Source organism: Streptomyces sp. NPDC094147, assembly GCF_044764265.1.
Lineage (GTDB): Bacteria > Actinomycetota > Actinomycetes > Streptomycetales > Streptomycetaceae > Streptomyces.
The window spans coordinates 112064-165686 of the sequence record NZ_JBIWHT010000015.1 but is presented as its reverse complement, the minus strand read 5'-3'; the positions used below and the strand labels follow the sequence as shown (position 1 = coordinate 165686).

The 53623-nt window shown below is 71.8% G+C and carries 47 protein-coding genes (1 of these 47 only partly in view); 16 read left to right on the top strand and 31 right to left on the bottom strand.

The genetic code is table 11. The features are described 5' to 3' along the window. The 20 genes from ACIQ8J_RS22620 to ACIQ8J_RS22525 all read right to left on the bottom strand — a co-directional run. On the bottom strand, positions 1–8324 hold an 8324-nt coding region (locus tag ACIQ8J_RS22620), incomplete at its 3' end, for an amino acid adenylation domain-containing protein (RefSeq protein WP_403274059.1). Next, complete coding sequence (sbnA, locus tag ACIQ8J_RS22615) at positions 8321–9346, bottom strand: 2,3-diaminopropionate biosynthesis protein SbnA (protein ID WP_403274057.1); 1026 nt, start codon at positions 9344–9346, stop codon at positions 8321–8323. The genes ACIQ8J_RS22620 and sbnA, both read right to left, overlap by 4 nt. Before the next feature lie 18 nt (positions 9347–9364). Next, a complete protein-coding gene (gene sbnB, locus ACIQ8J_RS22610; RefSeq protein WP_403274056.1) occupies positions 9365–10414 on the bottom strand; it encodes a 2,3-diaminopropionate biosynthesis protein SbnB in 1050 nt (349 codons plus the stop codon). 120 nt (positions 10415–10534) lie between these two features. Next, positions 10535–11716 carry an acyl-CoA dehydrogenase gene (locus ACIQ8J_RS22605; protein WP_403274055.1) on the bottom strand — a complete coding sequence of 394 codons (1182 nt, stop codon included), beginning with the start codon at positions 11714–11716 and terminating at the stop codon, positions 10535–10537. Next, entirely contained in the window at positions 11713–12411 is a 699-nt protein-coding gene (locus tag ACIQ8J_RS22600) for a hypothetical protein (RefSeq protein ID WP_403274054.1), read from the bottom strand. Before ACIQ8J_RS22600 ends, ACIQ8J_RS22605 begins: the two co-directional genes overlap by 4 nt. Further along, positions 12408–13280 carry a hypothetical protein gene (locus tag ACIQ8J_RS22595; protein ID WP_403274053.1) on the bottom strand — a complete coding sequence of 291 codons (873 nt, stop codon included), beginning with the start codon at positions 13278–13280 and terminating at the stop codon, positions 12408–12410. Before ACIQ8J_RS22595 ends, ACIQ8J_RS22600 begins: the two co-directional genes overlap by 4 nt. Positions 13281–13282: 2 nt before the next feature. Continuing rightward, a complete protein-coding gene (locus tag ACIQ8J_RS22590; protein WP_403274052.1) occupies positions 13283–13552 on the bottom strand; it encodes an acyl carrier protein in 270 nt (89 codons plus the stop codon). Between the two features lie 28 nt (positions 13553–13580). After that, positions 13581–14912: a type III PLP-dependent enzyme gene (locus ACIQ8J_RS22585; protein WP_403274051.1), complete on the bottom strand. Its 1332-nt coding sequence runs from the start codon at positions 14910–14912 to the stop codon at positions 13581–13583. Continuing rightward, complete coding sequence (locus tag ACIQ8J_RS22580) at positions 14909–16309, bottom strand: ATP-grasp domain-containing protein (RefSeq protein ID WP_403274050.1); 1401 nt, start codon at positions 16307–16309, stop codon at positions 14909–14911. The genes ACIQ8J_RS22585 and ACIQ8J_RS22580 overlap by 4 nt, the downstream gene beginning before the upstream one ends. Before the next feature lie 66 nt (positions 16310–16375). Beyond that, on the bottom strand, positions 16376–17305 hold the full coding sequence (locus ACIQ8J_RS22575; protein ID WP_403274049.1) for a 3-oxoacyl-[acyl-carrier-protein] synthase III C-terminal domain-containing protein: 930 nt from the start codon (positions 17303–17305) through the stop codon (positions 16376–16378). A 97-nt stretch (positions 17306–17402) separates the two neighbouring features. Beyond that, positions 17403–18140, bottom strand: a complete 738-nt coding sequence (locus ACIQ8J_RS22570) for a DUF4097 family beta strand repeat-containing protein (RefSeq protein ID WP_403274047.1) — start codon at positions 18138–18140, stop codon at positions 17403–17405. A 210-nt stretch (positions 18141–18350) separates the two neighbouring features. Next, complete coding sequence (locus tag ACIQ8J_RS22565) at positions 18351–19064, bottom strand: 2-hydroxychromene-2-carboxylate isomerase (RefSeq protein ID WP_403274046.1); 714 nt, start codon at positions 19062–19064, stop codon at positions 18351–18353. A gap of 1 nt (position 19065) precedes the next feature. After that, on the bottom strand, positions 19066–19812 hold the full coding sequence (fabG, locus tag ACIQ8J_RS22560; RefSeq protein WP_403274067.1) for a 3-oxoacyl-[acyl-carrier-protein] reductase: 747 nt from the start codon (positions 19810–19812) through the stop codon (positions 19066–19068). Between the two features lie 22 nt (positions 19813–19834). Beyond that, positions 19835–20332, bottom strand: a complete 498-nt coding sequence (locus tag ACIQ8J_RS22555) for a 3-hydroxyacyl-ACP dehydratase FabZ family protein (RefSeq protein ID WP_403274045.1) — start codon at positions 20330–20332, stop codon at positions 19835–19837. Then, positions 20329–20733 carry a hypothetical protein gene (locus ACIQ8J_RS22550; protein WP_403274043.1) on the bottom strand — a complete coding sequence of 135 codons (405 nt, stop codon included), beginning with the start codon at positions 20731–20733 and terminating at the stop codon, positions 20329–20331. Before ACIQ8J_RS22550 ends, ACIQ8J_RS22555 begins: the two co-directional genes overlap by 4 nt. 12 nt (positions 20734–20745) lie before the next feature. Next, positions 20746–21867, bottom strand: coding sequence for a beta-ketoacyl synthase N-terminal-like domain-containing protein (locus tag ACIQ8J_RS22545; RefSeq protein WP_403274041.1), 1122 nt, complete (start codon positions 21865–21867; stop codon positions 20746–20748). Beyond that, positions 21864–22829 carry a hypothetical protein gene (locus ACIQ8J_RS22540; RefSeq protein ID WP_403274040.1) on the bottom strand — a complete coding sequence of 322 codons (966 nt, stop codon included), beginning with the start codon at positions 22827–22829 and terminating at the stop codon, positions 21864–21866. Before ACIQ8J_RS22540 ends, ACIQ8J_RS22545 begins: the two co-directional genes overlap by 4 nt. Next, entirely contained in the window at positions 22826–23629 is an 804-nt protein-coding gene (locus tag ACIQ8J_RS22535) for an alpha/beta fold hydrolase (protein WP_403274038.1), read from the bottom strand. Before ACIQ8J_RS22535 ends, ACIQ8J_RS22540 begins: the two co-directional genes overlap by 4 nt. Beyond that, the gene (locus ACIQ8J_RS22530; RefSeq protein WP_403274036.1) at positions 23626–24891 is read right to left on the bottom strand and encodes a beta-ketoacyl-[acyl-carrier-protein] synthase family protein; all 1266 of its coding nucleotides are present in this window, start codon (positions 24889–24891) and stop codon (positions 23626–23628) included. The genes ACIQ8J_RS22535 and ACIQ8J_RS22530 overlap by 4 nt, the downstream gene beginning before the upstream one ends. A 10-nt stretch (positions 24892–24901) precedes the next feature. Further along, positions 24902–25162, bottom strand: a complete 261-nt coding sequence (locus ACIQ8J_RS22525; protein ID WP_403274035.1) for an acyl carrier protein — start codon at positions 25160–25162, stop codon at positions 24902–24904. 242 nt (positions 25163–25404) lie between these two features. On the opposite strand from ACIQ8J_RS22525, the gene ACIQ8J_RS22520 reads away from it, so the two are divergent. The 3 genes from ACIQ8J_RS22520 to ACIQ8J_RS22510 all read left to right on the top strand — a co-directional run bounded on the left by ACIQ8J_RS22520 (position 25405) and on the right by ACIQ8J_RS22510 (position 29040). After that, positions 25405–26076 carry a 4'-phosphopantetheinyl transferase family protein gene (locus ACIQ8J_RS22520; RefSeq protein WP_403274034.1) on the top strand — a complete coding sequence of 224 codons (672 nt, stop codon included), beginning with the start codon at positions 25405–25407 and terminating at the stop codon, positions 26074–26076. 226 nt (positions 26077–26302) lie between these two features. Beyond that, a complete protein-coding gene (locus ACIQ8J_RS22515; protein ID WP_403274032.1) occupies positions 26303–27094 on the top strand; it encodes an ABC transporter ATP-binding protein in 792 nt (263 codons plus the stop codon). Continuing rightward, positions 27094–29040, top strand: coding sequence for an ABC transporter permease (locus ACIQ8J_RS22510; protein ID WP_403274030.1), 1947 nt, complete (start codon positions 27094–27096; stop codon positions 29038–29040). The genes ACIQ8J_RS22515 and ACIQ8J_RS22510 overlap by 1 nt, the downstream gene beginning before the upstream one ends. A gap of 17 nt (positions 29041–29057) precedes the next feature. Here ACIQ8J_RS22510 and ACIQ8J_RS22505 read toward each other — a convergent pair whose 3' ends face one another. Together ACIQ8J_RS22505 and ACIQ8J_RS22500 are read right to left on the bottom strand one after the other, a co-directional pair. Further along, positions 29058–30026 carry a LysR family transcriptional regulator gene (locus ACIQ8J_RS22505; protein ID WP_403274029.1) on the bottom strand — a complete coding sequence of 323 codons (969 nt, stop codon included), beginning with the start codon at positions 30024–30026 and terminating at the stop codon, positions 29058–29060. Positions 30027–30183: 157 nt separating this feature from the next. Further along, the gene (locus tag ACIQ8J_RS22500; protein WP_403274028.1) at positions 30184–30978 is read right to left on the bottom strand and encodes a BTAD domain-containing putative transcriptional regulator; all 795 of its coding nucleotides are present in this window, start codon (positions 30976–30978) and stop codon (positions 30184–30186) included. Positions 30979–31334: 356 nt separating this feature from the next. On the opposite strand from ACIQ8J_RS22500, the gene ACIQ8J_RS22495 reads away from it, so the two are divergent. From ACIQ8J_RS22495 to ACIQ8J_RS22485, 3 genes are read left to right on the top strand one after another with little or no spacing between them, the layout of a single operon-like run. After that, positions 31335–32885, top strand: coding sequence for a tryptophan halogenase family protein (locus tag ACIQ8J_RS22495; RefSeq protein WP_403274027.1), 1551 nt, complete (start codon positions 31335–31337; stop codon positions 32883–32885). A 31-nt stretch (positions 32886–32916) separates the two neighbouring features. After that, a complete protein-coding gene (locus ACIQ8J_RS22490) occupies positions 32917–34200 on the top strand; it encodes a cation:proton antiporter (RefSeq protein WP_403274026.1) in 1284 nt (427 codons plus the stop codon). Then, positions 34197–34718: a flavin reductase family protein gene (locus ACIQ8J_RS22485; RefSeq protein WP_403274025.1), complete on the top strand. Its 522-nt coding sequence runs from the start codon at positions 34197–34199 to the stop codon at positions 34716–34718. The genes ACIQ8J_RS22490 and ACIQ8J_RS22485 overlap by 4 nt, the downstream gene beginning before the upstream one ends. Here ACIQ8J_RS22485 and ACIQ8J_RS22480 read toward each other — a convergent pair. Then, positions 34621–35661 (bottom strand): ArsR/SmtB family transcription factor, encoded by a 1041-nt coding sequence (locus ACIQ8J_RS22480; RefSeq protein ID WP_403274024.1) that lies wholly within the window; start codon positions 35659–35661, stop codon positions 34621–34623. The genes ACIQ8J_RS22485 and ACIQ8J_RS22480 overlap by 98 nt on opposite strands. Positions 35662–35729: 68 nt before the next feature. Then, on the bottom strand, positions 35730–36080 hold the full coding sequence (locus tag ACIQ8J_RS22475) for an ArsR/SmtB family transcription factor (protein WP_403274022.1): 351 nt from the start codon (positions 36078–36080) through the stop codon (positions 35730–35732). A 446-nt stretch (positions 36081–36526) separates the two neighbouring features. On the opposite strand from ACIQ8J_RS22475, the gene ACIQ8J_RS22470 reads away from it, so the two are divergent. The 4 genes from ACIQ8J_RS22470 (at position 36527) to ACIQ8J_RS22455 (ending at position 41158) form a co-directional block, all read left to right on the top strand. Then, positions 36527–36718 carry a hypothetical protein gene (locus ACIQ8J_RS22470; RefSeq protein ID WP_403274021.1) on the top strand — a complete coding sequence of 64 codons (192 nt, stop codon included), beginning with the start codon at positions 36527–36529 and terminating at the stop codon, positions 36716–36718. Positions 36719–36738: 20 nt separating this feature from the next. Further along, on the top strand, positions 36739–39048 hold the full coding sequence (locus ACIQ8J_RS22465; RefSeq protein ID WP_403274066.1) for a TOMM precursor leader peptide-binding protein: 2310 nt from the start codon (positions 36739–36741) through the stop codon (positions 39046–39048). Between the two features lie 111 nt (positions 39049–39159). Continuing rightward, on the top strand, positions 39160–40419 hold the full coding sequence (locus tag ACIQ8J_RS22460; protein ID WP_403274018.1) for a sensor histidine kinase: 1260 nt from the start codon (positions 39160–39162) through the stop codon (positions 40417–40419). 127 nt (positions 40420–40546) lie between these two features. After that, positions 40547–41158 (top strand): DNA-binding response regulator, encoded by a 612-nt coding sequence (locus ACIQ8J_RS22455; protein ID WP_403274017.1) that lies wholly within the window; start codon positions 40547–40549, stop codon positions 41156–41158. A gap of 14 nt (positions 41159–41172) precedes the next feature. Here ACIQ8J_RS22455 and ACIQ8J_RS22450 read toward each other — a convergent pair whose 3' ends face one another. After that, positions 41173–41709, bottom strand: coding sequence for an NADH oxidase (locus tag ACIQ8J_RS22450; RefSeq protein ID WP_403274016.1), 537 nt, complete (start codon positions 41707–41709; stop codon positions 41173–41175). A gap of 361 nt (positions 41710–42070) precedes the next feature. Then, positions 42071–43072, bottom strand: a complete 1002-nt coding sequence (locus tag ACIQ8J_RS22445; RefSeq protein WP_403274014.1) for a helix-turn-helix domain-containing protein — start codon at positions 43070–43072, stop codon at positions 42071–42073. A gap of 235 nt (positions 43073–43307) precedes the next feature. On the opposite strand from ACIQ8J_RS22445, the gene ACIQ8J_RS22440 reads away from it, so the two are divergent. Then, the gene (locus ACIQ8J_RS22440; protein WP_403274013.1) at positions 43308–44072 is read left to right on the top strand and encodes a G1 family glutamic endopeptidase; all 765 of its coding nucleotides are present in this window, start codon (positions 43308–43310) and stop codon (positions 44070–44072) included. A 63-nt stretch (positions 44073–44135) separates the two neighbouring features. On the opposite strand, the gene ACIQ8J_RS22435 is transcribed toward ACIQ8J_RS22440, so the two are convergent. The 4 genes from ACIQ8J_RS22435 to ACIQ8J_RS22420 form a co-directional block, all read right to left on the bottom strand. Further along, complete coding sequence (locus tag ACIQ8J_RS22435) at positions 44136–45059, bottom strand: hypothetical protein (protein WP_403274011.1); 924 nt, start codon at positions 45057–45059, stop codon at positions 44136–44138. Between the two features lie 106 nt (positions 45060–45165). Then, positions 45166–45612 (bottom strand): hypothetical protein, encoded by a 447-nt coding sequence (locus tag ACIQ8J_RS22430; RefSeq protein WP_403274009.1) that lies wholly within the window; start codon positions 45610–45612, stop codon positions 45166–45168. A 153-nt stretch (positions 45613–45765) separates the two neighbouring features. Then, positions 45766–46839: a HoxN/HupN/NixA family nickel/cobalt transporter gene (locus ACIQ8J_RS22425; protein WP_403274007.1), complete on the bottom strand. Its 1074-nt coding sequence runs from the start codon at positions 46837–46839 to the stop codon at positions 45766–45768. 239 nt (positions 46840–47078) lie between these two features. Beyond that, positions 47079–47726 (bottom strand): phosphatase PAP2 family protein, encoded by a 648-nt coding sequence (locus tag ACIQ8J_RS22420; RefSeq protein WP_403274005.1) that lies wholly within the window; start codon positions 47724–47726, stop codon positions 47079–47081. A 221-nt stretch (positions 47727–47947) separates the two neighbouring features. Here ACIQ8J_RS22420 and ACIQ8J_RS22415 point away from each other — a divergent pair, with 221 nt between their 5' ends. After that, positions 47948–48334, top strand: coding sequence for a BlaI/MecI/CopY family transcriptional regulator (locus ACIQ8J_RS22415; protein WP_403274004.1), 387 nt, complete (start codon positions 47948–47950; stop codon positions 48332–48334). A gap of 15 nt (positions 48335–48349) precedes the next feature. Next, a complete protein-coding gene (locus tag ACIQ8J_RS22410; RefSeq protein WP_403274002.1) occupies positions 48350–49297 on the top strand; it encodes a M56 family metallopeptidase in 948 nt (315 codons plus the stop codon). A gap of 27 nt (positions 49298–49324) precedes the next feature. On the opposite strand, the gene ACIQ8J_RS22405 is transcribed toward ACIQ8J_RS22410, so the two are convergent. Then, positions 49325–50857 (bottom strand): purple acid phosphatase family protein, encoded by a 1533-nt coding sequence (locus ACIQ8J_RS22405; RefSeq protein ID WP_403274001.1) that lies wholly within the window; start codon positions 50855–50857, stop codon positions 49325–49327. A gap of 607 nt (positions 50858–51464) precedes the next feature. Here ACIQ8J_RS22405 and ACIQ8J_RS22400 point away from each other — a divergent pair. The 3 genes from ACIQ8J_RS22400 to ACIQ8J_RS22390 all read left to right on the top strand — a co-directional run. After that, positions 51465–52244 carry an alpha/beta fold hydrolase gene (locus ACIQ8J_RS22400; RefSeq protein ID WP_403274000.1) on the top strand — a complete coding sequence of 260 codons (780 nt, stop codon included), beginning with the start codon at positions 51465–51467 and terminating at the stop codon, positions 52242–52244. A 216-nt stretch (positions 52245–52460) separates the two neighbouring features. Further along, positions 52461–53387 carry an adenosine kinase gene (locus ACIQ8J_RS22395; protein ID WP_403273999.1) on the top strand — a complete coding sequence of 309 codons (927 nt, stop codon included), beginning with the start codon at positions 52461–52463 and terminating at the stop codon, positions 53385–53387. Between the two features lie 110 nt (positions 53388–53497). Next, positions 53498–53623, top strand: partial view of an ROK family protein gene (locus ACIQ8J_RS22390; protein WP_403273997.1) — the 5' end (the start) only. It continues 1116 nt past the right edge of the window; the window shows 126 of its 1242 coding nt (coding positions 1–126); its start codon is at positions 53498–53500; its stop codon lies beyond the right edge, outside the window.

Here is a 53623-nt window from a genome sequence, read left to right as displayed (position 1 = left end):
AACTCCAACTGACGCGCCACCACACTCGACGCATCACCCTCATCCCCCAACAACTCCCGCTGCCACACAGCAAAATCCCCATACTGAACCGGCAACCCACCCCAACCAACCACCCCACCACCACACCGCACCCCATACGCCCACGACACATCACGCAGGAGGGGTGCGACCGACCAACCGTCCCAGGCGATGTGGTGGACGACGAGCTGGAGTACGTGTTCGTCGGGGCCGGTGCGGTACAGGAAGGCACGCATCGGGGTCTGCGAGGTCAGATCGAACCCGCGACCCGCCTCAGCGCGCGACAGCTCCGCGAAGCGCTCTTCGGACACCTCCCGCGCCCGCAGCCCGTTCCACACCTCACCGGCATCGAGCACCACCTGCCGCGGCTCCCCGTCCACCTCCGGGAACACCGTCCGCAGACTCTCGTGCCGAGACACCACATCCCCCAACGCCCCCTCCAACGCACCCACATCCAGCACACCCGACAAGCGGGCGACGAAGGAGACGTTCTCGGCGGCGGAGTCCGGGTCGAGCCGGTTGAGGAACCACAGGCGGGTCTGGGTGAACGACACCGGGAGGTGCTCCCCGTCGCCGCCGCGCGCGGCCCGCCGCAGGGCGGGGCGGACGGCTTCGTCGCTGCCGAGCTGCCCGGCGATGCCGGCCACGGTGCGCTGCTCGAACATGGTGCGGATCGGCAGCTCCACGGAGAGCGCGGTACGGATCCGGCTGACGACCCGGGTGCCGAGCAGCGAGTCGCCGCCGATGGTGAAGAAGTCGTCGTCAATGCCGACGCCGTCCTTGCCGAGGACGTCGGCGAAGATGCCGCACAGGATTTCCTCGACGGGCGTGCGCGGGCCCCGACCGCGCGGTGCCCGTGCCTCCTCCTCGGCGTCCGGCAGCGCGCGACGGTCCAGCTTTCCCTGCGGGGTGAGCGGGAGTTCGTCTAGGAACACGATCGCCGTGGGCACCATGTACTCGGGCAGCGACCGGGCGAGCCGCTCGCGCAGCAGATCCGGGTCCGCGGCACCCGGCGTCACGGGGACGACATAGGCCACGAGGCGGTCCCCGCGGTCGCCCTCGCCGCGCACCACGGCGGCGGCCTGGCGTACTTCGGGCTGGGCGGCGAGTTCGGCCTCGACCTCGCCGAGTTCGATGCGGAATCCGCGCAGCTGCACCTGGTCGTCGGCGCGTCCGGTGTAGTGGAGCTGTCCGTCCGGGAGCCACGACGCCAGGTCGCCGGTGCGGTACATGCGGGCGCCCTCGGGGCCGTAGGGGTCGGCGACGAAGCGCTGGGCGGTGAGAGCGGGCCGGTGCAGATAGCCGCGGGCGAGGTTGCCGCCGACGTAGAGCTCGCCCATCACCCCGGCCGGGACCGGGCGCAGCGCCTCGTCCAGGACGTAGACGTGGTGCGCCTCGGTGGGACGGCCGATGGGGGGATGCCCGGCGCCGTGCAGTTGGTCGCTGACCGTGGAGGCGAGCACGGCCTCGGTCGGGCCGTAGCCGTTGAACATCCGGACCTCGCGGGACCAGCGCTCCATGACGTGGGGCGGGCAGGCCTCGCCCGCCACGACCAGGGTGAGGTCCTCGGGCAGCCGGCTGCCGTCCGGCAGGGCGCCGACGACGACCGGCGGCAGCCCCGCGAGGTTCACCCGGTGGCGGTGCAGCAGGTCGAGCAGCGGCCGGCCCGGCACCCGGCACTCCTCGTCGGCGACGACGAGTGTGCCGCCGGTGAGCAGGGCGAGGCTCAGCTCCCACACCGACGCGTCGAAGCTGAACGAGGCGAACTTCAGTACGCGCGTGCCGGAGTCGGCACCGAACTTGCTGATCAGGCTGGCCACCATGGCGGCGAAGCCCGCGTGGTCCACGATGACGCCCTTGGGGCGGCCGGTGGAGCCGGAGGTGTAGATGACGTACGCGGGGTGCCGGGGCTCCAGTGCGGCGCGCCGGTCGGCGTCCCCGGGCGCGTGGCCGGGCAGGGCGGCGAGCTCGGCGGCGGTCGCGGGCCGGTCGACGAGCACGGCCTCGCAGCCCGGCTCGGGCAGCCGGGTGGCCAGCTCCTCGGTGGTGACCAGGAGCGAGGGCGCGCTGTCGGCGAGCATGAAGGCGATGCGGTCCGCCGGGTACTTCGGGTCCACCGGCAGGTACGCGGCGCCGGACTTGAGGACGGCGAACACGGCCACCGTCATCTCGACGGGGTCCGGCAGGGCCAGAGCGACGATCCGCTCAGGACCGGCACCCCGGGCAAGGAGCAGGCGGGCCAACTGGTTGGCGCGGCAGTCGAGTTCGCCGTAGGTGATCTCGGTGTCCCCGTCCACGACGGCCACGGCCCCCGGGGCGTGCGCCACTTGGGCCTCGAACAGGGCGGGGATCACGGTGTCCGGGGCGTCGGAGGCGTGGCCGCCCCACTGCCGTACGACGCGCTCGAACTCGGCACTCTGGTGCAGCCCGAGCGCTCCGAGGGGAGTTCCGGGGCTGCTCAGCAGGGTGCGCACGGCCTGCACCAGCTGGTCGAGCGCCGCCTCGACGGCCTGCCGCTCGTACGCGGCGGGACGGTACTGGACGCTCAGCGCGAGCCGGCGGCCCGGGTACACGAGGACCCCGAGGCCGCGTTCGGCGGCGAGCCGGGTGGTGCCGTTGGTCAGGCGCAGGCCGGGAACCAGGGCGTTGAGCTCGGTGAGGTCGGCCCTCGGCTGGTTCTGGAAGCTGAGCACCGTGTCGATCAGGTCGCTGACGCCGACGGCGCGCTGCACCTCGGACAGACCGAGGTGATGGTGCTCAAGGAGCTCGGTCTGCTGCGCGTGCACCTGCCGGACGAGCTCGGCGAAGGGCTGTGCCGGGTCGAGCTCGACCCGCACGGGCAGCATGTTCATGAAGAGGCCCACCATGCCGTCCACACCGGGGAGTTCGGGCGGGCGGGCCGAGCTCACGGCGCCGAACACCACGTCGGAGCGTCCGGTCCGGCGGCCGAGCACGACCGCCCAGCACGCCTGGAGCACCGTGTTCAGGGTGACGCCGTGCTCGCGGGCGAAGGAGGTGAGCCGGGCGGTGAGCGGCTCGGTCAGCTCGTACGACACCGCCTCGGGCAGCTGGGGGGCGTCGTCCCGGTCCTCGGCGGCGAGGCGGGTGGGCTCGGTGATCCCGTCGAGCGCGGTGCGCCAGACCGCTCGCGCCGCCTCGGCGTCCTGGTCGGCGAGCCACTCGAAGTAGTCGCGGTAGGGCGGCGCGGGCGGCAGTGCGGACGGGTCGGCCCCGGCCGCGTACAAGGTGAACAGCTCTCGGGCGAGGACGCCCATCGACCATCCGTCGACCAACAGGTGGTGCAGGGTCCACAGCAGCCGTACCCGCTCGCCGGGGAGCCGGAGCGCGGTGAAGCGCAGCAGCGGGGCGGCCGTCAGGTCGAAGCCGCGCTCCCAGTCGGCGTCGGTCAGCCGGTCCGTCTCGGCCGTGCGCTCCGCCTCGTCGGTCAGGGCGGTGAGGTCGACGTCGGTCCACGGCGTCCGGGCACGGGCCGCCACGGTCTGGGCGTGCTCCTCCTGCTCAGGTGTCGCGGGGAAGCACACGCGCAGTCCCGCGTGCCGGACCAGCAGCGCGTCGGCGGCGGCGCGGAAGGTTTCGGCGTCGAAGGGGCCCTCGATGTCGAGGACGACCTGCATCAGGTACGAGTCGGTGTGCTGACTGTCCAGTTCGGCCTGGAAGAGCAGGCCCTTCTGCAACGGGGACAGGGGCAGCACCTCGGGAGGTGCGGCCTGCCGCTGCCGAGCGGCGGTGTCCGCATGGCGTACGAGGGTGTCGAGCGCCCGGAACCAGGTGCGCGCGATGTCGTGCGCGTCGGTGTCCGCGAACAGTTCGGGCGCCCAGATCCACTCGGCGACGAGGTGGGGGCCGTCCCCTCGGTCCTCGGTCACGGGGGTGACCGCGAGGGCGTGGCGCAGCGGCATGCGGGGGTGCGTGCCGGTGCCGACGACGCCGTCCTCGGTGACCAGGGACCAGTCTCCGACCGGTGTGTCGGTGCGGAACCGGCCGAGGTAGTTGAAGCCGATCCCGGGCGTGCCGTGCCGGGCAAGCGCGGGGAGCGTCTGCGGGTTGAGGTGGCGCAGCAGTCCGAAGCCGAGGCCGTGGTCGGGCAGCCGCCGCAGCCGCCCGCGCACCTCGCGCACGGCGGCGGCCAGGCCGGCCCCGACCGCCCACAGGTCGTCCCAGTCCACGGCGTCGCCGAGCCCGAGTAGCACCGGGTAGACGCTGGTGAACCAGCCGACCGTACGGGACAGATCGACGTCGTCGGTGAACTGTTCGCGGCCGTGGCCCTCCAGTTCGACCAGGGTCGCGGCCGGGGACACGTCACCGTGCCGGCGCCGCCAGTCGGCGAGGGCGATGGCCAGGGCGGTCAGCAGCAGGTCGTTGACCTCACCGTCGTAGGCGTCGAGCGCGCCGGACAGCAGGGCGGCGGTGGTGTCGGCGGGCAGTTCCAGACGGAGCCGGTGCGCGGCGCCGTGGACATCGCGCCGCGGGTCCAGCGGGCCTGCGCCGACGGATGCCGCGGCGCCGGTCAACTGCTCGGCCCACAGCGGGAATTCGGCCACCCGGTCGGCGGTCCTCGCCTGCTCGCCGAGCAGCCTCGTCCACTGCCGGTAGGAGGTGGGGACCGGGTCCGGGGTGCCGCCCGCGACGGCGGCGGCGAGGTCGGGCACGAGGATGCGCCAGGAGACGCCGTCCACGCACAGGTGGTGGGTCAGCCACACCAGGCGGCCGGGGCGGCCGGGACCGGCGTCGAGCAGCACCAGTTGGGTCACCAGGCCGGTGTCCGGGACGAGGCGGCCGCGCGCGAGTTCGGTCTGCTCGCGGACGGCGGCGGCCAGCGCGGCCGGGTCGGCGGCGATGCCGGACACGTCGACGCGGCGCACCACGTCGTCCACCGGTACGGCGCCCGGCGGCAGCGCGGTCAGCGACCACAGCCCGTCGGTGGGCACCGACAGCTTCATCCGCAGGGCGGCGTGCCGGTCGAGGAGGGCGGCGGCCGCGGTGCGGAGCGCGTCGAGGCCCAGCCCTTGCGGGGTGGCGAGCACCACGTACTGGCTGTACTCGCGTGACCGCTGGTCGAGGGCGGCCAGGTCCTCCCTCAACTGGTGGGCGATGGGGGCGAGTTCGATCTCGCCCGTGCCGTCGTCGGCCGCGACGAGGTGGCCGGGCGCGGCGGACGTCGCAAGGGCCGCGACGGCCCGGGGGGTGCCGTGCTTGCGGATCAGTAGCGGGGTGACCGAGAGGCCCGCCTTGCGGGCGCGGCTGACCGCCAGGATGGTGCTGATGCTGTCGCCCCCCAGGGCGAAGAAGTTGTCGTCGGCGCCGACGGCGGGCAGTCCGAGGATCTCGGCGAAGACGGCGCAGAAGATCTCCTCCTCCCGCGAGCGCGGCCCGTCGGCGGCGGGCGCCACGCTGTCGGGGCCGGTGTCCGGCTGCGGCAGCGGCAGCGCCTTGCGGTCGACCTTGCCGTGCGCGGTCAGCGGCAGGGTGTCGAGCACCAGGAGGTGCTGCGGCACCATGTACGACGGCAGGGTCTCCTTCAAGTGGGCGCGGACCGCGCCGGTGTCGAGGGCGGCCCCGCCGCGGGGGACGCAGTAGCCCACGAGCTGCCGGCCGCCGGAGGCGTCGTCGGTCACCCGGGCCACGGCGGCGGCCACGGCGGGGTGGCTGAGCAGCGCCGCCTCGATCTCGCCGAGCTCGATGCGGTGGCCGCGCACCTTCACCTGGTCGTCGCGGCGTTCGAGGAACGTCAACTGGCCGTCCTCGTCCCAGCGGACGCGGTCGCCGGTGCGGTACATCCGGGAGCCGGGCGCGCCGAACGGGTCACCGACGAAGGTGCCGGCCGTGCGGGCTGCGGCGGCCAGATAGCCCCGGCCGACGCCGGTCCCGGCGACGTACAGCTCGCCGGGTGTGCCGTGCGGCACCGGACGGAGGTCGTCGCCCAGCACGTAGAGCCGGGTGTTGCGCACCGGTGTGCCGATCGGGACGGACCGGCCGTCCGCCGGGGCCTGTTGGATGTACGCGTGGGTCACGTCGTCGGAGCACTCGGTGGGACCGTAGGCGTTGACCAGCGGCACGTGCGGGTACCGGGCGAGCCAGCGGTGGCACAGGTCGGCGGGCAGGGCTTCGCCGGTGACCATGAGGTGGCGCAGTCCGGGCAGGTCCACGTGGGTGCCGTCGAAGTCCCAGACGTCGAGCGCCGCGCGCAGCAGGGACGGGACGACCTCAAGGACGGTCACACCGTCGGCGGCGGCCAGCGGGAAGAGGAGGTCGGGGTCGGCGGCCGTGTACCGGTCGACGGCGCGCACCCGGCCGCCGACGGCCAGCGGGGCGAGCATCTGCCAGACGGAGATGTCGAAGGTCACCGGGGCGTTCTGCACGAGCGTGTCGTGCTCGCCGAGTCCCAGGTCCTCGATCTTGGCGAGCAGGTGGTTCACCATGCCGGCCCGGTGCACCATGGCACCCTTGGGCTGCCCGGTGGAGCCGGAGGTGAAGATCACGTACGCCAGGTCCTGCGGGTCGCCCGCGAGGGGGGCGAGGCCGTCCGCGGGGTCTTCGGAGCCGTCGGGGGTGATGATGTGCACGGGCCGCCCGACGGCCGCCGCGGCCTGCTCGGCGAGGGCGCGGTGCGCCTCGTCGGCGATCAGCCGGTCGATGCCGTTGTCGGCGAGCAGGGCGGTGGTGCGGGCGACGGGGGCGTGCGGATCGAGGGGCACGTATGCGGCTCCGGCTCCCATGACGGCGAGCACCGCGGTCACGAACCCCGCTCCGGGCGCGGCGAGGACGCCGACGAGGCCGGTTGCGGGCAGGGTCCTCGACAGCGCGCTGGCGCGGCCCACGAGGGCGGCATAGGTGGTCCGCGCGCCGTCCTCCTCGACGGCCACCGCGTCGGGGCGCCGTGCGGCCTGTTCGCGGACGCGGTCCACCAAGCAGTTGAAGTCGGCGGTGCGCACCGGGCCGATGCCGGTCCGCAGCCGGCTCTCCTGGGCGTCCGCCAGGGCGTCCACTCCGCCGATCCGCTCGTCGGCGCCGGCCGCCGCGAACTCCTCGACGAACCGGGTGAGTTGGACCAGGTGTGTCTGCGCCTCCGTCTGCGTGTAGCGGTCCGGATTGGCGTTGAGGTGGAGCTCGATGCCTCCGTCGGCGGTCTCCACGACGGTGATCATCAGGTCGTCCACGAGTCCGGTGGAGAGGTTGTGCACCTGGGCGGTGCACGGGCCGAGGGTCAGTGAGGTCTGCTGCGGCAGCAGGTTGACGAACGGGCCGAACGGCCTGCGGTCGTCGCCGGGCAGCCCCATGTCCCGGCGGATCGCGCTCACCCGGTGGCGCTGGTGCTTGAGGACCTGGGCGAGCTCGCGGGAGGCGCGGCGCAGCAGTTCGCCCTTGGTCAGGGTGGGGCGGACGGGCACCCGCAGCGGCAGGTAGTTGGCCATCATGCCCGGCACAGCCCGCTGCCGTGCGCTCATCCGGGCGGTGGCCGCCAGGGTCAGCAGGACCTCCTCGGTGCCCGCCGTCCGCTGTGTGTGGACGGCGACCGCGGCCACGGCCACGGTGGGCAGGGTGACGTCGGCCCGGCGCGCGCTGTCGCGCAGCCCGCCCGCGGCCTCGGAGGACAGCGTGGCGGACGTGCGCAGGAAACCGCTCGGCAGTCCGGTCGCGTCCGCCCGGTGGGACAGGGTGACCAGCTCCGGCGGCTCGGGGAAGCGGCTCCGCCAGAACTCCGCGTCGCGCCGGGCGCCCACCGACTCCCGGTAGGCGCTCTCGGCGTCGGTCAGCTCGCTCAGCGGCGGCAGCGCCCCGCCCGGCACAGCGCCGTCCGGGCCCGCCTCGTACAGCTCGGCGAGGCGCCGCCACAGCACGGTCTGGCTGTAGCCGTCGCAGAGCAGGTGGTGTACGCACAGGTAGAAGTACGAGCGCTCGGCGCCGACCGTGAGGAGCGCGGCGCGCATCAGCGGGAAGTCGTCCAGGCCGAAGGGTACGTCGAGGTCCGCGTTCATCCAGGCGAGCGTCGCGGCCACGGGGTCGTCGGCGTCCCTCAAGTCGTGCTCGGCAAGCGGCAGTTCGGCGAGCGGCTCGATGTGCTGCCGGGGCTCGCCCTCGACGTCGGTGAACCGGGCCCGCAGGCACTGCGCCTCCTCCAGGAGACGGCGCAGGGCGCCGCGGAAGCGCCGGTGGTCGAGGGGGCCGCGCAGGTCCAGGTAGCCGGCCGAGTTGTAGGCGTTGCCACGCCCGGCGCCCCGCGCGTCGAGCCAGATCTCCACCTGGCCCGCGGTCAGCGGCAGCACGGTGCCTTGAGTCGTAGTCATGACAGGCTCCCAGGGAATGTCGGGCCGGCGGCGGTCGGATCGGGGAAGGGGTGCGGGGCCGGGCCGGGGCCGAGCGCGTCGGGGCCGTACAGGCGGCGCACCCACGCGTCGTCGTAGACGGTGTCCAGGTAGCGCTCGCCGAGGTCGGGGGCGATGGCGACGGCCGTCAGGGGCTCGTCGGTCCGGTTCTCGGCGAGCCAGCGGGCGGCGCCGCTGAGCACCGTGCCCGTCGAGCCGCCGAGCAGGAATCCCTCACGGAGCAGGGCGCGGCAGGCGCGGATGGTGTCGGTCTCGGGCACGATCACGGTGTCGTCCACGAACGAGTCGTCCAGGAGCGCGGGGCGCACGCTGGCGCCGAGGCCCGGGATCATGCGGGGGGCCTGCTCCCCGCCGAAGTTGACCGATCCGACGGCATCGATGCCGACGATGGTCACCGAGGGGTGCGTCTCGCGGAAGAACCGGGCGCACCCCATGAGCGTGCCGGTGGTGCCCGCGCCGACGAAGAGCACGTCCAGGTCGGGGAAGGCCTTGGCGATCTGGGGCCCGGTCGTCTGGTAGTGCGCGATCCAATTGCCCACGTTGGCGTACTGGTTCAGCCAGTGGAAGTCCTCGTGTTCGGCGCAGAGCCGGGCGACGAGATCGAGACGCGCGCCCAGCAGGCCCCGCTCCGGGTGGGGCTCCGAGACGACCCGGAGGTCGGCGCCCAGGCTCCGCATCAGCCGTCGCGAGGCGGTGGTGCAGCGGGAGTCGGTGACGCACACGAACCGGTAGCCGCGGCCGACGGCGACCAGGCTGAGTGCCACGCCCAGGTTTCCCGACGAGCTCTCGACAATGGTCATTCCGGGGCGCAGAAGTCCGGCCCGCTCCGCGGACTCCACCATCTCATTGGCGGCCCTCAGTTTGACCGACCCTGCGAAGTTGAATCCCTCGCACTTCAAGTAGAGCGGAAACCCGGTGATCCGCCGGAGGTCGACGAACAGGTCGTCCACGTCGAATTCCTGCGGCCTCGTGATGACTGGCATGCGTCTTCTCCCGCGTGTTCAGCCGGCTGTGGTGTGCCGCTCGCCGTAGCGTTCCAATTCGTAGAAGAAGCCCTCGACGACGCCGAGTTCACCGGCGTCGCGGATCAGGTCGTGGACGTACTTTCCGACGGCCAGGTCGAGTACGCCGAGCCCGAAGGGCGAGAACACCAGGGGCACCGATTCGTCGGGTGAGACGGCCCCTGTCATGACGTCGAAGAGGGTGCCGGTGATGAACTTCCGGCTGTGCGACTGCTGTTCCGCGAGATGGACCGAGGTGTTGGCCTTCAGGCAGTGCTCGATGTCGTCCACGATGTTGGCCGACCGCAGGATGATGTCGCTGGAGAGGTCGCGCAGCGAGATGTGCAGGACCAGCGGACGGTGGGCGAGGAGTTCGGGGTCGGTGACGTGCGGTGTCGCGGCCACGGTGGCGAAGACCACGAGGTCCGAGGAGCGCAGCAGGTCCTGCGCGCTCTCGTGCACCGAGACCGGCGCCTTCTCACCGGACTGTTCCAGGTACGTCCGGAACTCCCGCGCGTGCTCGACTCTCAGGTCGTGGACGCCCACTTGGTCGAACTGCCAGCCCGTGGCGGCGAGGAAGGTGTGGATGTAGCGGGCGATCAGGCCCGCGCCCACGATGCCGAGCCGGGCCGGACGGGGCCGGGTGCGGGTCAGCCGGTCCGCGGCGAGCGCGGCGGAGGCCGCGGTGCGCACGGCGCTGATGATGGAGGCTTCCATGCAGGCGAACGGATAGCCCGTGGCGGGGTCGTTGAGGAGCAGCGCGGCGGAGGCGCGCGGCAGTCCCGTGCGGATGTTGGCCGGGAAGCTGGATATCCATTTGACGCCGTCCACGCCGATGTCCCCTCCGCAGGAGGCGGGCAGCGCGATGATGCGGGCGTCGGGCCGGTCGGGAAAGCGCAGGAAAAAGGAAGGCGGGTTGACGGTCCGGCCCGCGCCGTGGAGCCGGTAGACCCCCTCGACCACGTCCACGATGTTTTTCTCGCGGCCGGCGAGAGCGGCGTGCACCTGTGCTCCGGAAATCACTGCGAAAGCCGGGGACGGCTTCACCATGAATGTCCACCTCTTCAGGGAAACGGCGTGCTCGGCTTGGCCGAGAACGATGGGTTCATACTTTCTGTACGCCCTGACGGCGGGCTGACTCACCGCTGACGCGGGGCGTCCCAGGGCAGTTCAGGCCTCGGTCGCGTGCGGCCGCCGGTCGCGCTCGATCTTTCCGCCGAGCAACCCCTGGAAAAGATTGAGCCGTTGCATGTTCCCGGTGCCTTCGAGGAATTCCATCGCCCTGGCGTCGCGGGCGAGTTTGTCCAGGAGCGGATGGGACAGGCGCGCGCCGGCGCCGAAGAACGCGCAGGCCGCCAGGGTGACATCCTCGGCGAGACGGGCGGCGCGCAGCTTGGCGGCCGAGGCGAGGTGGCCGTCCGTGCCGCGCGCGTCCACGGCGGCCGCGGCATGGTGCACCAGGTGGCGGGTCGCGTCCACGCGCCGGGTGAGGTCGTCGTAGCGCTCGCGTTCGGCCGCGCCGAGGGCGCGGCGGTGGGCGGCGACGTACTCCAGCGCGGCGCGGGCGATTCCGACCGAGATGGCCGCGACGCCGGGCCGCAGCACGTTGAAGGTCTGGACGAAGGCCCACACCCCGCGCCGGGTCGCGGTCAGATGGCGGCCGAGGAACCGGTCCGCCGGGACCGGCACCCGGTCCATGACGATCGAGCTGATCCGGGCGCCGCGCAGGCCGATCATGTCGAGCGGTTCGGCGTGGAAGCCGGGCGCGGTGGTGTCCACGAGCACGGCCGTGATGCCGAGCGGCCCCGGCCTGGCGCGCGCGAACACCACGCCCAGCTGGGCGCGCGAGGCGTTGCCGACGTACCGCTTCTCCCCGCTGAGCAGGGCTCCCCCGTCCGGGGTCACGGTGAGCGAGCTGCGCAGCGCCGCCGCGTCCGAGCCGCCTTCCGGCTCGGTCAGGGCGAAGCAGGTCCACAGCGGTTCGCTGAGCATGCGCCCGTAGAACCACCGCTTCTGGTGTTCGTCGGCGCACAGGCCGACGGCGACACCGGCGAGGAGCGGTCCGGGCGAGGCGACCAGGGCGCCGACGTCGGCGCAGGCCAACTCCTCCATGACGACGGCTCGTTCGAGGGCGGAGACCCCGTAGAAGCGGTGTCCGTCGATCTTCTCGGGCTCATGACCGTACTCGGCGGGGATGCCCATGGTGGCGAGGTGGCGGACGGCGGGCAGACCGAAGTGGCGGCGGATGGCTTCCGGGTCGCGGTCGATCTCCAGGGCGAGCGGGCGCAGGTCCGCGCCCCATTCGCGGACCTGCCCGCGCAGGGCTGTCAGGCGGTCGTCCAGGTGGGTCACGGTGTCTCCTGGGCCACGGCGTAGGTCTCGGCCACCAGTTCCGAGACGTAGGCGGTCATTCCGGGGCTGTCGGTGAGATAGCCCGCCGCGCCGAGGAGCCGGACCTGCTCGCGGTCGGCGGCGGTGATCCGCCGGTGCAGGTGGTGGAGCATGCCGCAGGACAGGACGCCCGGACGCGTGTCGGTCAATACGGCCTGGATTTCCAGGTGTTCGGCCAGTACGTCCGCGACCGTTCCCTTCACCAGCTGCTGCTGGAGCAGGGTGGAGTCCCCGACGCGCCGATGGGCGAGGCGGGTGAAGCAGGCGGCGCGCAGCGCCTGGGCCAGCCCCAGACGCAGCCACACCAACCCCAGGCCGTGCAGGGCCCGTTGCTCGACGGCGACGCGCCCGCCACGGTCGGCCGGGGCGCGCCGCCCGGTCGCGGCCAGCACTACGGGGCCGCCCGGCAGGTCGAGTTCGGCCAGTTTCGCCTCCCGACCGGTCCCGAGCGGGCGTCTCGCACCGTCCAGCCAGAGCGCGCCGGCTTCGGTGTACGTCCGCGCGGCGACGACGGCGTGCCCGCTGGGGCCGCACGGGAGCAGGCCGGGCAGGGCGGCGTCGGCGAGCGCGGCCAGCGCCGGGGCGAGGCCCTCGTGCCGGGCCGCGTCGTGGCAGCGGGCCATCAGGTCGGTGGCGTCGCGGGTGGCCGATGTCATGACGCCCCTCGGTCGAGGAGGCAGACGCTCAGCTCCGCCGTGTCCGGGTCGTGGTCCACCAGCACGCGGGGGCCATCGCCGTGCGTCGTGCGGCGGAGCTCGGCGGCCAGCGCGCCCAGCGCGCCCGACGCCGGGAACCCGGCCGGGGCCGGCACGGTGCGCCCGGTGTGTCCCGGCAGGTCACGTGCCGCTCGCACGGCGGGGCCGAGCACGACGGGAACGGCCGGGTCGCAGCCCAGGTCGTCCAGCGCGGCGCGCGCGGCGGCCGGGACGTCCCCGGGTGTCGCGCCGGACACCCGGAGCACCGAGAGAGAGCCGGCCTCGCCGGTGGGGGTGAACAGCAGCGCCGCCCCCGCGTCACCGGCGAGGTGGCGCCCGGTCTCGTACGGGAGGGTCGCCTGGTCCAGGACGAACACGGCGGCGCTGCGGTGTCCGTGGCGCCTGATGTACGCGCCCGCAACCTCCAGCGCGACGAACGGCGCGGCCGAGCCGCAGTCCGCGACCGCGAACACCTGGGGCCGCCCGGGGATGACTTCGGACAGGCAGGTGACCGCCGCGCGCCGGCAGTCCAGGTCGGGGGTTGCGTGGGCGACGACGGCGAGGCCGAGGTCCGCGGGCTCGGGCGCGAGGTCGGCGAGGAGGGCCGCGGCCATGGTGGCGAAGGTGTTCCCCGCCGCCCGTTCCGCCGTGTGCGGGCCGGGCTCGACGCCGTACAGGGCGGTCAGGTCGGCGAAGTGCCGCCGGGAGAACGGGTCGTCGATCCGCGTCGTTCCGGCCGGGAACCTCCGGTGCACGATCTTGGCCAGCCGCAGCGGGAACCCGGCCGGGGCCCGCCGCGCGAGCGGTGCCTGGGCGGCCTGCGGGGCCATCGTCAGGCACCCGGTTCCGTGGCGATGAAGTCGGCGAGCGAGCGCACGCTCGTGAAGTGCGCCATCTCCAGCGAGTCCGTGTCGAACTCGATGTCCAGTGCCTCCTCAAGACGCATCAGCATCTCGAACACGCCCGTCGAGTCGAGGCCGAGTTCATCGAAGAGCCGGGATTCCTCGGTCAGTTCGGGCAGGTCGTAGTCGAGTACCTCTCCGAGCGCCGCGGAGATCGCGGCGACGATCCGGGCGCGGTCGGTGGCGGTCAGTCCGGCCATGGTGGGCGGTCCTTTCGTAGCAGGGTGGTCAGTGGGAGGCGGCCCGGTCGAACGCCGCCGTGGACGGCAGGTGCTGCTTGCGCAGCAGGTCGTCGGGCTGGTCGGCCTCGCGGATCAGGTGCGCCCGGCCGTCGGCCACGAGCACCTCGGCGGGGTAGCCGTGGCTCAGGAAGTGCACGGGGGAGGCGGTGGGTCCGTAGGCACCGGAGCGGTCCACGCCGAGCAGGTCCCCCGGGCGCACGGGCGGCAGTTGCACCTTCTTGGCCAGCGTGTCGTTCGGGGTGCACAGCGGCCCGGTGATGTTCCACGCCTCCGTCTCCGGTGGCTCCGCCCCGTCGGCGGCCGGGCCGAGCAGACGCATGGGGAAGTTCCGCTTCACGAAGGAACCGATGCCGACGGCCGCCATGTGGTGGTGGGTGCCGCCGTCGGTGACGGCGAACCGCTCGCCCAGCGAGCTCTTCACATAGCGCACGCGCACGACGTACGTACCGGCCTCTGCGGTGAGGAAGCGGCCGAGCTCCATGATCAGGCGGGTGCGCGGATGGCCGTCGGCGAACCGCGCGACGACGGGGTTGAGTCCCGACGCCAGGGCGGCCAGGTCGAGGTCGCGTTCGCCGTCGAAGTAGGCGACCCCCAGGCCGCCGCCGACGTCCACGATCTCCAGCTCGAAGCCGAGCACGGCCGACAGCCGCTCCGCCAGCTCGAAGATGCGCTCCGTGTTCTCGACGATGGTGGCCTCGGAGAGGATCCGGGTGCCCATGTACACCTGCACGCCCATCACCCGGACGTGCCCGAAGCGCCGGACCAGGCCGGTGTCCGCGAGCAGTTGGGCCTCGTCGATGCCGAACTGGCGGGCCTTGCCGCCCATGGTGAGGCCCGAGCCCTTCACCGAGAAGGCGGGGTTCACCCGCAGCACCACGGGTGCGCGCACCGCGCGTTCCCGGGCCAGCTCATCGATCGACGCCAGCTCCTGGAACGACTCGCACACGACGGCGGCGATGCCCTCGTCAAGGCAGGCGGCCAGCTCGGCACGGCTCTTGCCCGGCCCGAGGAAGACGATGTCGCCGGGGTCGACTCCCGCCCGGCGCGCGGTCATCAGCTCCGTCATGGACGAGACCTCGGCGCGGGCGCCGTGCGCGTGCAGCATCGCGCAGAGGGCGATGTTGGGGTTGGCCTTGAGGGAGAAGAAGATCTGCAGACGTTCGTCGAACGCCTCGCGCAGCCGGCGCATCCGTCCCGCCAGCACGTCCCCGTCGTACACGAACAGCGGCGTGCCGTACGTCTCGGCGAGTTCGGCGAAGGGAATCCCCTGCACGGTGGCCGGACTCCCCTGCACGTCGGGTCCTGTGGTCGTGGTCATGCGCCGGTGTCCCTTCCCGCCGCGAGCCGCGCGGCGATCTCCGTGTCGAGCGCTTCGATCCCGTCGTCCGAGTCCGCCACGACCACTCCGTAGAGGCGGCCCGCGACGGGAGCCGTGGGACTCTCCCCTTCGGGGAAGCCCGCGTTGACCGTGGCGTAGTTGTTCACGAGCAGACCCGTGCCACTGCGGCGGTCGTACAGCAGCCCGTCGAGGAGCCTGCGGGCCGCCCTGAACGGCAGCGGTTCGCCGAGCCGCAGCGGATAGTGGCGGGCGACGGCTACCTGGCTGTCGGCGACGAACTCCTCCTGGAGGCGCACCTGATATGTGGACATGTTGTTCCGGGCGTTTATCTCCACGACGGGGTAGAGCTCCCCCGCCGGGTCCACCATGGCGTCCACGCCGACCACACCGAAGTAGCCGTCGACGGCCAGCCGTTTGCCGAGGCGCTCGGCGGTGTCGCGCACCACGTCGAGCTGGGCGGGAGACAGCTCGGCGGGCATCCGGTGCCCCTTGTGCACTCCGCCCTCGGTGAGCTGCTCCTTGACGAAGTCGAAGTGCACACCGCCGTCGCGGGCGACCGTGAACTGGTAGTTCAGATCGGCCCGTTTCGCCACCCACTCCTCGACCACGAAGGCGACGGTGTCCTTGCCCGTGCGCTCCGTCTGCCGGGCGACCATCGCCAGGATCCGGTCGCCGCGGCGCTTGCTCTCCAGTGCGGCGATGCCCTTGCCGGAGACGCCGAACGCCTCCTTCACCACGTACCGCCGGCCCTCGTCACGCGCCGCGGCGGTGACGGCGTCCGCGAGTTCGGCGAGCGTCCGGCAGGGCCATCCCCCGGGCTGGCGAAGGCCGAGCTCGTCGGCGACGCGCCGGCTGTAGACCTTGCTGTTGACCGCCTTGCAGGTCACGGCGTCGGGTCCGGCGACGGGCAGTCCGGTCGCCGCCGCGAGCCGCTCCTCCAGTACGGAGACTCCGTGCGCGGCGAATCGGCAGCCGGGGGCCGCCGGCCCGGACCGGTCCGCGAGGCCGGACAGCTCCGCGAGCAGCGCCGGGTCGCGCAGGGCGTCCTCGGTCACCGTCCGCCGCGGGTCCTGCCGGGCGACCACGTGGATCCGGGGCAGCGCCACGCCGAGTTCGGCGAGGAAGGCGAGGTAGTCGTCGTCGGGCCGGGTCTTCAGGACCACGTGGTCGCGCGCGTCGCCGAGCAGCAGCGCGAACTCGTCCATGTGGTTGACCACCGCGTCGGCCCCCGCGGCCGACAGCCGGGGCAGTGTGTGCTCGCCGCGCGCCCACTGCTGTTCCACCTCGAAGTTGCCGAGAAACACCAGCGGGGTGTCCGGCGCCCCGGTCAGCGCCGTCGCGAGCCGCTCGCGGAAGCCGGGCAGAGTGCCGTTCATGTGCCGTCCTCTCGGGTCTCAGGAGCCCGCGCCGTCGTCGGCGCGCGGCGCTCGGTGCGGTGGATCTCAGTGCTGCAGCACCATCGCCGCGAAGGACTGGCCGAGCCCCGCGGAGGTCATCAGATAGGCGGCCCCGGGCCGGAGCAGGCCCAACTCGCGCGCGGACTGGTAGTTGACGAAGGGGTCCGCGCAGAAGCAGTGGCCCGTCTTCGCGATGTTGTCCAGGAAGATGCGCTCCCTGTCGATGCCCAGTTCGCCCGCGGCGACCGTCCACGAGACGCGGTTGACGTTGTGCGGGAGGACGAGGTCGAGGTCGGCGATGCCGAGTCCGGCGGCGTCGAGCGCACTGTGGATGACGTCGGACATGACGTCCTGGTAGATGCGCTTGGCCTCCCGGGCCCCTTCGGGGTCCAGATCGATCACGCCGTCCGCACGGCCGACGATGCGCGCGTGGTAGCCGAGCACCCGGTCCCGGGGGCCGTCCGCGCTGACGAGCACGGCCGTCATGCCCTCGCCCATGATCGAGACGTCCTCGACCCACTGCGAGAACGGAGTGAAGGTCTTGTCCCCGGCCAGCACCAGCGCCAGCGCCTCGGGGTCGCGGTCGGCGGCGAGCAGGGTGCCGGCCGTGTCGACGGCGAGCAGGCCGGTCGCGCAGCCGTGGTCGGCCACGGAGAAGACGGTGGCGCTGCGCAGGCCGAGTGCCTCGCGCACGTGCTGCAACGGGCTGATCGGATACGGCGCCGTGGTCCGCAGCCCCTTGGCGCGGACCACGTAGCGCACCCGGTCCTCCTGGCCCGCCAGCGCCTCCAGCTTGCCGGCCGCCGTCAGCAGCATCTCGGCCTCGGACTGGTCGGGCGCCCGGCAGATCCGGTCGAGGCCGTACAGCCTGGTGAACCTGCGCACCTGCTGGTCGGTCAGCCCCAGCGGTTCGCGCAGCTCCGCTACGGAGATGGTGGGCGGCAGGTAACTCGACACCGCTTCCAGTGAGGTCATGCGCCGGGCCTCCTTGAGTGGTTGGAGCCACTCAAGACTCGCCGGGCCCGCTGACGCCCGGCTGACGCGCGGCTGACCGGGTCAGGAGGTCACGAGGTCAGGAGCTCTTGACGGTGACGTCCCCGCTGCCGGTCTTCAGGCCGAGCTCGTACTTGCCGGAGGGATCGTTGGGCACGGAGATGTGCTTGTCGCCGTTGCCCGTCTGAACCGTCACCTTGTAACTGGCCGACGGCACGGTGAGGTGGACGTCCCCGCTGCCGGCGGTGATCTGCACGTTCTGGGGGGCGCTGGGGGTGAGCTGGATGTCTCCGGACGAGGTCCTGGTCTCGATCCCCCCGCCCGCCAGGCCGCGTCCGGTGATCTCGCCGTTGGTGGTCTTCACCTTGACCGAGCCGCTGACCTCTTCCATCGTGATGTCGCCGGAGCTCGCGGACACGTTCACCGCACCCACCTTGTGGAGGCTGATCTCTCCGGAGGAGACATCTCCGCTGACCGGGATCCCGGCGGGTACCTGGACGGTGTACTTCACCGAGCAGGAGCCGGAGCAGCCGCCGAGGATCAGGACGCCGTTCTCGATCCGGTGGGTGGCGCCGCTGGGCTTGTTGTCGCCGCTCCCGTACTGCACCTTGCGGTGTAAGGACGCCGCGCCGCCTCCGTCGGTGCCGTTCACGGTGACACCGCCGGAGCCGTTCTCCAGCCGCACGGCGGTGATCTTCCCGGAGAGCGCGCTGTCGTCCTCGAAGGACTTCTGATTGAGCGAGCCGCACGCGGCCAGTCCGCCGGCCGCGACGCCGATCGCGGTGAGGATGCCGAGGGCGCGGAGCTGCTGACGCATGAATGTCTCCCAGTTCTGGAGAATCAGCTGGGCCCGCACAGGCAGGCCGCCTGAACAGGCATGGGGAAAACCGGTCCAAATCCATTCAGGACCTTACGTATCACGAAGCTATCGCAGGGCCGTTGAGCACGAACATGGGGCAGACCCCCGGATGACCCCTGAGGACTGCCCCCGTCCGAACTCCCCACCGGCCGGCGGTCGCGCATCCGGTCAGCCGCAGCCGCCCGCGTGGCCGTCGTCGGTGGCCCCGGGCCCGAGCCCGACCGCCGCCCCGACGGGGTCCGGCAGCTCGCGGGCGGCGGGCTCGCGGCCCCGCAGGTGGGCGACGAAGCCGGGCAGCCGGTCGAGCCCCCAGAAGCGGCTGAAGCCGTGCACGAAGAAGGGCACGCCGAACACCCCGTCCGCGCAGACGTCCAGGAGGAGCCGCACGCCCTCCCGGCGCAGCGCCGGGTCGTCGGACGCGTCCGCCAACTCCTGTGGATTCAGGCCGAGTTCGGCACCGATCGCCGCGACAACCGTACGGTCGCAGATGTCGCGGCCCTCCTCCCAGCGCGCACGGTAGGCGGCCGCGATGTACTGCGGGCCGCGCCCTTCGCGCAGCGCGACCAGGTAGGCGAGGTGCGGGATCTCCCACACCGGGGCGCGGTCCACCGGCCATCTCAGCGCGATACCACGGGACTTGGCGAGCCGCCCGACGTCCTGGAGCACATACAGATGCTTCGCGCGGGACATGGCCACGTACGGGAAGGTGCCGCCGGCTTCGGTCAGCATCCGTTCGCTGGTCGCGTCCGGCTCGAAGAACGGCCGCCACTGCACCGTGGCGGCGACGTCCTGGTGCTCCGCCATCAGCTCGCGGTAAGCGAGCCAGGAGTACGGGCTGCGCAGCGAGAAGTAGAACTTCGGGGTCCCGCGGTCCGTGTTCACGTCAGAGCACCAGGCCGCCGTCGACCCCGAACACCTGGCCGGTGATGTACGAGGCGCGCTCCGACACCAGGAAGGACACCAGGTCGGCGACCTCGTCGGGGCGGCCGAACCGGCCCAGCGGAACGCGCTCGGCGAGCTTCTCGCCGGCCCCCTCGCCCAGGGCCGCCGTCATGTCGGTCTCGATGAAGCCGGGGGCCACCGTGTTGACGCGGATGCCGCGTGGCGCCACTTCCTTGGCCAGGGCTTTGGAGAAGCCGATGATCCCGGCCTTGGACGCCGAGTAGTTCGTCTGGGTGGCGTTTCCGTACACCCCGGCGACCGAGGACATGGTGACCACGGTGCCGGTCCGCCGCTTCAGCATGCCGAACACCGCCGCACGGCAGATGTGGTAGGTGCCGTCGAGGTTGACCCGCAGCACCTCCTGCCACGCCTGGTCGTTCAGCATGATCAGCGGGTTGTCCCGGACGATGCCGGCCGATGAGACCAGGGCGTGGACGGGACCGAGGGTGCGCTCGGCCTCGCGTACGAACTCCTCGGCCTGGGACCGGTCCGACACGTCCACGCGCCGCATCAGCACGGCCGCGCCCGACTCCTCGGCCTCCTTGGCCACGGCGCGGGCCTCCTCGTCGCGCGAGCGGTAGCAGAAGGCCACGGCGAAGCCGTCGGCGGCGAGCCGCCGGACCACGCTGCGGCCGATCCCGCGGGAGCCTCCCGTGACCAGCGCGACACGGGGTTTGTCTGCGGACATCATGACCTCTCGTCAGTTGTCTTCAGGGGGTTGCCAGGACGACTGTGGCGTCCGCGCGGGCCAGCGCGGCGGCGGGCCGCAGGGCGAACGTGAGCTGCCCGACCTCAAGGACCGGGCGTCCGTCCACGGCGCTGCAGCCCGCGGTGATGACGGTGTCGCCGAGGTCCCGGATCACGGTGACCTCGTGGACGAGGACCGACCCCGGGTACACCGGACCCAGCACCCGCGCGTCCCGTACCCCGGCCCCCAGGGTGACCTGCCCGGTCCGCACATCGGGGTTGGGCCGCTCCCAGCAGGCGAGCAGCAGCGCGGCCTGGGCCCAGGACTCCAGCATCATGCCGATCGGGTACGCGTACTCCTGCGCGGCGCCCTGGGCGAGCCCCCGGTAGGCGGGCTCGGCGATGCTGACCGCCTTGTACGCGACCAGCCGCCGCCCCGGTTCCACCTCCCCGACCCGGTCGACCAGCAGCGCCGGGTGGCGGTACGGAATGACGGAGGTGATGCGGAATTCCGGGTTCACTCATCCTCCTGGTCCTGCGGGAAGTCCAGGGCGATCCGCGCCGCGGGCCGCTCGTCCGCGCTGACGGACGCCGTGGCCCGCACACCGCTGTCGCTCCGCTCGATCCGCGCCTCGATGACCAGTTCCTCGCCCGGCCGCACCGGGCTCAGGAAGCGCGCCTTCTTCACCACGACCTGACGGCCGCCCGGGACACCCGCGGCGGAGACCAAGTCGTACACGTACTGCACCAGTGCGAAACCGGGCACCAGCGGAAACCCGGGGCAGTGGCCCTCCAGGAAGGCGGCGCCGTGGGCCACGGTGACGCTCCCCCGTACGGTCGCCTCGCCGGGCGGCGGCGCGGCGGCGCCGTCGGGCGGGCGCGGGGACACCTCCGCGATGCCGAGCACCTCTTCGAGCATCATCGTCAGTCCTCCTCATCCGCCCAGCAGGACACAGCCGACCGTGCCGTCCCGGTCGATTCCGGTGATCAGGGCGGTCGTACCGGGTGGCAGCCCGCCCGCCTCGGCGCGGGCGAGCACCGCCGCCGTCTGGAAGGCCGTGGCCGCCGCCGATGTGTCGCCGAGCAGCGGGCGGCACCGGATCCACTCGGGGTCGGCGCCGGACGGCAGGGCGCGCCGGACGGCGTCCTCCTCGCCGTCGGTGCCGAGCGGGGCGACGGCGTGCACGCGGTCGCCGCTCACCCCCGCGTCGTCAAGGACGGCGCGTACGCACGCGGTGAGGGCCTCGCCCGCCCGGTCCGGCTCGTGGTAGGCGCGGAAGCGGGTGCCGAGGAGCCGGGCGAGCGGGGTGCGGCCGGCGGCCGACGCGCTCGCGGCGGGTTCCAGGAGCCAGACCACGCCGCCCTCGCCGAGCGGGGGCCGCGCGCCGCCGTCGGCGGCGTGCCACTCCAGCCAGGCCCGCTGCGCCGAATACTCCTCCGCGGCGCCGCACAGGACCCGGTCGCAGTGTCCGCCCCGGTACAGCCGCGCTGCGTAGCCGAGCGCGAGCAGACCGGTCAACCACCCTCCGGCGACAGTGGTGTTGGGGCCTTTGATGCCGTGCCAGATCGCGCTCTGGCCCGCCGCGCGGTTCATCACGGTGTTGGGGAAGCGGGCCGGATCCACGAGATAGGGGCGGTCCCCGGTCAGCGAGTCGCGGGTGAAGTCCATGATGCTCTGGACGCTCCCGGAGCCGGTGCCGAGCACCAGAGCGAGGCGTTCGGGGCGTTCCACCAGGGCCGGTCCGCACTCCTGGAGCAGCTGTCCGAAGGCGGAGACGGCGAGCGCGGTCAGCCGGTCCATGGTGCGGGTGCCCTTCTTGCCGAGGGCACCGGCCGCGGTGAAGTCCGGTACGAGACCGGCCTGTTCGTAGGGTCCGGGGTGGGCCGTCGCGTCGAGTGCGGCGAGCGCGCTCTCCTCGGCCGCGAGTCCCGCGCGGTACGCCGTGGCGCCCGCTCCGTAGGGCGAGACCGCGGACCAGGCGGAGAAGACGAGGTCTTCGGTGGGTGCGGGCCGGGCCGCCGGTCCGGCGTCCTCCAGGGTGGTGGCGGCGGTCATGCCGTCGTCCCCCGGCCGGAGGTGTGCCCCGACTTCCCGTTGAGGGCGTTGAGCAGACGGTCGTCGAAGTCGACCAGGCTCCAGTCGCGGCGGTTCTCGATCACGGCGTAGCCATGGGTGATGCGGCCGGTGGTGGTCGGCACGAGGAGGCCGTCACGCAGCACATAGGTGTCCATGCGCGCCGTGTAGGTGAAGCGCTTGAAGACGTTCTCGACGGTGAAGACGGTGTAGAGCGTCTCCTCCATCTTCGCCTCGTCCAGGACGGTGATCCGGGAGTGCGGGACGACCGGGATCCAGTCCTGTTCGTCGAGCAGGGTCTTGATGGAGACGCCGCGGTCGGCCAGGAAGAGGTCGACGACCTCCTCCATCTGCCGCAGGTAGCCCGACATCTGCACGCGCTCGGTGAAGTGGCAGTAGAAGTACGGCATCCGCCAGGCCCAGCCGAAGGCGTTGCGGCCCGCGGTCAGCCGCTCCAGCGGATCCGTCCCCGGCTTCACCGGCACGGGCTCGCCACCGGCGCCGAGCCGGTCCACGACGCACCCGGCGAGTTCGGCGGGCGGCGGCTCCGCCTCGTGGCCGCGCGGGTCGAGGCGCAGCTGGACGGCGACCTTGGACTTGACGGCCTTCACCGTCTCGCCCGCGCGCCGCACGGTCAGCTCGACCGTGAGGCGCTGCCCGTCACCCTTGTCCGGCGCGGGGGTCACGACGGCCGTCGCGAGGTCGTCGATGTGGAACGCGGTGAGGATCTTGGTGTCGAGGTCCGTGATGTCCACTCCGAGGCCGTACCGCTCGTACAGCTCTCCGGCCGGGTAGCCCCGCTGCCGCAGGTGGTCCTGGACGGCCTCCTCCACCATGTAGTTGACGTGCTTGAAACCGATCCAGGTGCAGATGTTCGACCCTTCGTAGCGGGGTCGGATCTCCAGCCGGGTGGTGCCGTCCGTCGCGGCGGTGCTGACGCTCATGGCATCTCCAGTCGGGAAACGGGGGCTGCGGCGACGTGCCGCGCCAGACAGGGTTCGGCGGCGAGGAAGTCGCACACCAGGCGGGTGACGCGACCGGGGGCCTCCACCATCGGGAAGTGGCCGCAGCCTTCGAGGAGTTCGAACCGGGCCCCCTCGACGGCGGCGGCGAGCGCGCGGCCGTCCTCGGCCCGTGCCGCGATGTCCTTCTCGCCGGACAGGACGAGCAGTGGGGAGCGGACGGCGCCGAGGTCCAGGAAGGGCGTGCGCAGATACGACTCGAAGAACCGCATCCAGCCGTAGGGGCCGATCCGGTCGCGCAGCCGCAGCGCCATCCAGTCGCGGTGCGCCTTCGCGAACCGGGCGGTTTCGCCGACCTCCAGCGCCTCCTCGAAGACGCGGTGGAAGTCGTTGAGGTAGTACGAGATCACCGACCAGTCGAAGTCCTGGGGGCTCGACCGGTAGAAGGGGCTGATCAGTACGGTGCGGCGGGGCGCGACCCGGCCGGAGGCGATGGCCTCGGTGAGCAGGTTGGCGGCGTAGGAGTGCGCCACGACCGCGTCGTACCGGTCGTCCACCAGGTCCGCCAGGCAGCGGGCCGGTTCGGGCAGTGAGCCCCAGCCCTCGCCGCCGCTCATGGCCCGCCAGGGCAGTTCCGCGTCCCACAGTTCCAGGCGCACGTCGGCGCGGGCCGCGAAGGGGGCCCAGACGGAGGGCTTGCCGCCGAGCCCGTGCAGCAGCAGGACCCGGACCGGTCCGTCCGCCTCGGCGGGTCTGCGCAGCCGCGGGGTGATGCGGCTCATGCGGCCGTGCGCCCTTCGTACTTGCCGAGGATCACCACCGCGTTGTTCCCGGCGAAGGCCAGCGCGTTGTTCTGCACGATGCGCACGTCGGCGGAGCGGGCCTGGTTGGGGACGGGGTCGACGCCGCACTCCGGGTCGGTCGAGCGGTGGTTGATGGTCGGCGGGATGAATCCTTCGGTGATGGCCAGGGCGCAGGCCGCCGAGGCGAGGGCGCTGGCGGCGCCCATGGTGTGGCCGAGCATGGACTTGATGGAGATGGTGGGCGGCGGCTCGGCGAAGACCTGGCGGATGGCGCCGGCCTCCGTGACGTCGTTGGCCTTGGTCCCGGTGCCGTGCGCGGAGATGAAGTCGATGTCCTGCGGTTTCACCCCGGCGTTGCGGTGGGCCAGTTGGATGCAGGCGGCGAGGCTGTCCTGGTCGGGGGCGACCGGGTGGTGGGCGTCGCAGTTGAGGCCGTAGCCCAGGACCTCGGCGTAGATGCGGGCACCGCGTGCCAGGGCCGAGTCCAGGCTCTCCATGAAGAGGATGCCCGCCCCCTCGCCGGTGAGGATGCCCTTGCGGTCCACGTCGAAGGGCTGGCACACCTCGGGGGCGATGGTGCCGAGGCGGTAGAACCCGGTGAACGTCTTGCGGCACACCGCGTCGGCCCCGCCTGCCAGGGCGATGTCCACCTCGCCGGAGCGGATCGCGTCGAAGCCGGAGCCGATGGCGTAGTTACCGGCGGCGCAGGCGGTCGGGATGGTGACCGCCTCCACGTCGCTCAGCTCCAGTTCCCTTACGACGCTGCTGGACAGCAGCCCGGCGGCGGAGCGCCGCGCGACGACGGGCTGCAACTCCTCGGGCCCACTGTGTAGTTGATGCTCCATCAGTTCATCGAGATCGTGCGACTCGCCGTCGGTGGTGCCGACGGAGACGAGCACGCGGCGGGCCCGCAGGACGTCCAGGTCCATGCTCGCGTCGGACACGGCCATCCTGGCCGCCGCGACGCAGAACTGGCTGGCCCGGCCGAGCTCTCGCGGATCGACGTGCTCGATCCACTCCGCCGCGTCGAAGCCTTCGATCTCGCAGCCGTTGGCGTACGCGTATCCGGCGGTGTCGAAGGAGGTGATCGGCTTGACGCCGCTGCGGCCGGTCCTGAGCCCGGCCAGGAACTCGGCCGGCCCGGTGCCGATGCTGGTGACCGTTCCCAGGCCGGTGATGACGACCCGGTGTGGCTGCCGGCGCTCGTTGCTCACCGGTGTCTCCTCTCTGTCAGCATCCATGCGGCCCGGGTTACTTCGACAGGCCTTCCCGGACCACGGCGACCACTCCGTCCAGATTCACCATCCGGACGAGCTCGGCCTGGTCGATCTCGATCTGGAAGGTGCGCTCCAGGGACGAGAGGATCTCGATCGCCCCGAGCGAGTCGGCGTTGTGGTCCTCCTTGAAGAGGCTCGTGTCCGTGACGTCGTCGGGCTCGATCTCCAGGATTTCGCAGACGATCTCCCTGATCTGAGCGCGCTGTTCGGCGGTGATGGCAACCGTGCTGGGCATTGCGCCTCCCAATGAGATGCGGGCGGTGAGATGCGGATCGGATGTCGGATGAGTCTTCTCGGGCGCGCTGACGCGGAACTGACGGCCTGCTGACTCCCGCCGCGGTGCCCGCTTCGCCCGCGCCGACGGCCCTTCGGCCTGCGTTGTTCGGCGGTGCCTGAAACATCTGGTCTCCGTCGGCGGGCGCGCGCCATGGTGGGCGACCGACTCCGTCGTCCCCGTCCGTCCCGCCTGGAGGCGGATTGAATCCTCGCCCCGCACCCCGCCGCATCACCGTGGTCATCACCCCCACGCCGACGCTGGACGACGCCGCGTCGCGCGCCGCCGTGCTGGGAGCGACGGCCCAGGTGTTCGGGGTCGCCCCTGAAGCGCTGAGCCTTGGGCACGAGCCGGGCGGCCGCCCCGTGCTGACCGGTCTGGGCGACGGCGTGCAGACAAGTCTCAGTCATGGCAGGGGAGTTGCCGCGCTCGCGGTCTCCGGCCTCGGGCCCCTGGGGGTCGACGTGGAGGTGGTGCGGCCGGTGGCCGCGGTGGACCTCGCCGACCGATGGTTCGACGAGGCCGAGGCCTGCTGGCTGCGCCAACGACCCCCGCACACCCGCCACTTGGCGTTCTTCTGGCTGTGGACCCACAAGGAGGCCCTGGGCAAGGCGTACGGAACCGGGCTCGGTGAGGGCGGCCTGTCCCGGCCAGGTCCGATGCCGCTCCACTGGCCGCCCCGGCGTCCGGAGCACCCCCGGCTCACCCCCTTGCCGCACCGGGCCGGAGACCTCGGCCGCATGGCGCCGGCCGTCGTCGCGCCGCTGGCCGGGCCGCGTGTGGTGCTCGCGGTCGCCGCGCTGGGCCCGCAGGCGTGGGGGGCGCCCGTCGACATCCGGCTCTGCCGGGGGCCGCGCCGAAGGCCACCCGGGTGAGCCGAGCCGGCCTCACCCGAACGGGGACTCGTCGCCGGACCCATCAACCTGTTCATGGCCGGCGGCGTCAGTGTGGCTAGTGCGCGGCAGGAGTCGCCGCACGGTGGGTTCAGGGAAGAGGTCAACTCCCCTGCACACAGCCGGAGTTGCCCTTCATCGGTGTCCATCCGGACGGTGTCCGCAGTCCCGGAACCGGCAGTACCCAACCGACCAGGGAGTCGAACTGATGGATCGCACACGGCCGCACAGCCCGGACGATGTCGTCGTGCTGAGCGAAGTCCGCCGCACCTACGGCAGTGAACGCGCCCGCACGGTCGCGCTCGACGGCGTCTCGGTCACCTTCCGCCGCGGGACCTTCACCGCCGTGATGGGGCCGTCCGGCTCCGGCAAGACCACCCTGTTGCAGTGCGCCGCGGGCCTGGACCGGCCGACGTCCGGTTCGGTCACCCTGGACGGCCTGGACCTGTCCGGGCTCGGCGAACGCGCGCTCACCAAGCTCCGCCGCGAGCGCATCGGCTTCATTTTCCAGGCGTTCAACCTGCTGCCCGCGCTGACCGTCGAGGACAACGTCACCCTGCCGCTGCGGCTCGCCGGGCGCAGGCCCGCGCGCGACAGCGTCAGGCAGGTGCTGGAGCGGGTGGGTCTCGCCGACCGCATCAAGCACCGGCCCGGCGAACTGTCCGGCGGCCAGCAGCAGCGCGTCGCGATCGCCCGCGCCCTGATCACCGACCCCGCCGTCATCTTCGGCGACGAGCCCACCGGCGCCCTGGACACCCGCACGGCTCTCGAAGTACTGCGGCTGTTGCGCGAGGCCGTGCGCGACGGGGGGCAGACGGCCATCGTCGTCACCCACGACCCGGTGGCCGCCTCACACGCCGACCGCGTGGTCTTCCTCGCCGACGGCCTGGTCGTCGACGAGCTGCGCGGCGCCTCGGCCGACACGATCGCCGAACGCATGACCCACCTCGGCGCCTGGGGCGACCTCCCCGGTGTCCGCACCCTCGGAGGGGCCGTCTGATGTTCCGACAGGCCCTCCAGACCCTCAGGTTCCGCAAGGGAGGCTTCCTCGCCTCCTTCATCGCCCTGTTCTTCGGCGCCCTCATCATCGCGGCCTGCGGCGGCCTCATGGAGACCGGCGTGCGTGCCGACGTGCCGCCCCAGCGGTACGCCGCCGCCCCCGTCGTGATCACCCGCGGCCAGTCGCACGACGGGGAGGTGGTGCTGGCCTACGCCCGTCTCGACGCCTCACTCGCCCCGAGGATCGCCGCCGTGCCGGGGGCCCGACGGGCCCTGCCCGACGTGTCCTTCACGGCCACCGCCCTCGACGGCGGCCGGACCGGGACCGGCGGTACCGGGCTCACCGGACACGGCTGGTCCTCCGCCGTGCTGACCGGCGCTCCGCTCACCGAGGGGTCCGAGCCGCGCGCGGCCGGACAGGCGGCCCTGGACGCGCGGCTCGCGGCCCGCCTCGGCGTACGGTCCGGCGACCAGCTGCGGCTGACGGTCGCCGGCGCCACCCTTCCCGTACGGGTGAGCGGTGTCGTGCGCTCCACGGCCGGGACCGGCACCGCGCTGTACTTCACCGACGCGCAGGCTGAGAAACTCCGCGGCGCCCCGGGGCAGGTGGACGCCATCGCCGTATTCCCCAAACCGGGTGTGTCTCCAGGGGAGTTGAAGCAGAGCCTCGATGCGATGCTGCGCGGTGCGGACGCGACCGCGGTCACCGGTGAGGCCCGTGGCACCGTCGAGTTCCCCGACTCCGAGGGCGCAGCGTCCCCGCTGATCTCGATGTCCGCCGTGTTCGGCGGGATCGCCGCCATGGTCGCGGTGTTCGTCGTCGGGTCCACCCTCGCCGTACTCATCCAGCAGCGGATGCGTGAGATGGCCCTGCTGCGGGCGATCGGTTCGCTGCCCGGACAGATCCGGCGCATGGTGGTGGGCGAGACCCTGATCGTGGGCGTCCTGGCGACCGCGCTCGCCCTCGTCCCCGGCCGTGCCGCCGGTGGCATGATGCTGCGTCAGCTCGCCGACGCCGGGGTGGTGGCACCCGAGATCGCCTATCACGCCGGGTGGATTCCCCTGCTCACCGCCGCCGGAACGGCGCTCGTGGCGGCCGTGGCCGCGGCGTTCATCGCCTCGCGCCGCGCCGCCCTGACCCCGCCCACCGCCGCCCTCACCGAGTCCGCGCTGGGTGACCGCTGGCTGAGCGCGCCCCGTCTGGTGTTCGCGCTGCTCTGCTTCGCCGGGGCCGCCGCACTCGCCTTCGTCACCGCCACCGTCATGGACGGCTCGGTCGCCTCCAGTACCGCCGGTCCCGCCGCCATGCTGTGGACCGCCGGGATCGCGCTGATCGCCCCCGGGCTGACCCGTGTGCTCCTCGCCGTACTGCGGCCGCCACTGCGTCTCCTCCCTGGCCTCGCCGCCCGTCTGGCCTCGGACAACGCCCGTGCGCGGCGCATCCGGACGGCCGGTGCGGTCACCCCCGTGGTGCTGGCCACGGGTCTCGCCACCGCGCTGGTCTACCTCCAGATCAGCCAGGACGCGGCATCGGGCAAGGGCGGTGATTCCGCGACCAGTGCGTGGATCAACTACCTGCTCGCCGGGACCATCATCGGCTACGCGGTGATCTCCCTGGTCAACACCCTGGTGGTGGCCGCCGCCGAACGGCGCGGGGAGTTCGCACTGCAACGCCTCGTCGGTGCGACGGCGGGACAGGTCATGCGGATGGTGACGGTCGAGGCGCTGATGGTCGCGGTCATGGGCATCGTCCTCGGGACGTTCGTGGCCCTCGCGACGCTGATGCCGTTCAGCCTCGCCCTCAACGGCGCCTGGCTGCCGGGCGGTCCGCTCCGGGTCTACTTCGCGATCGTGTCCTGCGTCGGAGCGCTGACCCTGCTGGCCACCCTGGTGCCCACCCGACTGGCCCTGCGCTCCCGGCCCGCCGAGGTGCTCGCCCTGCCCTGACCCACCGCCGGACACCCCTAGGCGGCGTCCGTCAGGTAGGGGCGCAACTCGGCGAACGCGTCGGGGTGTTGGGCGATCCACGACCAGTAGGGGGCGATCGTACGGGCGTACTCGCAGTAGTAGCGGCGCACCGTGTCCACCAGGCTGCGCAGGGTGCTCCGGGCGAGCGAGTCGCCGCGCCACACCAGCAGCATCTCGGTGCTCTCGGTGCCGCTCACCGGCACGAGCGACACCTCCTTGGTCGCTCCCGTCGGCGTGGTCAGGGCGGCCGCACCGGCGTCCCGCACCCAGTTCATCGCCTCGTGATGGCCGTCCACGTAGTGGAGCACCTCGGGGTCGGCGTGGTCGAACTTCGCGAACACGTGCTTCTCGATGGGGTGGAACCAGTGGTCGCGCGCATAACGGACCCAGCTCAGCCCGGCGAGGTCCGCCACGCCCACGCCGGACCGGCCGGCCAGCGGGTGGCCGCGCGGCACCGCCAGCCAGACCGGCTCGCGCACGATGACGGTCTTGGCCAGGGCCGGTTCGAGGACATCGGCCGGTGCGACCAGCGCCATGCTGGGCACCAGCGCCGCGTTCAGCGCGCCGCTGCGCACCGCCGTCACGGCCGCGGCCGGTGCGAGGGTCTCGGTCTGCACCTCGCCGACGGGCAGCGCCTCCTGGAGGACCGCGCGCAGCGACGGCGGCGTCCACTCGGCGTTCCCGAACCGGAACACTTCGGAGGTGTACGCGGTGGCTTCGGCGATCACCAGATCGGCCTGGTGGACGAGGTCGGCGAGCAGCGGGAGCAGCCGCTCCCCGCGCGATGTGGGAATGACGCCCGAGCGGCTCCGCACGAACAATTCCCCGCCGACCGCCCTTTCGATCCGGTGCAGTTGCGCGGTCAGGCTCGACTGCGGGAGATTCAGTTCGACGGCGGCCTTGGAAATGCTTCCCGCGCGGTCGATGGCCGTCACGATCCTGGCATGACGCAACTCGACGTTCACTGCTCCCCCGCTCGCGACCGGCTCCGCGGACGTCCACCCCGGCAAGGGGCCGGGCCGATCCGCACGCTAACAGGGCGCACTGGGCCCGTCCATATCGTTCCCCGGGCAACGCGGGGGCCACCGGGCGGCGTTGGGGGACGCGCGTCGCGTCGCGTGATCAGCCGGCCGCCGGGGCCGCGTGCAGCAGCACGCGGCGCGGCTCGCCGAGCGTCTCGTCCTGCCGGAGTATCGCCTGATAGGCACGGTGCAGCGCGCGACCGGGCTCAAGTCCGAGATCGACGGCGAGACGGCGGCGGGCCCCGTGGAAGATCTCCAGGGCCTCGGCCTGCCGGCCGTCCCGGTACAGCGCCAGCATCAGCAGCTCGCTGAGCCGCTCCCGCCCGCAGTGCTCGACGGCCAGCTGCCGCAGTTCGGAGACCGGCACCCGCGCCGCGTCCACGCGGAGCTTCGCGGCCGTCAGGTCCTCGTACGCGGTGATGCGACGCTCCTCCAGATGGTCGGCCTGGATCCGGCAGCGCATTCCGTCCCTGGCGTCCATCAGCGCCGGCCCGCGCCACAGCGCCAGCGCGGACTCCAGCGTGACGATGGCCCGGTGCGGGTCCCGTTCGACCAGTTCGGCACCGGTGTCCGCCAGCTCCAGGAAGCGGTGCGCGTCCACGCTGGCCAGGGGCACGTCGAGCAGGTACCCGCTGCTGACGGTGCGCAGCGGCTCGCTCGTCCCGGTGACCGACTGGAGCAGTTTGCGCAGCCTTCTGACGTTGGCCTGAAGGGCGTTGCGCGCGTTGGCCATGGGCTGCTCGGCCCACAGCTCGTCGACCATCCGGTCGGAGCTGACCGGAACACCGGGGGAGAGCGCGAGCATCGTCAGGACCACGCTCGCCCGCTTCGAGGCCATCGTGTACCGCTCGCTCCCCTGTGCCAGGTGAAGCGGACCGAGAACGTTGATTTCCATTGCGGGACCCCCATGTCAACTCGCGGACACGGCACATGATGCCGAGGAGGATTCAGTCGGGGGAAATACCACATCGACGCCGAATGCAAGCGCCATCAGTATGGCTTCGCGCCGCCCGTCATTGGGGAGGTGCACGTGTCAGGAAATTGCTACAGGTCCCGCCGGAGAAACCTCCGGCGATCCCCATCTGCAATGTTCGTCAGACGCTTAATGACCTGGTGTGCGCCAAGCGCCACGCCTAGAGTCTCTTTTCGGTGGCGCCACCCCCCTATATACCCAGGACGTGAGGCCGCGCCACATCCCAGAATTCCGGACTCTCTGATCCCGGAACTCCTGAGCTACCGAAGGAGCCGTCAGTGCTCAACAGAGTTGTGATCGTGGGCGGGGGAACGGCCGGTTGGATGACGGCCTCGTACTTCAAGGCCGCGTTCGGAGACCGCATGGACATCACGCTCGTCGAATCCGGCACCGTCGGTGCGGTCGGTGTCGGCGAGGCCACCTTCAGCGACATCCGTCATTTCTTCGAGTTCCTCGGGCTCAAGGAGAAGGACTGGATGCCGGCCTGCAACGCCACGTACAAGCTGGCCGTCCGGTTCGAGAACTGGCGCGAGCCGGGACACCACTTCTACCACCCGTTCGAGCAGATGCGTTCGGTCAACGGCTTCCCGCTGACCGACTGGTGGCTCAGGAACGGACCCACGAAGCGGTTCGACAAGGACTGCTTCGTGATGGCGTCGATCATCGACGCCGGACTCAGCCCCCGGCACCACGACGGCACCCTCATCGACCAGCCCTTCGACGAGAACGAGGAGGAGATGCAGGGGCTGACGATGTCCGAGCACCAGGGCAAGACTCAGTTCCCCTACGCCTACCACTTCGAGGCGGCGCTGCTCGCCAAGTACCTCACCCGGTACGCGGTGGACCGGGGGGTGCGGCACATCGTGGACGACGTGCAGAAGGTCGACCTCGACGAGCGCGGCTGGATCTCCGGCGTGCGGACCGCCGAGCACGGGGAGATCACCGGCGACCTGTTCGTGGACTGCACCGGATTCCGCGGGCTGCTGCTCAACAAGGCGCTCAAGGAGCCGTTCATCTCCTACCAGGACACGCTGCCCAACGACAGCGCGGTCGCCCTGCAGGTGCCGATGGACATGGAGCGGCGCGGCATCCGGCCCTGCACCACGGCGACCGCCCAGGACGCCGGGTGGATCTGGACGATACCGCTGACCGGCCGGGTCGGCACCGGCTACGTCTACGCGAGGGACTACCTGTCCCCGGAGGAGGCCGAGCGCACGCTGCGGGAGTTCGTGGGTCCCGCGGCGGCCGACGTCGAGGCGAACCACATCCGCATGCGGATCGGCCGCAGCCGCGACTCCTGGGTGAACAACTGCGTCGCCGTCGGTCTCGCCAGCGGATTCGTGGAGCCGCTGGAATCCACGGGCATCTTCTTCATCCACCACGCCATCGAGCAGCTCGCGCGCAACTTCCCCGGCGAGGACTGGAACCCGGTCCACCGCGACCTCTACAACAACGCGGTCGCCCATGTCATGGACGGCGTACGGGAGTTCCTTACGCTGCACTACGTCGCGGCGAAGCGCACGGACAATCAGTACTGGCGCGACGCCAAGACCCGCGTGATTCCCGACTCCCTCAAGGAACGCATCGAGAAGTGGCGGGTCCAACTGCCCGACTCCGAGACCGTGTTCCCCCACTACCACGGGCTGCCGCCATACTCGTACATGTGCATCCTGCTGGGCATGGGCGGCATCGATCTCAAGCCGTCACCGGCGATCGCGCTGTCCGACGGACTCGCCGCGCAGCGGGAGTTCGACCTGATCAGGGAGAAGACCGAGAGCCTGGTGAAGTCGCTGCCGAAGGCGTACGACTACTTCACCCAGCTGGGCTGACCGGGCACCCGGGCGAGAAAGGACGCTTCCGATGGAAGTCCTCAGCCTGTGGCCCCGGTTCCTGCACGCCGCGGCGGCCCTGTGCGTGCTGTTGGCGGTCGCCCGTACGGGCCGGGCGGCCGCCCGGCTGCTGCGCCAGCCCGAGGTCATCGGCGAGGTGACGGTGGGCCTGCTGGCCGGGCCCACCGTACTCGCCCTGCTGGGCCGGCCGCTGTTCGACACCCTGCTGCCCGCCGAGGTGCTCGACATCATCAAGTTCGTCTCCAAGGCCGGTCTCGTGCTGTTCCTGGTCGGTCTGGCACACCATCTGAAGGACCGTCCCATCCCGGCGTCGCGCCGGAGCATGACCGCGCTCACCACGGGCGCCATGGTGCTGCCCCTGATCACCGGGCTGCTGCTCGTCGGCTGGATCGAGATCACTGGCGACACGGCGGCCCGCGGCGACGCGCCGCTGCCCGCCTTCACCCTGATGGTGGCCGTGGCGATGTCGATCACCGCGGTGCCCGTGCTGGCCCGGATCCTGACGGACCGGGGCATGGCCGACTCGGAGGCGGGCCGGCTCGCGCTGGCCTCCGCGATCGTCATCGACGGGGTCGGCTGGCTGCTGTTCATCACCGCGATCAGCCTCAACTCGGGGGGCCTCACGGACGTGCTCCGCTCGCTGGGGACGCTCGCCGCCGGCGCCCTGTGCGCGGCCGTCCTGCGGTTCGCGATGCGTACCCGTGCCGCGCGTCGGCTGTGCGTACGGTTCCCGGCGGCCGGGGCGGTCCTGCTCGGTGCGACGGCCCTCGTGGTGGCCCTGGCCATGGAGGAGTTCGGCATGACCGCCGTGGTCGGCGCGGCCCTGGTCGGATTCGCGGTCCCGGGCGGCGCGTCCGGGCCCTGGTCCCGGGCGGCGACGACCGTGTCCTCGGCGGGGCTCGTCCTGGTCCCGACGTTCTTCGTCGTCTCGGGGATCACGATGCTCGGCGGCATCTCCCTGTCCGTGTCCTGGGCGCTGATCGCCTGGGCCGTGGTGCTCGGCTGTGTCGGCAAGGGCGTCGGCTCCTACGTCGGGGCCCGTCTCGTCGGCCGGCCGCCCATCGCGGCCACCCGGATCGCCGTACTGATGAACACGCGAGGCCTGACCGAACTGATCGTGATCCAGGCCGGGTTCGGCGCGGGCGTGCTCGCCGCGCCCACGGTGTTGGCACTCACCGTCATGGCCCTGGTCACCACGGCCATGACGGGTCCCTTGCTGCAATTCCTCGACCGCGCGGACCTGGACACCGGCGTCGAGCCGGTCCCCCTCACGACAGAAAGCGGTGCGCGATGACCGATCCCGCTGTCCGGACCCCGACGGCCCCTCAGCCGGTCGCGGGCGGCTTCCGGACGATGATGAGCGGCTTTCCGACCGGCGTGTCCATCCTCACCTGCACCGAACTGGACGGCACACCCCGCGGGATGACCTGCTCGTCGCTGTGCAGCGTCTCCCTGGAACCCCCGACTCTCCTGGTGTGCCTGCGCGACGGCAGCCCCACGCTGGCGGCGGTCGTCGCCGGCGGCCGGTTCGCGGTGAACCTGCTGCACGACGGCGCGCAGCACGCCGCCGAGCTGTTCGCCTCCGGCGATCCGCGCCGCTTCCGACTGCTGCCGTGGCAGCTGCCGTCGGAAGCGGCGGGTCCGCATCTCGTACGGGACGCGCACACGGTCGCCGACTGCGATGTCGTACTGACCCAGAAGATGGGCGACCACGTCACCGTGTTCGGCGAGGCCCGGCGCATCCGGGTGAGCCAGCAGCGCCCTCCGCTCCTCTACGGTCTGCGGCAGTTCCGCTCCTGGTCGCGCGTGTGACACCGAGAACCGAGGGATCGCGGGTTGTGCGCGCCGACCGCTGTCCGGGGCCGGATCCGGGCCTGCCGTCCAGGAGGGCCAGGCCGAGCGGGGTCACCGTGTGCAGCATCGAGTTGCGGACGCGGCGGCTGGTGATCAGGCCCGTCCGGCGCAGCACGGTGGCGTGCTGGCTGGCCCCGGCCCGCGAGATGCCGAGCCGGTCCGCCAGCTCCGAGGTGGTGCACGCGGCGCGCAGCAGCCGCAGAGCCGCGGCCCTGGTCTGGCCGACCAGGGCCGCCAACGCCTCGGCGGTGTCGTCGGGTTCGGCCCACAGGGCCGCCGCCTCGTGCGGCTGCGGGGGCGCGGAGACCACCAGGATCGGCCGGCCGCCGCCGTCCCGGGCGCGGATGAGCTGCGCCGGCCGGTGGTTGAGGAACACCGACGGGGTCAGGACCAGGCCCGTACCGCCGAGCACGACGTCCTCGTCGGGGCCGCCGGGGATTTCGAGCACGGGTGATGTCCAGGTGATCCGGGGGTGCATCGTCGTCAGCAGCTGCTCGACCCCGCCCGCCATCACAGTCCGGCCGCGCGCCTCGCACTCGGCCTCCAGATAGACGAGCAGGTTCTCCCAGTACGGAGCCACGGCCGCCCGCCACACGTCCAGGAGGTCCGCGCCCGGCGGCCACGCCAACTGCCGTGTCCCGCCGGGCAGTTGGCCCTCGGCCTCGCCGTACCTCAGCGCCCGGTGGACCAGGTCGTCCACTTCGGCGCCGTGCCCGCCGCACTGCCCGGTACCGGACCACAGCGGCAGCCGGTTGCTCAACTGCCGGTGCCATCGGGCGTAGGGCGCGCAGACGCCGCGGCTGAGCAGACCCGCCGCGAAGGCCGTTTCGACCAGTGGCCCCGCACTGGTCCTCAGCCGCGTCCGGGCCAGGTCGGCGGTGGAGAAATGGATACGTTGCACAGTGTCGCCCCCGTTGTCCTTGCGATAGAAGCCGGTACGGCCGGTCCGTGACCGGCCTCAGGTTCCGGTCATCCCCTGACGCACGGCTCACCAGCCTGCGATGTCAGGGCACGGCGGTCCCGAACGGACGCGTCCACGTGGACGAACGCCACGACCCCGGCCACGTCCAGGTGGATGTCGAACGGCACGAGTTCGAAGTACCGCAACGCCTTGCCGTCCGCGGAGAGTTCGAGGGTCCCCGCCACGATCCCCGCCCGCTCCAGCAGCTCCAGATGGAGATAGAGCTGAGGGCGCGAGATCACCAGCCGTCGGGCGAGTTCGCTCACGTACCTGCGGCCCGCGGCGAGTTCGGCGACGATCCTCAGGCGCTGCGGGTGCCCGACGGCGGCGAGAACCGTACGGAGTTCGGCATCGTTCATGATCCACCCTCTGCCGTCCAGGAGTTTTCGAGACGCGTCCTTTCACGCACCGGTCAATGTAGGCGCGCTCAGCATTTTTGAGATCTCTGCTTCTCACAGCGCGACAGTGAAGAACTCATACCGCCTGCCGCCGCTGATTCGCATTGCCAAGGGGCGCTCGTCTTCCTAGAGTTGGGCGTGCATGACGGAGTGCATCCGTAACGCCAGTCGCTGCCCGGAACCGTCACTCGCGCTTCACCGACCGGCCAATCGCGTCGCCCCGGGGGAACACCTATTCCGGGCCGCCCGCCGCCTTCACCGGCTTGGCCGACCGGCCCGGAATATCCGGCTCCACGATATGAGAATTTCACGCGCGCACGGTGATTGCGACACTGACTGCACCCTGCACCCGCTGTACAGAATCACTGCCCAAACCATCCGCTGGTCCGACCTGGAGGACGATCGTCATGACGAACCCGGCTGCCTCACCCGACCGGTTCACCGACCCGGCGCACGTGGCCGGACCGCGTCCCGCCGGACGCGGCCTGGTGATCGAGGAGCTCGACGCCGCATCCGATGCCGGCCATGCCCTGCTCTGCGTCTGCGTCGTCGCCGCCCCGTGTTTCAACACCCCCGCATCCGCCCCCCGGTTCGAGTGACGGCCGGACCGGCCGACATCATGGCCACGGGGGAGACGTACAACGAAGGACCCGGTCCCGACGACGGGACACGGCTCGGCTTCAAGAGCCACCTGCGGCCCACCGTGATCCCGGGCGAGGCCGCCTACCTCGTCTCGCACCGCGGCGTCACCGCACTGCGCGGCGAGCCCGCCGAGGTTCTGGTGCCGCTCCTGGACGGCAGCCGCAGCCCCGCCGCCGTCGTACGCGAAGCGGCGGCCTCACTCAGCGGGGAGGAGGCCCTGGCGGCCCTCGCGGCCCTCGACGCCGCCGGCCTGCTACGGCTGCGCCCCGCACCGGCCGGCCGTCGCCCCGACCCGGCGGCCGAGGCGTACTGGGACCTGGCCGGACTCGACGGCGGCGAGGTCGCCGCCCATCTGGCCCGCCGCTGCGTGCACGTCGTCGCCCTCCAGGGGCTGGACGCTGACGAGGCGCGCGAGGCCTGCCGCGCCTGCGGGCTCACCGTCGCGCGCTCCGACGACGTTCGCGATGAAGCGGACCTCACACTCGTCCTGTGCGACGACTACCTCTCGCCGCAACTGGCCGACATCGACGCGGAACACCGCGCCTCCAGGCGGCCCTGGCTGCTCGCCAGGGCGGGCTCCACGGCCTGCTGGGTCGGCCCCGTGTTCCGGCACCGCGAAGGACCGTGCTGGCACTGCCTCACGTCCCGGCTGCGTGACCACCGCCGCTCGGAGGAGCCGCTGCGCCACGCGCTGGGGCTCGCGGGCCCGCCGGGCCGCCCACCCGCCACCCTGCCCGCGGGCCGCTCGCTCACCGTCCAGCTGGCGGTGCTCGAAGCCGCCAAGTGGCTGGCCGGGCTGCGCGTCGACACACAGAGCTGCGTCCACGCCTTCGACACCATCGGACTGCGCAGCACGTCCCACCCGGTGACGCGCCGACCGCAGTGCCACGCCTGCGGCGACCCCGCCCTGGTGGCCCGCCGGGTCAGCCGGCCGTTCGTGCCGCGCCCCTGCCCCAAAGCCGCGCAGGCGCTCAACGGGCACCGCGCGCTCACGCCCGCCCGCATGCTGGAGCGCTGTGCGCCCCTGGTCGACCCCGTCACCGGGATCGTCCGGGAGATCCGCCGCGCGCCCCGCTCCCCCGAGTTCGTCCACACCTTCCTGTCCGGCGAGAACCTGGCCATGCGCAGCCCGACGCTCGCGGGGCTGCGCGCGGGGCTGCGGTCCCTCAGCGGCGGCAAGGGCCTCACCGAGACGGAGGCCCGCACCAGCGCGCTGGGCGAGGCGGTGGAACGCTACAGCGGGACCCGGCAGGGCGACGAGCCGGTGATCCGCGACTCCTACCGGGCGCTGGGCACGGCAGCCGTCCACCCCAACTCCAGCCAGCTCTACGACGAGCGGCAGCTGCGGGAGCGGGCGCGGTGGAACGCGCGCCGCTCACGCCTGCAGTACGTACCACCGCCGTTCGACGTAGGCCTGCCGACCGAGTGGACCCCCGTGTGGTCGCTCACCGGGAAGACCCAGCGGCTGCTGCCCACCTCGATGCTCTACTTCAGCGAACAGGCGGCGCCGGACGGCCTGTTCGCCGACTCCAACGGCAATGCCGCCGGCAGCAGTCCCGAGGACGCCCTGGTCCAGGGGTTCCTGGAACTGGTCGAGCGGGACGCGGTGGCGCTGTGGTGGTACAACCGCACCCGGCAGCCGGCCATCGACCTGGACGCCTTCGCGGAGCCGTACATCGGTCAACTCCTCGATGGCTACGGGACGTTGAGCCGTGAGGTGTGGGCGCTGGATCTCACATCGGACTTCGGCATCCCGGTCGTGGCGGCCCTGTCACGGCGCACCGACAAACCGGCCCAGGACATCGTCTTCGGCTTCGGCGCGCACTTCGACCCGCGCATCGCGCTGCGCAGGGCACTGACCGAGATGGGCCAACTGCTGCCCCTCGTACGCGACGTCACGCCGGACGGCATCGGATATCTGGTGGACGACGCGGACGCGCTGGACTGGTGGCGGCGCGCCACCTCGGACGGCCGCCCCTACCTGACGGCCGATCCGGCTCTGCCGCGCCGCGGCCCGGACGACTGGGTCTACACCCCGAACACCGATCTCGGCGACGACGTGGCCGCGATCACCGAGGCCGTGCGCTCCCGCGGGATGGATCTCCTGGTCCTGGATCAGACCCGGCCCGATCTGGACATTCCGGTGGTCAAGGTCATCGTTCCGGGAATGCGGCACTTCTGGCCCCGGTTCGCCCCGGGGCGTCTCTACACGACGCCCGTGATGCTCGGCAGGCGCTCCGAACCCACCCCATTCGAAGATCTGAACCCAACACCTCTGTTCGTTTAATTCCCTTGTCCAGCGCCCCCGTTCAGAGCGACCGCCTAAACTCTTCGCGACTACGCAGTGGTTTCGGTGGACGTATCGGACGAGACAGACAAGGTCAATCGGGCAGACGACATGCCACGTCACGACGAGAAGGAACCGCTCCCGGACGCGCCTGAGTCGGACGAGGCCGCCAGCACCGCACCCGACGTGCGGGATCTGCCCGCGCCCCGGCTCGCCCGTGTCATCCTCACGGTCGCGCTGATCAGCTATCTGAGTGTCACGGTGATCAACCTGGAGGGAGAGGAGCGCCGCACACCGGTGCTGATCGCTTCGCTGGGCTGCCTGAGCCTCATCTTCCTCATACAGCTGAGGCATTCGAGCTCCAGGGCGCGCCGGGCGCCCGCGCGTCAGCGGGCCGCGACCCTGACGGCGCAGGCGCTGCTGACGTACCTGCCGATCGCGGCGTTCCACTCCCAGTGGGGCGCCATGGCGGGTTTCCTCGCCGGTTCGCTGCTGCTGCTCCTGCCCGGCCGATGGGCCTGGCCGGCGTACGGCGTCGTCGGAGTCTCCATGCTGATCCCGCCGATGCTCGACGGCCTCTCCGTGCAGGAGACCGTCTACCTGTGCCAGTCGACGCTGCTGACCGGACTCGTCGTCTACGGTCTCTCGCGCATGGCGGAGCTCATCCAGGTGCTGCACCAGACGCGGGGCCAGCTGGCCGGGATGGCCGTCACCAGGGAGCGGTTGCGCTTCGCCCGGGACCTGCACGACCTGCTCGGCTACAGCCTCTCCGCGATCACGCTCAAGACCGAGCTGATCCACCGGCTCATCCCGACGCATCCCTTGCGCGCGATGGACGAGGTGGGTGAAGTCCTCACGATCTCGCGGCAGTCGCTCGCCGACGTCCGCGCCGTCTCCAGCGGGATGCGCCGGATGTCCCTGGAGCAGGAACTGGGCTCCGCGCATTCCCTGTTGCAGGCGGCGGACGTCGACGTACGCATCGAGAACCGGATCGGGAAGCTCGACCAGTCGGTGGACGCCGTGCTGGCGGCCGTGCTGCGCGAGGGCATCACGAACGTGCTGCGCCACTCCCGGGCCGGTTCCTGTGTGATCGAGACCGTCGAGGAGTCGGGGTGGGTGCGGCTTTCGGTGGTGAACGACGGCGTCGATCCCTCCTACCGCGACGTGTCGCCGGGCAGCGGGAGCGGCCTCGGCAACCTGCGGGACCGGCTGCGGGCCGTGTCCGGCAGGCTCACCGCCTTCCGCGAGCCCGGTGACGCCTTCCATCTGATCGCCGAGGCGCCCACCCACCCCGCCGAGCGGCCCGTCGACGAGGACGCCCCGGGCCCGCCGGACCGCGACGAGCTCCCCTTCGAGGACCCCGCCGCCTGACCTTCCACCGGCTCCCCGATCGACGCCCATGGAACGCCGGAGCACACGAGATCGGACAGGGACCGGGACGGTCCGAACCAGTTGGGACCGAAGGCTCCCAGCGAGGCCTGAGAGAGGAACTGCCGCCTTGACGATCCGAATCCTGCTGGCCGAGGACATGAACATGGTGCGGGGAGCTCTCGTGGCCCTGCTGGACCTGGAGGAGGACTTCCAGGTCGTGTGCGAACTGGAGCGCGGCGACCAGATCCTCACGGCCGCCCTCGAACACCGGCCGGACGTCGCCATCATCGACATCGACCTGCCCGGCGTCGACGGGCTGACCGCCGCGGCCCGGCTGCGCGAGCGCCTCCCCGAGTGTCCCGTCCTGATCCTCACCAGCCTCGGCCGGCCCGGAACGCTCCGCCGGGCCCTGGCGGCCCAGGTGTCCGGCTTTCTGCTCAAGGACGCGCCGCCGCACGAACTGGCCGCCGCGGTACGCAACGTGGCCGCGGGCCAGCGCGTCATCGACTCCCAGCTCGCGCTCTCGGTGTGGAACAGCACGGAGAGCCCGCTGACCGCCCGGGAGACCGAGGTGCTGCAACTGGCGGCCGAGGGTCTTGAGCCCAGCGAGGTGGCGCGTCGGCTCCAACTCTCGCTCGGCACGGTCCGCAACTACCTCACGACCGTGGTGACCAAGCTCAACGCGCGTAACCGGGTGGACGCCATCAAGATCGCGCGGGACGCCGACTGGCTCCTGTGAGGCGGCCCCGCACCTCAGAGCCGGTGCCTGAACCCCTCCGGGGACGGCCCGGAGGCCCCGGGCTCCTCCCCCGCGCCCACCTGCACGAGCATGCCGGCGGCCGCGAGGTATTCCAGGACGGCCCTGGTCACCTGCTCCGGCAGCGGCAGTACCTGCGACACCGCCTGGGGCGTGACCGGCCAGGCCAGTACGGCGACCACCCACACCGCTTCCGGGCGGTGCAGCAGCACCCGGTGCTGGGCTCCGTCCCGGCCCAGGGAGAATTCCTGCCCCTCCAGCGCGAGCGACACCCCCTGGGGCAGCCGGACGAGGCTCGTGGCGGAAAGGCCGCGCGGCGAGAACAGCGCGGTCCGGCTGACGGGACACACCGAGAGCAGCGGCCCTCGTGGACTGGTCAGCCCCAGCGTCCGGACCACCAGATGGGACAGCCGCTCCAAGGCGGGCAGCAGCACCAGGCACAGTGCGGCCCGGCCGTCCGGGCTGTCCGGGTCGGGCTCCACATTGCTCAGGAGCACCGGCCCCAATTCCATCCGGGAGAGCGCTTCGCGCACGATGGGAGGTGCGTCGGGAATCCGTTCCCCGCCCCACGGACCGGTCAGAATGAGTTCTCTGCTGCGGTCGTCCCATTCAATGCCGACGTCTTCCCTCAGGGACCACAGATGCACTGTCCCCCACTCGTCCATACTCCCCACGAGCAATCCTCAACTTTGCGTGGCGAGAGTCGAGTATGGAACCACCGGGCCGAACGCCGACAGCCAGGGATTCACATACCGCGCGTGAATTTCTCACGCCCCCTCGGCATCAGGGGCAATGTGTGATCCACGCCCACGAAGTCATGAACCGATGGCCACCAGAGCTCTGGCACCGGCGGCGGCCGGTCGGCGCGGCGCGCGCGTTCCCTCCTGGTGGTGTTCACAGGAGGCCGGCGCGTGCCGCCTGGATCCCGGCCTGGAAGCGGGTGCGGGCCCCGAGCATGTCCATCACCTCGTGCACCCAGCGTTGCACCGTCCGCGGCGAGACGCCGAGTTGGCGGGCGATGCTGTCGTCGGTGAGCCCCGCCGAGAGCAGGGTCAGCACCTCCCGCCGGCGGTCCCCGGCGACACGCCCCGGGTCGTCGGCGTCCGGGACGCGCAGCCCCCGGTGCCAGTACACCTCGAACATCGCGACCAGCGCGTCGAGCAGCGACGAGGGACGTACGAACAGCGCCCCGCGCAGCTCCGCGCCGTTCGACACCGGGAGCATCGCCCATCGGTCGTCCACCACGGCCAGCTTGCAGGGGAGTTCGGGCAGCATCCGGGCCTCCTCGCCGGCCTCGATGAAATCCCGGAGCTCGGCCAGCCGGCCCGGGGCGCGCACCGTACTCGCCTCGTAGACGACCCGCATCCGCACGCCCCGGGCCAGCAGTGGCAGTTCCGCGCCCGGGTCGGCCCGCATGATGTGCGGCGCCTTGTCGAAGAGCAGGACGCTGCTGCGGGCGCCCTCCTGCATGCTCCGCCAGCGCTCCGCGATGGCCGTGCGCCCGGTGACCATCTCCACGAGTCCGGCGGCGGACGGCGGCCGCGCGCGGTGGTAGGTCCGCATCAGTTCGCCGATGCGGCCCCGGGTCCGGCACAACTCCTCCTCGCGGCGCAGCAGGAGGGCCTCCACGGCCACGTCCGGTGCCGTCGCCGACCAGGCCGGCGGCACCCCCTGCCGGCGCACGAGCCCCCGCTCGGCGAGCAACTCCAGGGTCTCCGCAGCGGATTCGGCGCCCAGAGTCAGTTCGGCGGCGATCGAGTCCGTGCTGCGTCCGGGCCGGGCGAGTACGCGGAGGTAGACGCGCTCCTCCGGTTCCGGTATGCCGAGAGCCCCGAGCAGGCCGTCCGGCGCCGGGGAGGGCGAAGTCTCGGCCACATGGGGTGAGTTCGGGAGCATCCTGACCGCCTATTCCTCGGTCGTGCCCGGGTATGTGGTGCGAGCACATACAGCCGGCGGGTCTGCTCTGTCCATCCCCATCAGGCCATCATGTCATGTTCCCGCCATGACGGCTTCCGGTTCCCGCCCGTGACTTGAGAGTTCGGGCCGGCTGCCCCCACCATGAGCCCGGCTCGATCGACATGGGCCCACCCGCAGCCTTCCCCCCACTCCCTCACCCAGAGGAGACCGGCACATGGGTACCCGCATTCGCACCGCACGACGATTCGGCAGACCGAACCGGACCAGATCCGCCGCCGCCGGCCTGCTGTTGGCCGTAGCGGCCGTCACCCCGATCGGCGTCGGCACGTCCGCCGCGGCCGCCGGCTTCGGACCGCAGCAGCCGCAGATAAAGGACAGCCTCTGGGGCGGCTACGTCGCCCAGGGATCGTTCACCCGCATCACCGGGTCCTGGGTGGAGCCGCACGCCACGTGCAACTCCACCAACGACCTCTTCGCGCCCTGGGTCGGCATCGACGGCTACGGCTCGCAGACGGTGGAGCAGACCGGAGTGCAGACCGACTGCTCCAGCGGCAGCCCGCAGCTCTCCGCCTGGTACGAGATGTACCCGGCCCAGCCCATCTACTGGAACGACCCCGTCTCCGAGGGCGACAGCATGACCGGCACCGTGGTCTCCGACGGCGGCGGCAACTACACCCTCACCCTCACGGACAACACCCAGGGCTGGACCGAGCACACCACCCAGAACCTCGGCGCCCAGAACGTCAGCGCCGAGGCGATCATCGAATCCCCGACCCAGAGTTACCCGTCCTTCAGCCGGCTCGACTTCTCGGGCATCAGCGTCGACGGCCAGGTCTTCGACACCTACAACCCCACGGCCCTGACCAGCGGCGGGTACACCCCCGGGCCGCTCCAGAACGGCGCCTTCTCCATGACCCCGGGCGGCGCTTCCCCGCACCGCACGCCCGCCGTGACCCACCGGGGCCCGATCCGGTACTGACAGGAACACCCGGAGCCGGAAGGGCGGGGGCGCCACCGTTTCGGCGGCGCCCCCGCCCGATGGTCAGCCCACGCGCAGGGTCAGCGCGGCGGTGTGCAGCTTCCCGGCGGTCTGGAACTGCAGGAACAGCCGCCAGTTGCCCGAGGTGGGCAGTTCGGCGTGGAACGTCAGCTCCGGCCCGCCGTGATCGCCGTCGGCCTTCGTGGTGGGGTGGAGATGGGCGAACGCCTCGTCGCCTTCGTGGAAGGCGGTCAGATGGGCGTAAGTGTCCAGGTAGGGCTGCAGATCGGTGACGGGCTCGCCGTCCTTGGTGACGGTCACGGTCAGCGGGTGCGCCATGCCGGCCATCGGCTCGCCCTGGACCCTGACGGTGTACCCGTCGACTTCCGCGGACTTGGCCGCAGGCGGCAGCGGCGTCCTCGCCGCCGTGCCGGGGACGCCGACGGTGCGGCTGAGGACGAAGTCCTTGCCCTTGCCGGCACCGGAGTCGGGGGTGAAGGAGACAAACATCCGCCAGGTGCCGGGGGTGAGGGAGGCGAGGTCGGCGCTCCAGGTTCCGTCGGCCGTCATCGTGGGGTGGATGTGCTGAAAGCCCGTCAGGTCCGAGCGGACGGCGTAGAAGTGCATCCGCTTGGTCTGGTCAACAGCGAAGCCGGTGACGGGCTTTCCGTCCGGGCCGGAGATCGTGAACCGGTAGGCGGCCCGCCTGCCTGCGGGGAGCGTGGTGTCCTGGCTGGTGAGACGGTAGCCGTCCATGGTGTCGGACAACCCGTTGCCGGACGCCATGCGGTCCATGCCCGGCATGTCGCCCATCGGCGGCGACGTGCTCGCCGAGGAGGACGCGGACGCCTTGCTGTCATGGTGCATGCCGGGCATCGAGGAGCCGCCCGACGTGCCGCAGGCGGCCAGGGTCAGGGCGAGAGCCGCGGTCGCGGCGGCCGCGGCGAGTGCGCGGCGGCGCGCGGTGGAGCGAACGGAAGCGAACATCGGATGAGGTCTTTCCGGGTGGGCACGCCACGCCGGTGGCGCGCGAGGTGAGCAGGACGAGATCGCCGCTCCCTGGCCGTCCGGCCGGGCCGCGGCATCGCTCCTGTCACGTCCGCGCGATGCACACCTGAAGCAGCAGACCTCTGCCACCCGTCGGCGGCCCGCGCCGTCCCGTACCGGCCGGGCTCCGCAGGCGGGCCGCCCACACCAGCGTCGTCAGCCCCGCCAGGGCGGCGAGCGCCGCGAGGGCGGGCGCCGGCAGCGGGAGACGATCGCGCGCGGGTGTCGAGACGCACACCGCCCCGTCGTGCAGCGCCGCCCCGTCGACCGTCCGGGCCTGGACACTGCCGGGATGCGTACGCGCGACGTGGACCATGGGCGTCATCGCGGCGCTCCCATGGCCATGCGGTGTCACGGCGGTCGCGGACCCCGGACCGTGGCAGCCGCTCGCGGCACCGGCCGGGGCGCCGTGCATGAGGAACAGGCCGAACAGCACCGCGCACAGCGTCAGCAGCCGGGCCGGACCCCACCGGCGCTGTCCGCTGTCCGCCACGACAAGTCCCTTCCGCAGCCCGTCCCGCGAGCATGGCCTGATACCCCCACAGGGTACCGCGTGCCGGATCGCCGCGCGGATGCGGCCCCTGGTGCGCTGTTCACGGCCCGAAGAGGCGGGCGGGCGCCAGGGCCGGACAGGTGGTCCGGTGGTTCAGTCCGCGCCCTGTTCGGCGGGGCGCAGGTGTGCGGTCCACTTCTCTTCGATGCGGCCGAACTTCCAGATGGCCATCGCGATGACCCAGGTGGCGAAGAACAGGCCGACGATCACGAAGCCGACGACGTTGAGGTCCAGTCCGCCGACCCAGTCCCAGAAGGCGCCGTGCAGGCCGAGCTTGTCGGCGAGCAGGCCGAGCAGCTCGATGGTGCCGATGATGAGGGCCACGGCGACGGACAGGCCGGTGATCGTGAGGTTGTAGTAGACCTTGCGGACCGGCTTGGAGAACGCCCAGCCGTAGGCGAAGTTCATGAACGAGCCGTCGATCGTGTCGAGGAGCGACATACCGGCGGCGAAGAGGACGGGCAGGCACAGGATCGCGTACCACGGGAGTCCCGAGGCCGCGCCGGATCCGGCGAGGACCATCAGGGCGATCTCGGTGGCGGTGTCGAAGCCCAGGCCGAAGAGCAGCCCGAGGGGATACATCTGCCACGGCTTGGTGATCGACTTCATCACCCGGCCCAGCAACCGGTTCATGAAGCCCCGGTTGTTGAGCTGTTCCTCCAGCGCCGCCTCGTCGAAATGACCTGTCCGCATGCGGCGGAAGACCTTCCAGATCCCGGCCAGGATGACGATGTTGATGGCCGCGATCACGTACAGGAAGACGCCGGAGACGGTGGTGCCCACCAGCCCGGTCACGGTGTGCAGCTGGGAATTGTCGTCCTGGACCGGGCCCGCGAGCGCCTTGACGCCGAGCGAGAGGAGGAAGGCCAGGGCGAACACGATGCTGGAGTGGCCCAGCGAGAACCAGAAGCCGACCGACAGGGGACGCTGTCCCTCGTTCATCAGCTTGCGCGTGGTGTTGTCGATGGCGGCGATGTGGTCGGCGTCGAAAGCGTGGCGCATGCCCAGGGTGTAGGCGGTCACGCCCATGCCGATGCCGAAGGCCTTGGTGCCCACGGTGTAGTGCTCCGGCGCGACGATCGCCACCAGAGTGAACCAGCCGATGAGGTGGAGGGCGAGAATGAAAGCGGCCATACCCCCCATGCGCGACCATTCGCGGCGCGTCATGGAGGTGGCTATCCGCTGCCATCGGGATCGGGTCGGCAGCTGCTCTGCCACGGGGGCGGTGACCATGGGCGTCCGTTCTTCGGCCGGGAGACAACGGCATAACGTAGACGCACCATCTTCCTAGCTGCAAGTCACTCGCAACAAGGACCCAAGTCGCCGGCGCGGGCACAGCGGGGAGAGGCACCTATGGTTCGGGCGTCCCTGACGACCCGGTGGCCATCAGGGACGCCCGGTTGACGTCAGCGCGCGACGTGGGCGCCCGCCGGTTTGGCGGTCAGGACCGGTGCCAGCGCCCCGGCGCGAAGGCGCGCGACCAGCGGGGTGGCGAAGCGGCGCAGGACCAGGCTGGCCACGTAGGCGACCGGCAGGGCGAGCACGACCGAACCGAGGACGTCGTGGGGGTAGTGGCCGCCGACGTAGACCCGGCTGAACCCTTCGATCAGGGCGAAGACCGCGGCGATCGCGCTGAGGCGGCGGTCGAGGACGAACAGGGCGGCGACGGTCGCGACGGCGGTGGTGGTGTGGCCGCTGGGGAAGGCGTAGTCGTTGGCCACCGGGCAGGTCTCGACGATGTAGGCGTGCGGCATCGACAGGCAGGGACGGGACTCCGCCACGAGCTTCTTGACCACCTCGGCCACGGCGAAGGCCACGGCGACGCTGACCGGGGCGGCCAGCGCGAGGGTCATCGTGGCGGCGTCGCGGCGGCGCGCCTGCCACCAGCCGACCACCATGAGGATCGCGAAGACGCCCAGACCCGCGTTGGTCCACCACTCCATCGGAGAGTTGAGCCACCTGGTGTCGCGGGCGAAGTCGGTGATGGTCGTGAACAGGGACCCGTCGATGTGCGAGCCGTCGAAGGCCAGCGGTACCGGGGAGACTGCGGTCATCAGGCGGTTCTTTCGGGCTCGGTCCGGGTCGCCGCCCCGATCCGGGCGCGTCCAGGCATCCACACGGCGGGCAGCGACACCGAGCGGGCACGACTGCCCCGCGAGGTCCGCGCTCGGCGCGGGTCCGCGGAGGTCGTGGCACACTCGGGCACAGCCCGACCTTCTACGATCATGTAGAAGGTCTACAGGACTGTAGACGATGTACGGAGGGGAACCAACTCGTGAACCACGAGGATGCCCCGGGTGAACGGCGGCCGAGCGGTGCGCTGGAGGCCGAAGTCCTCGGCCTGCTGCACGGTGCCGGCGAAGCGTTGATTCCGCGGCAGGTCCGCGATCGCCTGGGCGGTGATCTGGCGTACAGCACAGTGGTGACGGTGCTGTCGCGGATGTACGACAAGGGACTGCTGCGCCGTATCCAGCGGGGCCGGGCGTTCGCCTACGCGCCGGACGCCGATGCGCCGGGGCTGACCGCGCGCCGCATGCGGCAGGTGCTGGAGGACGGCGGTGACCGGGAGGCGGTCCTGACCCGCTTCGTCGACGACCTGCCGAGCGGCGACGAGGCACTGCTGCGCCGACTGCTCGGTGGCGACCTGCACGCGGACCAGTAGGGCGAGGGGTCCACGATGCATCTCGCCGTCTATCTGCCGCTGCTCCTCCCGCTGCTCGCCGTACCCGCCGCACGTCCGCTCGCCGACCGGCTGGAGCCGCGCCTGGCCACCTGGTTGCTGACGGTCGGCGCCGTGGTGCTGGCCGCGGGCAGCACCACGGTCCTGGGGCTGCTGGCCCTCGCCGGTCTGGTCCGCATCCCGTTCGTCGCGGAACTCGCCCACCTGTCACCGGCCGTGCTCCAGCGCGACGATCCCGCATTGACGTCGGTGGCCGTGGTGGCCGGACTGCTCCTCCTGGCCGTCGTCGCGCTGGGCTCCCGCTTCCTGTACCGGCGGGTGCGGGCGGTGTGCGCGGCGGTCCTGGAGGCCGCCTGCTTCCCGGGCCAGGACCCCCTGGTGGTCATGGACGAGGTGACCGCCGACGCCTTCGCGATGCCGGGGCTGCCCGGCCGCATCGTGGTGTCCACCGGAATGCTCGCCACGCTCGACGCCACCGAGCGCGAGATCCTGCTCGCGCACGAGCGTGCCCATCTGCGCGGCCACCACTACCTGTTCGCCGCCGCCGCTCAACTGTCCGCCGTGGCAAACCCGTTGGTACGCCCTTTGGCGGTTCAGGTCACGTACACGGTGGAGCGGTGGGCGGACGAGGCGGCGGCGAGCGCGACCGGTGACCGGCGCCGGGTCGCCGTCACCGTCGGCAAGGCGGCGCTGGCGTCGAAGCACTCGGGCGGCCGTCGGCGGCTCCCGGCGACGGCTCTCGGCCTGCTCGGCCGGGCTCGCCGCAATCGGCTGGACAGGGCCGGACCGGTGCCACGGCGGGTGGCCGCCCTCCTCTCGCCCCGGCCCACGGGCGGGAGTTGGCGGGCGGGCGCCGTGACCGCGTACCTCGCGGTCGCCGCCCTGTGCACCGTCGAGGCCACCCACGACCTGCACGAACTGCTCAAGCGCGCAAAGGGGGGCTGACCTGACAGGTCAGCCCGCGCACGGCGCCTACCGCCGGCCGGCCACCACCGTCTCGCGTGCCTCCCCGGCGCCACCCCACGCGTCGCGTCGCCTGCGGTGGATCCGGAACCGGTCGAAGAGGACCGGCGCCGGGTCCGGGACGGCCGCCGTCGCGGTCGGCGTGTGGTAGTAGCTGACGGTGATCGTCGTCCGTCCGCCGATCAGCGAGCCGGGGTCGACGTCGAAGACCGCGACACCGAACGGATACGTCTGATCGGGATCGCGGACGGCCGACCAGGTCGCCTTCTCCTTGGCATCCGGGTCCGCCTTGTACGTGAGCCGCTGGGTCCGCACGAACGCGTCCGGCACCCCGCCGCCCGACGGGTCCGTCAGATAGGTGTCGTCGTGCGAGGCCGTCCCGCCGCCGCCCAGGATCAGGTGGACGGTGCCCTTGGAGGTGTCGATGTCGTCGAGGCGGTCGTCCACGACCGAGGGGCGCAGCAGACCGCCCGTCTCGGTGCCGCGCACCGGATGGGTGCGCTCGTAGTCGTGGTCGTGGCCGCACAGGACCAGGTCCACGGCGTACCGGTCGAGCACGGGCAGCAGGTGTTCCCGCAGCCCCATGTCGCCGCCGTGGCTGCTGGCGGAGGACGACATCGCGAACTGATGCAGGGACACCACGATCCAGTCCACCCCGCGCCCGCTCCTGGCGCGCGCCAACGTCCGCTCCAGCCACCGCAGTTGTGCGCCCTCGCTGTAACCGCTGATGTAGACGGACTGCCCGGTCGCCGGGTCGATGCTCGCGTCGTCCTCCACCGCGAGGTCGTTGCCGTCGAGCACGGCGAAGAGCACCGAACCGACCTGGAAGCTGTACCAGTTGCCGCAGTAGTCACGGGTGTGGTTGTCGGGCAGGTCGAAGCGGGTCCGGTACGAGGCGTACCCGAGTTCCCCGCCGCCCGCCTCCACCTCGTGGTTGCCGGGCGCGGGCATCCAGGGCCGGTTGGCCGCCGAGACCGACATGTTGTTCATGAAGGCGTCCCAGCACTGCGGCTGGGTCTCCGCGTTGTTGTTGGCGTACGCCAGGTCGCCGTTGAGGAGGTGGAAGAGCGGCTTGAACTTCTCCACCTGCCGGACCGCGACGGCCCCGTTGACCGCCGACTTCTTCCACTTGGGGTCGCCCGCGCCCAGGTCGCCGAAGCTGGTGAAGCGGAACGGTACGCGGCCCGGCGCGGGCGCGGTCCGGAAGGTCGAGCGACGAGGCGCGCCGCCGTCGTGCAGCACCTCGTACACGTACTCCGTGTCCGGGCGCAGCGCCCGCAGCCGCACGCGGTGGGTGTAGGTCTCCACCTTGTTCAGCCCGTCGACGTACGTGGTGGTCTCGGCGCGTATCGTGCGGCCGAACTCGTGCCCGGCCCGCCCGAAGCGCAGGCGGGGCCGGCGCACCGAGGCAGCCGTCGCCCAGGACACCGTCATCTCCCGCGACGGCTCCTCGCCGTACGCCAGGTGCACCTGCTCGGCACCCGGCGCGTCCGCGACGGCGGGCTGGGCCCACAGCAGCGCGGAGCCGGGTGCGGCGGCCAACGCTCCTGCCGCCGCAGTGCCCTTGAGAATCGTCCTGCGCACCGGCTGTCCCACTGCTGTCCCCTGTCCCTGGCCTGCGGAATCGCCCGAAGGCTGACAGCGACAGGCGAACATTCGCTCGGGGCAGAAGGAACACACGGCGGCGACGAGGTGAACGAGCCGCGCTGCGGGGGCCCGGCCCGGTACGGCATGGGCTCGCTCCGGCCCGCCGCGTCGTGACCCGCCAACTGTGCCTGCACACCTGCTGACGCAGGGATAGGTGCGCAGCTGGTGGAGCTGGGCCGGCAGATGGCGTTGTCCTGTGCGACATCTCCGTTCACGGCCGGTTGACGGGCGACCGGCCATGAGCGGATCGGGCCGCGCAACTGCCGGGCGGGTGCGGCCACTCCGCCGGCGCCGGCGCCGGCGCCTTCCCGGGTGGCCCGGCACGGTCGATGTGTTGTCGATGCGCCGCGACGGTTGACCCTGACGCAGGGGCAACCCCTCAGCATGGTCGGCATGACCACGAGAACCGGTGCGATCGACGTCGCCGGACTGCGCACGTCGTACGGCGACCACGAGGCAGTCGCCGCAGTCGGCCGAAGCCCCCCAACGGACGAATAGCGACATGCCGACAAGCCGCGACGACGACGCGCAACGGATCAAGAGAGGCGACAGGACGATGCGGCACTTCACGGTCCACCACGACGGCGTCACGATCGCGGTATCCCGCGGCGGCCGGGGACGACCGCTGGTCCTGTGCCCAGGACTGAAGTCGACACAGGCCGACCTGCACGGGCTCACCGAGCTCCTACGACGCGACCACGACGTGGTGACCTTCGACCTCAGGGGCCACGGCCTTTCCTCGACCGCCGACCGGTACCGCTTCGACGCGATTCTCGGAGACCTCGACGCCGTACTGGCGGAGCTCGGCCGTCTCGGCCTGCCCGAGGCGCCCCTGCTCGTGGGCTACTCGCTGGGCGCGGACCTGGCAGTGCACTACACCTCCGAGCGTCCCGACACCGTCGCCGGGCTCGTCCTCATCGACGGGGCGAACCCCTTGCCCGAACCGTTCATCACCGACGCCGACCTGGCGGCATTCCGCGCGATGGCGGAAGACCTGGTGACGCACCAACAGGCCGGGCGAGCCGGGGACACAGGGCGCCAAGTGTCACTCACCGCACAGGACATCCTCGACCTGAACCTCGAAATCGATGTGGTCCGGTCCACACTCCTCGACCGGTACCGGCAGATCGACCGTCCCATCGGCATGATCATGGACGCCCTGGCGTTCGAGACCGCGCCGGCGGCCCGTCGGCTGGTCGAGCTGATGAAGAGGCGAGGCTGGACCGGCTGGACCAGGCTTGAGCGCGTGGGCCCACCACTGGGTGCGGCCGGAACACGGTAGGAAGACACACCGCGCCCGGCGTCACACCGCCAACGCCGGGACCGCTGAACCATACGGCCGGGAATTCACCTGATGCCCGCTTTTAACTTGCTGCATTTTTCCGCAAGTTCTTGCCCAGAGATCGAATCTCCTGCTTGACTCGCGTGCCGGGCAGGCGCAGTTGCGGGGCGGTCGGCAGGGCGACCCACGCAGCAGACAGCAGCGGGGAGAGCATCCATGGCCGACGACACCGATGTCCTTGTGCTGGGCGGCGCCGGCGTCGACACGATCGTCCAAGTGCCCGCGCTACCGCTTCCGTTCGCGGACAGCTACATGATCCGGCCCGGCATCGAGACACGCGCGGGGCAGACCGGGGACTTCGTCGCGTTGGGGGTGAGCGCGCTCGGCCTGCGCACGCATCACCTCGACATGATCGGCGACGATCACGAAGGTGACCTGGTCCGCGCACTGCACCGGGACCGGGGTATCGCGCTCACCGAAGTGCCCCTGCCCGGCGGCACCAAGCGGGCGGTCAATCTCGTCGGGCCCGACGGACGGCGGCTGTCCCTCTACGACGACAGCCGCTCGCGGGAGGCGGACCGGCTGCCCGACGACACGGTTCGGGCCCTGGCCGCGAGGAGCCGTCATGCCCATGTCTCCATCACCTACCCGTGCGCGTTCACGCTGCCCGTGCTGCGCGACGCCGCGGTGACGATCTCGACGGACCTGCACAACTGGGACGGCGACAACCCGTACCACGAGCCGTTCGCCCACGCGGCGGATGTCGTCTTCCTCTCCACGACGGCCCTCGCGGACCCGGAGCGGACCATGCGCCGGATCGTCGAGCGGGGCCGGGCCGAGGTGGTCGTCGCGACGGCGGGTGCCGACGGCGCGTACCTGTTGACCGGCAATGAGCTGACCCACGTTCCTGCCGTGGCGCCGCCCGCGCCGGTGGTGGACTCCAACGGCGCGGGGGACGCCTTCGCGTCCGGGTTCCTCTTCGGCCTGCTGGGCGGCGAGCCGCCGCTGCGGTGCGCGCTCTACGGTGCGGTGGCCGGGGCCTACGCCTGCACCGTGCCGTCGACGCGGGCCGACTCCATCGGCCGCGACGCGCTTCTCGCGCGGGTGGCGGAACTGGAGTCCGCGGCATCGGCACGCTCCTGAGCGAGCCCCGCCCACCGTGCGTCGCCACCCACCCCACCGCCGCCGACTGCTCGCGGCCGCCGGGGACCTCCCGTCCCGTATCCCAGGAGATCGCATAGGCTCGCCCGGACATGAACAGCAACCTCACCCCGCACGAAGCCAAGGCCGGCAAGGACTCCGTGCGGCGGCACAACCTGAGTCTGGTGCTGCGTGCGGTCCACGACGGCGGTGAGGCCACGCGGGCCGGGGTGGCGGCT

Bases quoted from the DNA above. Each gene is read 5' to 3' on its own strand.
- sbnA (WP_403274057.1), bottom strand. From the start codon at position 9,346: ATGCCAGTCATCACGAGGCCGCAGGAATTCGACGTGGACGACCTGTTC.
- sbnB (WP_403274056.1), bottom strand. From the start codon at position 10,414: ATGGTGAAGCCGTCCCCGGCTTTCGCAGTGATTTCCGGAGCACAGGTG.
- ACIQ8J_RS22600 (WP_403274054.1), bottom strand. From the start codon at position 12,411: ATGACATCGGCCACCCGCGACGCCACCGACCTGATGGCCCGCTGCCAC.
- ACIQ8J_RS22595 (WP_403274053.1), bottom strand. From the start codon at position 13,280: ATGGCCCCGCAGGCCGCCCAGGCACCGCTCGCGCGGCGGGCCCCGGCC.
- ACIQ8J_RS22590 (WP_403274052.1), bottom strand. From the start codon at position 13,552: ATGGCCGGACTGACCGCCACCGACCGCGCCCGGATCGTCGCCGCGATC.
- ACIQ8J_RS22585 (WP_403274051.1), bottom strand. From the start codon at position 14,912: ATGACCACGACCACAGGACCCGACGTGCAGGGGAGTCCGGCCACCGTG.
- ACIQ8J_RS22580 (WP_403274050.1), bottom strand. From the start codon at position 16,309: ATGAACGGCACTCTGCCCGGCTTCCGCGAGCGGCTCGCGACGGCGCTG.
- ACIQ8J_RS22575 (WP_403274049.1), bottom strand. From the start codon at position 17,305: ATGACCTCACTGGAAGCGGTGTCGAGTTACCTGCCGCCCACCATCTCC.
- ACIQ8J_RS22570 (WP_403274047.1), bottom strand. From the start codon at position 18,140: ATGCGTCAGCAGCTCCGCGCCCTCGGCATCCTCACCGCGATCGGCGTC.
- fabG (WP_403274067.1), bottom strand. From the start codon at position 19,812: ATGTCCGCAGACAAACCCCGTGTCGCGCTGGTCACGGGAGGCTCCCGC.
- ACIQ8J_RS22550 (WP_403274043.1), bottom strand. From the start codon at position 20,733: ATGATGCTCGAAGAGGTGCTCGGCATCGCGGAGGTGTCCCCGCGCCCG.
- ACIQ8J_RS22545 (WP_403274041.1), bottom strand. From the start codon at position 21,867: ATGACCGCCGCCACCACCCTGGAGGACGCCGGACCGGCGGCCCGGCCC.
- ACIQ8J_RS22540 (WP_403274040.1), bottom strand. From the start codon at position 22,829: ATGAGCGTCAGCACCGCCGCGACGGACGGCACCACCCGGCTGGAGATC.
- ACIQ8J_RS22535 (WP_403274038.1), bottom strand. From the start codon at position 23,629: ATGAGCCGCATCACCCCGCGGCTGCGCAGACCCGCCGAGGCGGACGGA.
- ACIQ8J_RS22530 (WP_403274036.1), bottom strand. From the start codon at position 24,891: ATGGATGCTGACAGAGAGGAGACACCGGTGAGCAACGAGCGCCGGCAG.
- ACIQ8J_RS22525 (WP_403274035.1), bottom strand. From the start codon at position 25,162: ATGCCCAGCACGGTTGCCATCACCGCCGAACAGCGCGCTCAGATCAGG.
- ACIQ8J_RS22515 (WP_403274032.1), top strand. From the start codon at position 26,303: ATGGATCGCACACGGCCGCACAGCCCGGACGATGTCGTCGTGCTGAGC.
- ACIQ8J_RS22510 (WP_403274030.1), top strand. From the start codon at position 27,094: ATGTTCCGACAGGCCCTCCAGACCCTCAGGTTCCGCAAGGGAGGCTTC.
- ACIQ8J_RS22500 (WP_403274028.1), bottom strand. From the start codon at position 30,978: ATGGAAATCAACGTTCTCGGTCCGCTTCACCTGGCACAGGGGAGCGAG.
- ACIQ8J_RS22490 (WP_403274026.1), top strand. From the start codon at position 32,917: ATGGAAGTCCTCAGCCTGTGGCCCCGGTTCCTGCACGCCGCGGCGGCC.
- ACIQ8J_RS22485 (WP_403274025.1), top strand. From the start codon at position 34,197: ATGACCGATCCCGCTGTCCGGACCCCGACGGCCCCTCAGCCGGTCGCG.
- ACIQ8J_RS22475 (WP_403274022.1), bottom strand. From the start codon at position 36,080: ATGAACGATGCCGAACTCCGTACGGTTCTCGCCGCCGTCGGGCACCCG.
- ACIQ8J_RS22470 (WP_403274021.1), top strand. From the start codon at position 36,527: ATGACGAACCCGGCTGCCTCACCCGACCGGTTCACCGACCCGGCGCAC.
- ACIQ8J_RS22465 (WP_403274066.1), top strand. From the start codon at position 36,739: ATGGCCACGGGGGAGACGTACAACGAAGGACCCGGTCCCGACGACGGG.
- ACIQ8J_RS22460 (WP_403274018.1), top strand. From the start codon at position 39,160: ATGCCACGTCACGACGAGAAGGAACCGCTCCCGGACGCGCCTGAGTCG.
- ACIQ8J_RS22445 (WP_403274014.1), bottom strand. From the start codon at position 43,072: ATGCTCCCGAACTCACCCCATGTGGCCGAGACTTCGCCCTCCCCGGCG.
- ACIQ8J_RS22440 (WP_403274013.1), top strand. From the start codon at position 43,308: ATGGGTACCCGCATTCGCACCGCACGACGATTCGGCAGACCGAACCGG.
- ACIQ8J_RS22435 (WP_403274011.1), bottom strand. From the start codon at position 45,059: ATGTTCGCTTCCGTTCGCTCCACCGCGCGCCGCCGCGCACTCGCCGCG.
- ACIQ8J_RS22425 (WP_403274007.1), bottom strand. From the start codon at position 46,839: ATGACGCGCCGCGAATGGTCGCGCATGGGGGGTATGGCCGCTTTCATT.
- ACIQ8J_RS22420 (WP_403274005.1), bottom strand. From the start codon at position 47,726: ATGACCGCAGTCTCCCCGGTACCGCTGGCCTTCGACGGCTCGCACATC.
- ACIQ8J_RS22410 (WP_403274002.1), top strand. From the start codon at position 48,350: ATGCATCTCGCCGTCTATCTGCCGCTGCTCCTCCCGCTGCTCGCCGTA.
- ACIQ8J_RS22400 (WP_403274000.1), top strand. From the start codon at position 51,465: ATGCCGACAAGCCGCGACGACGACGCGCAACGGATCAAGAGAGGCGAC.
- ACIQ8J_RS22395 (WP_403273999.1), top strand. From the start codon at position 52,461: ATGGCCGACGACACCGATGTCCTTGTGCTGGGCGGCGCCGGCGTCGAC.